The organism is Elusimicrobiota bacterium (genome assembly GCA_026388095.1).
Lineage (GTDB): Bacteria > Elusimicrobiota > Elusimicrobia > UBA1565 > UBA9628 > UBA9628.
On record JAPLKL010000036.1, the window covers coordinates 1 to 56384 of the forward strand.

A 56384-nucleotide genomic window follows, 5' to 3' on the forward strand; every position below is an offset into this window, starting at 1 on the left:
GACTTGCACCTCCCAGTCATGCTCATGCTGGGCACACCGCCGGCCTCGGAACCCCTACGGGGTTCCGAGGGTCTTAACGGCAGCGGCCGACGGAAGCGGACCTTAAGTGACCGGCATTGAGGCTAAGGCTGCCAGTAGCCCCGCTCCCTGGCCTGGCGCAGGAGCTCGTCGGGCATGGTCTTGCTCGTGGGGACGAGCCCCTTGGCGCTCACCCGCTGGCCCCAGTCCCGCAGCTTCTCGCGCAGGCCCGCCGCGACGTCGGGATGGGCCCCGGAGACCTCGCGCGACTCTTCCGGATCTTCGGCTATGTCGTAAAGCTCAGAGGTCTCTTTTGCGGCCTGGGCGCGGTCGCCCTTCCTGGCCTCCTGGAGGCTGACCGAGCTCTCGTAGATCAGCTTCCAGCGCTCGTCGCGTATGCTCTCCGTGCGGCTCCAATAATCGAAGGTGTTGTCCCAGAGGCCCTGGGTGTTGTAGGGAGCCCCTGAGAAGACGTACCGGTTGGCGGACGCGCCGCTCTCGACCAAAGAGGCCAAAGACTTGCCCTGCAGGCCTGCGGGAGCCGGCAGTCCCAAAGCGTCGAGCAAAGACGGCATGAGATCGACGAGCCCGACCAGGCCGGAGACGCGCCGGGCCGGAGCCCCGGGGAACTTGATGATGACCGGCACGTGCAGGATGTCGTCGTAGCTGGTCCCCCGCCGCGTCCCGGCCCGCCCGAACCGGCCGTGCTTGGCGAACATCTCGCCGTGCTCGGAGACGACCACCACGATGGTCTTGGCCAATAGCCCGGCGTCCAGCGAGCGCAGGAAGCCCCCCACCATGGAATCGGTCTCCAGCACCTTCTCGTCGTACGAGTCGCTGAGGAAATCGATGTCGTCCTGGGTGAGGCGGACCTTCTTGCCCATGTCGTCCGGGCATTTCTCCGTCTTCGGGAATTTCGGGCAGCCGCCGGCGTACTCGGCCTCGTACTCCGCTTCGGCCATGCGCAGGCCCCGCACGCAGCGTCGGGGGTCGAAATGGAGAGTCTTGCCGCGCAGGTCGCTGAAGGCGCCTTTGAAAGGCCGGTCCGGCAGGAACGGGCAATGGGCGTCGTAGCCGTGCACGAAGAGCATGAATCTCTTCCCTCCGTTCTCGGCCAGCCATTTCCGCGCCTGCGGGATGGTGGTCTTGAAGCTCGAAAAGGTCGGGTTCTCCGGGGCGTCCTGGAACCCGCGCATATGGCTGAATCCCGGGTTATAATCCAGCCCGCCCGTGAAAGCGGCGGTCCGGTAGCCGCTGTCCCGGAGGATCTCCGGCAGGGTCCGGACCGAGGCCTCCAGGACGTTCTTGAAGTGCCGCACGAAGATCTGGTGCGCGTAGGGGTATAGGGAGGTGAACAGCGTGACCCCCACGGGCAAAGTCCAGGAGGCGTGCGTGAAGGCGTTGTCGAACACCAGAGCATCCTTGGCCCAGTCCTCCAGGAGCGGGGTCGTCCGGCGGCCGTAGCCGTAGAGGCTCATGTGGTTGGCGCCGATGTTGGTGATGGAGACGAGCAGGAGGTTGTAGCCCTGGTATTTCCCCGAGAAGGCGCATGGCCCGGCCAAGGCGTCCATGCCCTTCTCCACGAAGGAGTCGTCGATGGCGCCCTTCAGGTCCTTCTTCTTTTTGATGAAACCATACTTCAGGAGGAGGTCCTGCATGGCCTCCAGGAGCTCCGGCCGGACCCGGGGCGGCAGGTCGTACTGAGGGATCATCATCCCCGCGTACTCCGCCTTCATCATCAAGCCCTTGTCCCATGACTTGTCGACCTTCTCCGGCGGGAGCGTGCGCTCGTAGGCGATCCGCTTGATGTAGGCGTTGACGACCTTCTGCACCAAGTCCGGATGCCGGGCGATGAAATCGTTGCGGAAGACCAGGACGGCCTGGGACATTTCCGGGTTGAGCCAATTCAGGGGCCGGTAGGGGTAAAGGTATCTCTCCAACGCGTGCGCGGTCATCAGGTGATAGTAGCCCCCGTCGACCTCCTTGTTCTCGAGCTGCCGGGCGATTTCGTCGTCAGGGACCTGCGCCAGGACCTTGATGGTGGGGTCGTCGCCCATGCCGATGGACGCGAGGAATTCCTTCAGGAAGATGTAATCCCCCGGCCCGGCGCGCCGCGTGACCAAGGTCTTGCCGTGGAAATCGGCCGGGGAGTTGATGACCACGCCCTTGCGCAGCGCGATCACGTGCCCCGGCCGAGCCCGGGTGTCGTAGCCCAGCAGCGCCACCGCGGTGATGGGCTTGTCCTCGGCCACGCACTGGATGAAGGAGCTCTCCCCGATGGTCCCGGCGTCCACCTTCCCCGCCAGCATAGCGTCCACGATCTCCGTGCCGCGCATCTTGGAGAACTCTTCGAAGCCCAGCCCCTTCTGGTGCTTCATGATCTCGTCATGCGTCCTGGGGAGCTTGTAGACGGTGCGGTCGTGCAGGCCCGCGGTGTATAGCTCGACGGGAACGCCCGCCGCCTCGAAATAGCCCTCGACATAGGTCCGGTAGACGACGTTGGTGCGGCCGCCGTGGAAATAGCCGATGCGCACGGGCGCGCTCGAAACGCCGGGTTGCTCCGCCGCGGCCCGGAGAGCCGACGGCCGGGATAGGGCGCCCAGCAGAACGCAGGACCAGCAGCAGGCACGCTTCAGCATTTGAAATCCACCTCCACGCGAGGCATCCGGGAGGCCGCCGCCGCCAGCCGGCCGCCTTGGCGCAGTTCCAGGAGCCAAGCGCGCCCCCCCGGAGCACCGCCGGGGCCGAAGGTGAAGACCTGCGGGCCGGGATGCTTCAAGAACCAGTCCCGGGTGCGGTTGCCGCGGCCCCAGGGCGGGATGCCCGCGGCCGCCAAGCGCTTCTGCCTGAATCCGGCTTCCCTGATGGCCGCCAAAGACCTGTGCGGGGCGGACCAGGCCACGAGCGGGTTGTAGACGCGGCCGAGCGGGGAAAGGGCCTGGCCGGCTTGGCGGATGAACCGGGCGTTGAGTCCGCCCCCGTCCGGGCCCCCGTCGACCGCAGCGCGCAGGCGCTCCGGAACTCCGGGCGCGACCAGCCGGCCCGGGAACTGCGGTGCATTGTAGATGACCGCGTCCGCCCGCAGCCCGCGCCGGACCAAAGGCGCGACCAGATCCCCCTGGAAGAAGCGGCAGCGGTCCGCCACGCCGTTGCGGCGCGCGTTGCGGCGCGCGCAGCGCAGGGCCGCGGGGTTGATGTCCGTGCCGAAGACCCGGCCCGCGCCGAGCTTGGCGGCGAGGATGGCGTGCAGCCCGCTGCCCGCGCCCACGTCGCAGAAGGTCTCGCCCGGGACCACGCGCATGTGCGCGGCCGTGAACCAGGACATCAGGTTCGGCACGAAGACGTCCTCCTCGTGGATGTCCAGCGTGAGCGCGCAGCCTTGGACGCGGCAGGTTATCTTGTACATAAGATGACGGCGCGGGATAATTTTACCATTTAGCCAAGAGTCGCCGTCCCCGCGGGGCAAATGATAACATCTCGACGGACATGAAGATCGCCGCCCCCCTGCGCGCCCCCGACGAACTCGAGCCGCTGGCCCGGGCCGGGGCGGGCGAGGTCTTCTGCGGCGTCTTGGACCTGGGCGCCCGGCCCGACTATTTCCCTAACGGCCGGTCCCAGCCCTCCGCCAACCTGGCCTCCTTCCGCGAGCTGGAGCAGGTCGCGGCCCTCGGCCGCGCCCGCGGCGTGGCCGTGATGTTCTGCGCCAACGCTCCGCAGGGCCGCGTCCAGACCGGTTGGCTCAAGGACGACATCCTCCGGGCTTGCGCCGCGGGCGTCTCCGGAATCGTCCTGGCAGACCACTGCCTGCTGCCCTGGGCGGCGCGCCAGGCGCCCGGCCTGACCTTGGCCATGGGTACGCTGTCCCCCGCTCTCAACCGGCCGACCCTGGACCTCCTGGCCGGCTGCGGCGCCAAGCGGGTCGTGCTTGAGCGCCTGCTGACTTTGGCCGAGATCGCGGGCCTCACCGCCCATGCCCGGGGCCTGGGCCTGAAGACCGAGGTCCTCATCGCCACGGCCTGCGTCCATATCAACGCTTTCTGCCACTACCATCAGCTGCACGCCCGCTGGGAGGGCGACCTCCAGGCCTTGACCCGGGGGCCTTACGCTCCCTGCCGGCAGCCGCAACAGATCGAGGTCTGGGACGCCGGCCGGCCGCTGGGAGCCCGCGCCGCGGCCGCGGCCCAGCCCTGGGGCTTCTGCGCGCTCTGCTCCTTGCCCCAGCTGCAGGAAGCGGGCGTCGCCTACATCAAGGTCCCCGGCCGCGAGAACCCCATCGAGGAGCGGCTGCGGCGCGTGAGCATGGTCCGCCGCTGCCTCTTGGACCGCGAAGCCGGCCCCCGGCTGCACCGCGAGTTCCTGGGCCGCGACTGCTCTTGGCAGGACTGCCAGCACTACGAGGTCTACGCGCGGCGCCGAGGCGAGTCATGACCCCGCCCGGCGGCGAATGCGCGCTGTTCCTGCGCCGTGTGCCTGCTGCGGGACTATCCCCGGGCCGGCTGTACATCGGCGACGAGACCTGCGAGCGGCGGCTGCCCTCGGAGGAACTGCTGGCCTGGATCGAGGGAGAGTGCCCCGCGCCGCACTGGCCGCTGACTGTGGCCACGCCGCCCCTGACCGACTCCGGCCTCGCGCTCCTGGAAGGCGTACTGCGGCGCTTGAGCCGGATGCGGCCCGGAGGATTCGAGGTCGCGGTCAACGATCTAGGCGCCCTGGAGTTGCTGCGCGGCTTTCCCAAGGCTGAGCCCGTGTGCGGCCGCCTGCTCGCCGGCCGCTACATGCACTTCCCCGAATTTCCGGACGAGTTCCTGGATTTCCTGGCCGTCCGCGGCATCAGCCGCGTGGAGATCAACTCCCGCAGCCAGCTCCAGACCACGCGCGAGCAGCTCCGGAGCCGCGGCCTGCGCGCGCATTTCCATTGGCCCCACATGTTCGTGGCGGTGACCCGCTTCTGCGCCGCTGCTGACGGGTTCGCCGGGCATCCGCGCGACGCCATCGCCGCCTGCAGCCGCGGCTGCGAGCGGTTCACGGGGACCTACGCTGTGGGGGGGACGGAGCTCCTGGTCTGCGGCAACGCCCTATGGACCAAGCACCCCGGCCCAGCTCAGCCGCCGGAAGAGGCCGACCGCATCGTGTCCGACGAGCTCATGCCAGCCCCCCCCCAATTGCACTGATTGAGGACGCAGGGCCGGTGGCAGCGGCGGATCTCCCCGCGTCGGGCCCGCGCCGCGGCGCCGCTCCAGAGCCGGTCCAGCGGGATTTTCCCGGCGTCTCCGATGGGCTCCCTGCCGAAGTCGCACAGATAGCAGGTCCCGTCGGGATGGATGCGCAGGGAGCGGCCGGTGCGGCAAACCGCCTCCGGGAACCGGCTCTCGGGGTCTTGGTAGTAGCGCCGGAACAGGCGCAGTTGCGCCGTGGAATTGGCCATGGGACAGCCGCGGGCCTTGAGCGCGGCCAGGCGCTCCAGAACGAGGGCCGCCCGCTCCGAGGAGCGGGGCCAGAGCTTCCGCCAATCGGGGCCGCAGCGCACCAAAGGATGCAGCAGGAACTCCAGTCCCAGTCCGGCGCACCACTCGGCCAGCTCGAGAAGTTCGTCGAGGTTGTGCTCCATCACGATGGCGGCGATGCCTAGCGTCGGACGGACGGACGGAGCCGCGCCCAGGAGCAGGGCGAGGGCCTGCCGGGCCCGCGCGTAGGAGCCGGGCCGGCCGCGGCTGAGGTCGTGCGTGGCCGGGGCCATGCCGTCGAGAGATATCCAGAGGCGCTTGATCCCGCAGCCCAGGAGCCGGGGCAGCGCAGCGCGGCTGATCCGGCTCGCGTTGGTCGTGGCGAAGGCGTAGACGCCCAGGCCGGCCGCGTGGGCGCAAATCTCATGGAAGGCCGGCGACAGCATGGGCTCGCCGCCGGTCAGGTGAAGGCGCCAGCCCGGGCCGCGCCAGGCGACCAGCTGAGAGATGAGTCCCTTCCAGGCCGCCGCGCCCAGCCGGTCCGGTTCCGGGCCGCCCAGCCATGAGCCGCAGTACAGACAGCGGTAGTTGCACCGCGAGGTCAGGCGGAAAGTCATCTCCTCCGGCGGGGCCAGCATGATGAGATGATAGCATCTCCCCCTCCCCCGACGCATTTGTTATCATGGGCTCGAATATGGGCGATCCCTCGGACCTCGGCCGACGAGCCGCGCGGGTGCTCTTCAACCAATGGGCGCCCCCGCAGGCGTACCGCGACGGCATGCCGGTCATGGTGGCGGCCCGCGGCACGCGCCTGACCGACGAGCGAGGCCGCAGCTACCTCGACGCGCTCTCCGGCCTCTGGTGCGTGCCTTTGGGCTACGGCCGGCCCGAGGTCGTGGCGAGCGTGCGCCGGCAATTGGAGACCCTCTCCTACGCACCGCTGGCCTGGCTGGCGCACCGGCCCGCAGTCGAGCTGGCGGAACGGCTGCTGGCCCTGGCGCCGCCGGGCCTGGAGCGAGTCTTCTTCTGCTCCGGCGGCGGCGAGGGCGTGGACGCCTCTCTCAAGTTCGCCCGCCGCTACTGGCGCGCCCGGAACCAACCCCGGCGCAGCGTCATCCTTTACCGCACACATGCCTTCCACGGCTCCACCTACGGCGCGGCCAGCGTCTCCAGCGGCGCGGCCCTGCGCGAACCCTACGCGCCCCTGCTGCCGGACACCGTGGAGGTCTGCGAGGCCGACTCCGTGGGCCGCATGGAGGAAGCCGTCCTCTCGGTCGGGCCGGAGCGCGTGGCCGCGCTCATAGCCGAGCCGATGAGCGCCGCCGGGCCGGTGCGCGTGCCGCCCCCGGGCTATTGGCCGGCCTTGCAGGAGATGCTGCGCCGGCATGGGATACTGCTCATCCTCGATGAGGTGCTCACCGGCGTCGGCCGCACCGGGACTTGGTTCGCGGCCTCCCGCTGGGACATCCGCCCGGACCTCATGATCCTGGGCAAGGGGCTCTCCGGCGGCTATGCCCCGCTGGGCGCGGTCCTGCTCTCCGGCCGGGTCGCCGAGGCGCTGGCGGACGCGGCCGTGCCGGGCTACACCTTCGGCGGCCACCCAGCCGCCTGCGCCGCGGCCCTGGAGACATTGGCCATCATCGATAAGGAAGGGCTCCTAGCCAACGCCGCCGCCCGAGGCGAGGAGTTGCGCGCCCTCCTGAGCGAGGCCGCCGCGCCTTACGCGTGGGCCGCTCCGGTCAGCGGCTTGGGGCTGCTGGCCTCGCTGAGCCTGCGCCTGGCTCCAGGACAGGGGGCGGAACTGATGGTGCGCCTGCGCGAGCAGGGGCTCTTGTGCGTGGTGGAAGACGAAGCCCTCTGCCTGGCCCCGCCCCTGTGCGTCAGCGCGGAGGAGATCCGCGAGGTCGCCGCAGCCGTGGCGGACGGCTTGCGCTGGCTTGCAGGGCGCGCTGCCTCCAGCGCCAGCCCCGCGGGTTGATGAGACGCTCCTGGGTCGTCCAGGAGCACAAGAGCACGGAGAGCCGCTTGGCCCGCGCCGCGGCGTAGCGCAGCAGCTCCAGGGCCGCCGCCTCGCTTCCCGCCACGGGCTTGGCCGAGATATAGACCGGAGCCGGGCACGGCTTGGCCCTCAGCCCTCGGGCGGAGAATCGCGCGCGGTTGACCCCGGCGTAGCAGAGCTCGTGGAGGATGAGGTTGGGCACCCCGGCGCGGTCCAGCTCCAGGACCAAGGCCTTGAGCCGCCGCAGCCGGCCGGGGATGACCGGGATCTCGACGCTCACGTCCGAGAACAGCTCCAGGGCCCGCCGGACCGGGTCCAGCCGATAGCCGGAAGCCTCGAGGTTGAACCGGAGCCCATTGAGCCCGGCCTCGCGCAGGCGCCGCAGCGTCCTCTCCGTGGCCAGGTCTCCGTTGGTGTAGAGGTGCAGGTAGAAGCCGGGCCCGAAAGCGCGGCGCAGGCGCCGGATCGCCCGCAAGGTCAGCTCCAAGACGAGCAGCGGGTCGCCGCCCGATATCCCGGCTCCGCGCAGGCCGCAGAGACGGATGCGGCGGATGGCCTCGGAGATCCCGCGCACGGGCAGCGCGTCCAAGGACATGCCGTCCCGCCGCGGCTCAGGGTTGAAGCAGAAGAAGCACTCGCGCGTGCAGCGGGTGGTCATGCGCAGGCTGACGCTGCTGCCCCGCAGGCAGTTGCGGCAGCCGGGGGAAGGCCGGCCAGTGTAAAGGGTCCCCAGCCGCGGGCCGGCCGGCGTGGCGCGGCCCGCGGGCAGCTCGAGACGCTTCCATAGGAGCTCGGAGGCGGCGCGCCGGGCCCGGTCTTGGTCGGGGCGGACCAACGGGTGACCCGGCAGGCAAGATGCTCTGGCCATGAGCTCAGGAGCCCGAAAGGCCGGCGCGCCGCCGCAGCGCGCCGAGCATGCCGCGCGCGACCTCGGCTTGCTGCGCGGAGACGTCCAGCAGTTCCCCCGGGTCCTCGCGCAGGTCGAAGAGCCTGACGCTGCCCCGCTCCGCGTCGTAGATCAGCTTCCATCGGCCGGTGCGCAGGGAGAAGAGGCGCAGGCTCTCCCGCACCTGGAGCGTGCTGGCCGCGCTGAAGGCCGGGCGGTCATCCGGACCCCTGTCAGCGTCAGCCGCGCCCAGCAGGGGCGCCAGGCTGCGGCCCTGGAACGAGCTTGGACAGCGCAGCCCAAGGAGGTCCATGAGGGTCGGGGCCAGGTCGATGAGCTCCACTCCGCCGGAGAGCGTCCCGGGCCGGAGGCTGGGATGCCAGAAGACCAGCGGTACGCGCACCAAGGAGTCCCAGAGGGCCTCGTGGAAAGCGGTGGCGATCAGCCCGCGCTCTCCCCACTCCATGCCGTGGTCTGAGGTCAGCACGACCACGGTGTCCTCCAGCAGGCCGAGCGCTTCCAGCCTCTTCCAGAGTCTCTCCAGGAAGCGGTCGGCCGCCAGGATCTGCGCGTCATAATGGGCCACGATGTGCTTCAGCTCCCGGGGGTCGTTGCGTATGGCGTCCACCCGCGCGAGGTAATCCGGGGACGGAGGCGGCCCCCAGAAGGATTCCCAGGGGTAGCGGTTGTAGGCGCGGACGAAGTAGTAATCAGGCATCAGCGCGTCTAGCGGGCCGCCCTGGCCGAAGGCGTGCCCCACGGCCTCGGGCAGGGCGTCGGCGATGTCGAACGGGGGGTGCAGGTCATTGTCGTGGAGCAGCAGGAAGAACTTCTCCCCGCGGCGGCGCTCCAGCCAGTCGCAGGCCAGGGGCAGGATATCCTTGAAGTCCCGGAAGGACATGTTCTTTCCGGCGCGATACGCCTCGAAGCCTCGGTCCAGCCCGAATTGCGCGTCGAGGTAGGGGCCTCCCACGAATGCGGCGGTGCGGTAGCCCGACTGCCGCAGACCCTCGGCCAGGGGGATGACCGGCGGGGCCAGCCGGGCGTTGACGTGGAAGACGCCGTTGCGGGTCGGGTCCTGCGAGGTCAGGAAGGAGAAGAAGCTGGGGAAGGTCCAGTTGGATTGGCTGACGGCCTGCGCGCAGACGACCCCGCGTCGGGCCTGCTCGTCCAGCCACGGGCTGGTGCGGCGCCCATAGCCGTAGAGCCCGAGGTGGTCGGGCCGCAGCCCGTCGACGACCACGACGACGACGTTGCCGGGTTTGCCCACGCTATTTTTTCAATCCAAAGACCGCCTCGGCGTTCTGGTGCGCGATCTTGTGCACCACATCTTCCGGGAGCTGGGAGAGGAACCGGCGATACGCCCGCACGATCTCTTCATAATGGTCCCACATATAATGCTTATGCGAATCGGTTGCGAACAAGAATCGCGTTGGATGAGCCACGAAGAGCTCTTTCCATTCCGCTCGCACAATCTTCTGCTCATCCAGGATGGAGGCTCCCTGCTTCATCGCCGGATCCGCGAAATATTCGAAAGGGGTCAATTTCTTGGAGATCGTGAAGAAGACATTGTCATGCTCCTTCAGGATGTCCTTGACCTCTGCCGGACTCCCGAAGCCCATGTGGTTGATGATGAAGATCTGTTTTGGGAACATCCGGAACAGCCGGGCGAACCTGGGACGGTCCTCGTCCCAGCGATAGAATTCCCAATGGATGAATATGGGGATCGTCTCTCTCAGCCCGCCGACACGCGCGATCAAGCTCACGGAATCGGGAGAGAGCGGGTCGATATGTGTTTCGCCTCCCGGATTGCCGTCTCCGCTTAGTTTATCCGCATGCCGGTACAGGATCTCTCCGACGAAGGAGTACCGCTTGCGCTCCGTCTCCTTGATGAACAGCTCCACGGACTCCGGGGCCATCTTTGCGGCGGTCTGAAAATAATTCGGGCTCCCTTGGAAAAAAAGGCTCTTGGGCCCGCCCGCCGAAAGCTCCTCCAGCGCATCAGTCCTCTGCTCGACCACGGCTTTGTCCACTCCCATGGCCGGAACCGCGACCATGATGCCCGCCTTGTCAACCTGCGCCCGGCGGAGATGCCCGACGATGTCTTCTATCTTTATCCGCCTTTCGATCTGCATCTGGCGGGTCCACTGGACTACAGCGTCAATGAGCGGTCCATCATAGGATCCCGTCGCCGCCGCTGACGGGACCGCGCCGGCGCTCAGGATGGCCCCCACCCAGAGGGTCCAGAGGTTGGGGAGGCTCATCGTGGCGGGCCGTTCAGGGCCAGATCGTGACGAGCAGCGCGCAGAAAGAGCCGAGACTGGTGCGCTTGATGGCGAGGGCCCTGCCCCAGCCCCGCGGGATGCTCACGATGCTCTTGGCGCGGGCGACCTTGGAGCCGCCGTCGGCCGCCGGGATCTCCGCCACCCCATCCAGTACGATCAGGAGGTTCTCGGCCGCGGGCGGCGTCCATTCGACGGCGCCGTTGACGATCATCAGGCTGGCCGAAAACTGCTGCTTCGAGTCGGCCTGCTGGAAGGGCGCGAAGAAGATCGGCTTCCCGGATTGGAAGGCCATCCTCCTCGCCTGCTCCAGCATCTCCCCCAAGAACCAGACGACCGGAGGGGGCCGCAGCGACACACCTTCCCGCGCCTGCTGCGGCAGTTCCCCCAGCATCCACATCTCCGGAGGGTGCGGGAGCCTCCGGAGCTGCTCCATCACCTCCCAGGGGCTCGACCCGAGCTGGGGCGCCCCGCCCTGCCGGGCCGGCTCCGGCTTGCCCCCCGGCACCCGCCGGTTGGGTCCCGGAGGATTCGGAGGAGGGGGGAGCTTCCGAGCCTGCCCCGCACTCGGGAGCTCGACGGGAGACCGGAAAGGATTCGGGAGCGGCCTGGCCTGCCGCGCACGCAGGAGCTCGGCGGACAACGGGACCGGCATCTTGGGCGGCGCCAGGACCCACAAGAAGGTCTTGGGCTGCGGGTCTTCCAACCACTGCTCCCTCGACTCCTCCCCCTTTGGACGATAGGCCAAGTCCAATCTCTTCAGCGTCAGCGTCTCCTTGGCTGGATCCTTCGGCTGGGGAACCGCCGCAAGGGACATGTCCTCAAGGACCAGCCTCAGGTTCTCCGGCGCTTGCGAATACGCCCATTGCTTGACGCCGGGAACGCGGACGCAAAAAAGGACCATGTAGTCTTTCGTCTGCAGGACGACCCGCGTTTTTGTGGCCTGGGCCCACTCGGTGAAAGGGGACGACTCCTGGGAATAGTCCCAGATCTGCGGTGCGGAGGCCGAGACCGCCGCAGGGGCCGCGGGGAAGGCGCTAATCGCCAGCCCAGAAAGCAGGGATAATCCCAGGGACATACAGGCTCAAGGACATTTTACTAAATACTCGGTCCGACGGACGGTCTCACCTGCGAATACTATCGCCGGCGCGGCCTAGGCCCGCCCCAGGCTGGGGGCCGCGACGAGCTGAGCTTCCGGAGCGGCGACCGCTCTTTGGGTCCAGTACCAGTAGACCGCCTGGACGAAGATGTAGGCGATCACGTCCGCCTGCATGGAGTGCAGGACCCCCCGCAATACGAAGTCCACGGCTCCGGTAGCGAGCCCGAACCAGACCTGACCTTTCTTGCCGTCGGGAGAAGTGACCGGGTCGCTGATCACATGGAACGCCCAGATCAAGGTGCTGGGAGCCGTCATGACCGAAGGCCAGAACAACACCGATAAGTCATGGGCATCCGCGAGCCCGCCGAAGCGGCACAGCGCCCAGTAAGGGACCGAGCAGAGAGCGAAACCCAGCAGATAGGAATAGCTCAGGCACCAGCGCCGGTTGACCAGCACGGTCGTGGTGCCCAGGAGCAGGATCAGGGCCTGCAGCCACGGCAGCTCCGCCCAGGTCCCCGTCGAAGCCGCGCTCGGGAACAACATGATGACGGCGAGGATGCCGAGGGCCGAAGGGTTGAAGGCATGCTTCCCCCTCCGATCGGATGGATGCCTCTGGCGGTTGTCGGAGAAGATGGTCATGGCCGTCACTCCGATGAACCCGGCCAACAGATACACCCAGAGATTATGGCCCTCGAGGTTGATGAAGACGCTGTTGGATATCCCGATGCCGACCACGGGCCACAGGGTATAGACTTTCGTCTTCTTGCGGATGAAATGCAGATGCAGGCCATAGTAGAACGCGTTGACGGCGACCAAGGTCAACCACCAGTAGGGAGGGCGCTTCAGGACGAAGAAGGAGAAGGAGATGATGATATAGGTGACTTGGGAGAAGGCATGGACCACCAAGCCCTTCGTGAATCCAGAGACCAGCTTCATAATGTCTCCTTGATGCGGTGGTACTGATTCAAGCGCAGTCCGGACAGCTTCTGGACGGCGCCGCTGGGCCAATGGATCTCCAGCTCCTTGAACTTGTCTCCGGCCGGAATGCCGAAGATCAGCCGCGGCGAGCTCTGCGAAAGGAACCCGTTGGTCGTATAGATCTCCCTCATCTGGCGCAGCTTCTCGGTGGTCAGCCACAGCTTGGCGCCATAGGCCATGCGGTTGCTCTTGACGCCCTCGAGCTTCAGGCCCAGCCATTGATTGGGATTGTCCCGGTGCCCCACATACAGGAGCTCGCTGGCCTCGGCGTTGCCCACCACGAGGTCCTCTTGGCCGTCGTTATCCATATCGAACCAGACCAGGCTTCTGCCGTTGAGCTCATCCGTCAGCCCCACGGTCTTGGCCACGTCGACGAAGCTCCTCCCGCCATTCGAGAGGAAAAGACAATCCCTCTCCCCGGGCGCCACCGATTTCGCCTGGCCGAAAAGCCCGTAGCCGGTCAGGCCGTGCTGCTTAGCCCAAGGCAGGACTTTCTGCGCTTCCGTGTAATAGTACCAGTAGTCGGAATCTTTCTGCCGGCCGTGCCGGCCGTTCACCATCACGATGTCCTGCCAGCCGTCCTTGTCGAAATCCAGGATCTGGGAGCCCCACCCCCAACCGCATTTGGCCACGGCCGAGTCCTGCGCTTCGTCGGCGAAACGGAGAGCCCCCGCCGCACTCCGGTTCTGCCACAGCCGATTGAAGCCGTAAGTGAGCCCCGGCTTGATCACATTCGTCGCGAAGACATCCAGCTTGCCGCTGTTATGGACATCGCCCACGGAAGCGGACATCGAGTTCGAGGAACGGAAATACCCCAGCGCATCCGTCCGGTTCAGGAAGCCCTTGCCCGATTGATTCATGAAAAGCTGATCGAAGCCGAAGTCGTTGGAGGCATAGATGTCCGGGAACCCGTCACCGTCGAAGTCTCCGACGCCGACCGCCTGAGTATGGAAGTGGTTGCTCAGTCCCAAGGCACCCGGCACCACCGCGAATCGCTTTCCATGGTCGTTATGAAGCAGGAAATGCGGTCCCCCGCGGTCGGTATTGCCCACATTATTGAACGCAAAATCATCCCTCTTCCTCTTCTGGCTCGGGGCGCTATAATTGTAGACATAAACATCAAGATAGCCGTCCCGGTCGTAATCCAGCAGAGCGATGCCCCAGCCATCGCCAAGCGGGACATCGGGCACCGCCGAGCTGTCCTCGGTGAACCGCCCGCCATGATTGCGGAAAAAAAGCGGCGGGGCTCCCCTGCGAGTGATGAACAGGTCCGGCCAGCCGTCATTGTCCATATCGACGAAAACGGCCGCCTTGATATCCGGAGAATGCTGCAGAGCCCCCAGGCCGCGCTCCTCCGTCACGTCCGTGAAGCCCCGCCCCTGGTTGTTGCGAAGCAGTTGGAACCAATAGGCATTGGGCGAGGGGGATGGTTGATAAGAACGATAGACCAAGAGGAGGTCCTCGAATCCGTCATGGTCAAAATCCTCCACCGAGACCCATGGCCAGCTATGAGGTTGATTCCTGAACTCCTGGAACTCCTTTCCGAGGAGCTCGCGGCGGTCCGCGAATGAGAATCCCGGGTGCGGCCGCTCCGGAGTCGGCTGGAACCGGGCCGTCTCATACACCGCGTAAGCGTCTCCGCGGAGAGGGATGGCGCCCCTTCGGATGCCGAAAGCGATGAGCACGGCGAAGAGCAAGACCGCCCAGATCCGTTTGTCCCTTAATAGCTTCAATCAAGCACCCCGCATAGTGGCATCAGCAAGTGGATTCTAACAAATCAAACCAAAAGTTAGAGGTCTTCTTTGAACAGGAGCTTCCAGGCCGCCCGGTACGCCACGATCTCCCGCGTCTGCGGAGGCAGTTCGTCCAGGAGCCTCCTCATGCCGGCGACGTGGCCTTTCAGGGTCATCCGGTCCCCTCCCAGATCCAGCCCGGCCAGGAACCGCCAGGGGAAATCAACGATCAGACGGGCCCAATCCTTCTCAAGATGCTTCCGATCCGGAGCCCAAAGACGGCTCGCGAACTCCGGGCTCCCGGGATAGGACACGCGCGGCGCATTTCCCGACAGGTCGAAATAGAGGTTCGGATACTTTTGGATCAGCCGCCGGACATAGGCGGGACCATAGGTCCTGGTCCGCTCTTGTCGCCGCACGCGCCCCACATGGCACCAGATCACCTGCGCGCCCGGATACTTCGCCAGCATCCTCTCCAGGGGCGCCAGCCGCGCGTCCTCCACCTCATAATGGATCTGGAAGGGTATGCCGTGCTCCTGGGAGAAGCCGAAGATGCGCTCCGCCAACGGCCCCTCGATGGGGAACCCGTGGATCTCCGGGGCCGCCGCGGCCACAGAGCTCGATGACACGAAGTCGGCGTATTCATCGTTGCTGGGATAGGAGGCGACCATGAACTCGCCCATCATCGGATACCGGTCCCGCAGGATGTTGGCGAACAGGTCGTCCAGATACTTCTGGGGGTCCTGCGCGGACCAGCGCAGGACCCGCTCCAGATCGGCGTTGGGCACGGGGATGAAATGGTCCGGAACGGCCTCGACCAGCCGGTGCACGCTCGCCGGCCAGACGCGCGCGTACCGCGAGATCTCCTCTCCGAACAATTCCGGGGACATGGCGCTCAAGGTCACCCCGTCGGCATCCATCCGGCGGGCGAAGGCCTGGGGATCGATGGTCAGGTCGTTGTAGGTCGATTCCAAGTCGATGAGGGGCGCTTGCCCGCGCCCACGCGTCGCCTCTATCCGGCCGCGCCACAGGCTCTTGAGGCGCTCCCAAGCGAAGGGCTCTTCGGGGCCGCGCGGCTGGGCGCGCAGGGGAGCCGCTCCGGCCAGCGACCACAGGCAGAGGGCGGCCAACCAGGATACGCCGGGCCGGGCTGCGCGCATTTACAGGTCCTCTCCGAACAAGAATCTCCAGACCGCCTTGTAGGCGACGATCTCCCCGACCTCCGGAGGCAGCTGTCCCAGCAGGCGCCGGCGGGCCGCGGCGGCCTGGTCGAAATACAGCCAGGTGTCCGGGGAGAGACCCAGGCCGGACATGAAGCGCCAGGGATGCCTCAGGATCAGCCGCCTCCAGCCATCATCGAGATTGCCGCTCCTCCGGTCCCAGAGGACGGACGTGAATTCCCGGCTGCCCACATAATAATCGCGCGCGTCGGTCCACGAGAAATCGAAATACAGGTTGGGATATTTTTCGAGCAACCCCTCGACATAGCGGGGCCCATAGTCCCGGCTCCGTTCCTTGTAGCAGACCTGCCCGAGCCTGCGCCAGACCACCTTGGCCCCCGGGTAGCGGGCCAGCATCTTCTCCAGCGGCGGCAGCAAAGGGTCCTCCACCTCATAGAGGATCAGGAAAGGCAGTCCGTGCTCTTGAGAGAACGAGAACAGCATCTGCCCGAGGGGCCCGTCGATGGGGATCTTCTCGTCGCTCTGCGCGCGCGCCGGCCCCGCAAACCACAGCCGATTCGGCGGATAGCTCCGGAAGCGGAATTCGCCCAGGAAGGGGTACCCGTCTCGCAGGGCCGCGTCGAGCAAGCGCTTGAGGGCTCCCGCGCCATCCAAGTCGGCCGCCGGAATGGGCATGAAATAGTCCGGGCCCGAGGCCATCAGCTTGCGCAGCGCCTCGGACCGGTCCGCGTCGGCCGACGCCTCCTCGAACTCCTCTCCCAGCCAGGGAGAGACCGCCATCCACGCGACGCCGGCGCCATCCATCTTCTCCTTCAGCCGTGCCGCGCCCAAGGACATCCCGCTGAAGGTGGACAGGTCGTCCACCAGAGGCAGCTGCCCCTTCCCGACCTGGATGATCCTCTGGCGCCAGCCCGCCTTCAAAGCGGGCCAGTCCCAGGGCTGGGGCTGGGCCGTATCGGTCGATGCCGCCGCGCAGAGCCCGGCCAGCAAGAGGGGCAGCTCCAGCATGATCACGCCTCCTATTCTAGAAAAACGCGGACCCCCATGGGGTCTCGAAGTCGCTATAATACCGGGGCGATGGCCCTAGCCCGAACCCTCTCCAAGCGGCAGGTCGCTGGCTTCTGCACGGCGGCCCTGCTGGCCCTCGCCGCCGGGCCGTCCCCGGCCCGGGCCGCCTCCCTGAGCTGCCCCGACTGCAACGTCATCATGATCTCCCTGAGCAACGTCAGCGCCAACAGGATGAGCCTGTACGGCTACCCGAGGCGCACGACGCCGAGGCTCGACCGCTGGGCTCGGCAGGCCGTCGTTTTCGACAACGGCTTCACTCCCGCCTCCTGGACCATGCCCGTCGCGGCCTCGGTGTTCACGTCCCTGCAGCCCTACGCGCACCAGATGCTCTACCGCACCCTGCACAACACCCTCGGGCAAGACCTGCCGACCTTGCCCGAGATCCTGCGCGACCACGGGTACCGGACAGCGGCGTTCACGGGCGGGCTCGACTACTACGCCGGGTTCTCCTTCATGCGCGGTTTCCAGGACCAGGCCGACAACCCGGAGTTCACGGGCTTCGCCACGACTCTGCCCCAAGCCAAGGCCTGGCTCGCGAAGAACTCCGCGCGGAGATTCTTCCTCTTTATCCACGGCTACGACTCCCATTGCCCCTTCATCCCGTCCCAGCGCTACCGCGGGCGCTTCAGCGACCCCAAGGAGACGAGCGGCCTCACCGACGAGCAGCACTGCGTACGCGGGCTCGAGACCGATGCCAGCACCGCCGCCATCAAGGTCATGCGCTTCGAAGCCTGCAGCAGCTTCGAGCTCCAGTGCGAGTACGGGACACCCGCCGTCCTGACGCCGAAGGACCTGCGCTTCCTCAGCGACATCTACGACGAGAAGCTCGTCGAGATGGACGCTTTGGTGGGCGATTTTCTCGACGAGCTGGACCGCGGACTCCTCAAGAAGACGATCATCGTCATCTACGCCGACCATGGCGAGATGTTCGCCAAGCACGGACGCTTCGGACGCGCGGGGAACATGCGCGGCACGCCCTACGACGACGTCCTGCGCGTGCCGCTGCTCATGCGCCTGCCGGGCGGCCCGGCGCGGAGAGCCGCCGGCCTCGCGCAGCTCATCGACATCATGCCGACTTTGTTGCCGTCCCTCGGTCTGCCGCCGCCGCCCGGGATGCAGGGCGTGGACCTCGCGCCCATGATCGCGACCGGCACGGCGCTCAACCCTTACGTTTATTCGGGGGCCAACTACAACATCTGCGCCCCGAGCTTCCCCGCTCCGCACCCGTTCCCGTTCTGCACCCAGTCCGAATCGATCCGCGACACGCGCTGGAAGCTGATCCGCGAGTTGTTCTTCGACGGCTCGACGCCGCTGATCACCCCCGAGCGCAAGCCCGTCAAGATCGTCCGCGAGCTCTACGACATCCGCGCGGATCCCGAAGAGCTCAACGACCTCGTCAGCGTCTCCACCGCCGTGGCGCAGGACCTCGAGGCCAAGCTCGCGGCCTGGAAGCGGCAGGCCGAGGCTTATCGCCCCGGCGCGCCCGCCACCACGAAGATCCCGGAGAGGATGCAGGAAAGAGCCCGCGCGCGCGGCTACTGGTAGAGGGTCACTGCGGCCCGAAGAACTCCACCAGGCGCGCCTGGAGGGCGTTGGCCACCTTGGGCTCCTGGGCCGAGACGTCGCGGGTCTCCGCAGGATCGCTGGAGAGCCGGAACAATCGCGTCGCGGAGGGCCGGTAGCGATCATAGACGATCTTCCAGCCGTCCGCCGTGCGCAGGCTGCGCAGCGACACCTGCAGCAGGAAATCGGTCTCGCAGAGGGCGTTGAGATGGAGCTCGCTGCCGCTCAGCATGGGCCGGAGGCTGACGCCGCGCATCTGCCGGGCCAGGCGCCGGTCGGGCGCTATGCCGAGGACGTCGAGGAGCGTGGGCAGGACATCCACGGTCCGCACCTGGAGCGGCACGGAGCCCGGCGCCTGGCCCGGCACGCGCAGAAGCAGCGGCACCCGGATGACCTCGTCGTAGAGGGTCATGCCGTGGTCGATGCCGCCGTGCTCGAAGAGCTCCTCGCCGTGGTCGGCCGCGATCAGGACGACGGTGCGGCTGCTGATGTCGGGCTGGTCCAGGCGCTCGAGCAGGGGCCGCAGATGCTCGTCCATCGCGCGCAGCGCCTGCGCGTAGGAGGACCGGATCAGCGCGCGCTCCTCGGCGTTGACGCGCAGCGGCCGGCCCGCCATCTGGTCCTCGCGCAGCCGGCGGAAGCGCGCCGCGAAAGCGGCCGGGAAGTGCGCGTCGCGCAGAGAGTGGGCGTCGTAGCCGTGCACGAACAGGAAGAACTTCTCGCCCGGACGGACGTCGGAGAGCCAGCGCAGCGCCTCAGGGACGCTGCGGTCGAAGCCGCCGAAGGTGGCGGAGTCGTCGTACACCTCGAATCCCGCGGAGAACCCGAAGCTGCCCGTCAGCGCCGCTCCGCCCGTGAAGCCCCCCGCGCGCCAGCCGCGGTCCCGAAGGACCTCCCCGAGCGTGCGCGTGCCGGGGCTCAGCGTGGACAGGCGCGCCGGCACCATGGGCTCCGCGTTGAAGTCCGAGTACTTGTTGGTCAGGTGGTGGTTGAACGGGTAGACGCCCGTGAAGATCGACATGAACGACGGCAGGCTCCACGGCGCGGCGCTGATGGCCTGCGTGAAGGCGACGGACGAGGACGCGAAGCGGTTCAGTGATGGGATGACGTCCTCGGCGGCTCCCATGGCCTGGAAAGAGTCCGCGCGGACGTCGTCGATGCCGATGAGGACGACGTTGCAGCCGGGGCACAGCGGCGGGCGGCCCGTCTCGGCGAAGGCCGTCCCGAGGCCCGCGGCCAGCAGGAGCCCGAGCGCCAGAGCGCTCCGCGGATTCTTCGCGGCGCTCACGGCTTGAAGGGGACGATGGGATGGGCCTTCAAGTTCTCCATCCCCTTGGCGACGAAGCTGTTGTCGATGGCATCGCGCAGGTCCGTCTTGCTCTTGATGAAGCCGTACTTGAGCAGCAGGTCCTGCATCGCCTCCAGCAACTCGGGGCGGACGCTCGGAGGCAGCGCGTACTGCGGGATCATCATGCCCTTGAACTCGGACTTCATCATCACGCCCTTATCCCAGGAGCGGTCGGCCTTCCGCTCCGGGATCGTCTTCTCGTAGGCGATGCGCCGGATGTAGGCGTCGACGACCTTCTGGACCGAGTCGGGATGCTGCACGACGAAATCCTTGCGGAAGACGAGGACGGCCTGGGACATCTCGGGGTTGAGCCAGTTCAAGGCGCGGTAGGAACGGAGGAGTCCGGCGGCCTCGAGTCCCGCCACCGTCATCAGGTGGTAGTAGCCGCCGTCGACCTCCTTGTTCTTGAGCTGCACGGCGATCTTGTCGTCCGGCACCTGGGGGATGACCTTGATGGTCTTGTCGCCTTCGTGGCCGATCGAGCGCAGGAACTCCATGAGGAAGATGTAGTCGCCGGGCCCGGCGCGGCGCGTCACCAGGACCTTGCCGCTGAAATCGGCCGTGGACTTGATGACCAAGTCGCTGCGCATGCCGATGGCATGGCCCGGGCGCTCGATCGTGTCGAAGCCCAGCAGGGCCACCGCGACGATCGGCTTGCCCTCGTTGACGCACTGGATGAACGAGCTCTCGCCGATCGTGCCCGCCTCGACGTCGCCCTTCATCATCGCGTCGACGATCTCGGTGCCGCGCATCTTCGAGAACTCCTCGTCGCTGAGCTTCTTCTTGAGCTTGAGCGTCTCGTCGTGGGTCTTGGGGACCTTGTAGAGGGACTGGTCGTTGAGGCTGGCCGTGTAGAGGTCCACGAGGATGCCCTCTTGGTCGAAGTAGCCGAAGACGGAGGTCCTGTAGATGACGTTGGTGCGCCCGCCGTGGAAATAGCCGATGCGCACCGGCGTCAGCGCCTGGGCCGACTGCCCGACCAGGAGCAGGGCGGCGACGAGAGGGAAGCGAGGCATGGGCTCTGGAACCAGTATACAAATTCATATAATGCGCTTGGCAGGGCGGCGCCGCGTCGGCGCCCGGCCTGCCCTTCATGCTCAGAGCGGCGACGTGCGCGCTGGCGTTGGTCCTGTTCCTGCCGTCGCTCGGAAGGCCGGCGGCGCCCGACTGGACGCGCCTGGAGGCGGGCTGGGGCGCCAGCGTGCGCAAGGTCCTGGCCTCGGGCCGCCTCCCCATGATCGACGTGCTGTCCACGTTCAACGCGGTGTCCCTGAACCCGCAGGAGCTGCAGCGCCGGATGGACCGGCAGGGCGTGGCGCTGATGGCCCTCATGCCCACGCTGACGACCTTCCCCTGGGGGGACGCGCCCTACGATGATTGGTCCGGCAGCCTGCGCGACCTCGCCGCGGCCGGGCCGTCCCGCTTGATCCCCGTCCCCGCCGCGGGCCTCGATCAGGTGGTGCGGCGCAAGGAGGACGCCTCCCGGTTCCTGGATCGGCTCTTCGCCCAGGTCCTGCAAGAGGGCTATCCCATGCTGGGCGAGTTCCGCTTCCGGGCTTATCCCTCCAACAGCGAATGGATCAACCCGCAGACGCGCTCCGAGGCGGAGGCCGACATCCCCATCGACGGCCCGCTCGGCCAGAAGCTCTTCTCCTTCTCTCAAGCGCACGGCCTCCCCTTCGCGATCCGCTACGAGATCGAGGACGGGCTGCTACCGCCGCTGGAGAAGATGCTCGCCGAACACCCCAAGGCGCGCGTGCTCTGGCGCAGCGTCGGGCGAGTGCGCTACAAGTCCAAGGCGCGCTCCTACGGGCCGGATCTCGTCCGGCGCCTGCTCGCCGAGCACCCGAACCTCTATTTCGACCTGTCCTGGACCGACAGCGACGACTATTACCTGCCCAGCGGGGAGCTGACCTCGGTCCTCTGGGACCGCCGCTTCCAGAGCCTCGATAGCGCCTGGGCCCGGCTCATCGTTGAGCATCCCGGGCGGTTCTTGACGGGCTTGGGCCTCGATCAGGACCAGATCATTCAGTTCGACCGCGAGGCGCAGTCGCGCCGCAAGCTCCTGCTGGAGCTGCCGCCGGAAGCGCGCGCGGCCGTCGCCTACCGGGCGGCCTGGGAATTCATGTTCGGCCGGGAGTTCCGATGAAGCGCGCGGGCGGCCTGATCCTGTGCTGCGCGCTGGCGGCCGCGTCCGGCCCGGCGAACGCGCAGCCTTTCGACTGGCCGAACCTCAAGAAGGCCTGGCGCTCCCGCATCGCGGAGGTCGCCAAGAGCCGCCGCCTGCCGCTGCTCGACATCGAGTCGAACTACAGGGACCTCGCGCTCAACCCGGGGCCGTTCGCGCGCGAGATGGACGCCAACGGCGTCGCTCTCATCGCGCTGTCTCCCGAGCTGGAAGAGCGGGACCGGCTCGATCCTCACGCGGCGTGGCCGCGGAGCCTGCGCTCGCTCATCGCCGCCCGACCCCGCTATTTCATCCCCGTGCCCACCGGGCACCTCAAGTCCGCGCGCGCGTGGGGCTTGGACCCCTTCGCCTTCCTCGACGGCCTGTTCGCGCGGGTGCTGCGCGACGGCTATCCCATGATGGGCGAGTTCAGCGCGGCGGAGTATCTCAGCCCCTGGCTGTTGGGAGCCGCCGCGACGCGCGAGAACCCCGAGGTCGCGGGCTTCCCCATCGACGGCGCCCTGGGCGAGCGGATCTTCGCTTTCTCCCAGGCCCACGACGTCCCCTTTCAGCTGCATCTCGAGGTCGAGGACGACCTGTTGGCGGCGCTGGAGGGGATGCTCGACAAGTACCCCCGGGCGCGCGTCGTCTGGTGCCACGTCGGCCGCGTGCGCTACCCCGCGCGCGCGGCGCGCTACGGCGCGGACTACCTCCGCGCGCTCATGGCGAAGCACCCCAACCTCTATTTCACCCTGGCCGGCTCGGATTTCGACCAGTTCTATCCCCCCACCAACGAGTTCTGCTCCGTGCTCTGGGACCGCAAGACCGGGCACCTCAAGCCCGAATGGAGCCGGCTCATCGCGGAGAATCCCTGGCGCTTCCTCGTCGGGTTCAACCTCAACTCCAGCCGCATGACCACCCTGAGGGCCTGCGCCGCGCAGCAAAGGCGCCTCCTCGGCGAGCTGCCTCCCGAAGTCCGAGAGATCGTCGCCTACAAAGCGGCCTGGAAGCTGCTGTTCCGCGAAGAGCTCTAACGCCCGGCGATGCGCAGAGCGCGCCGGAACTGGGCCCCTTCCAGGAGCCGCTGGAACAGGACCGAAGCCGCCAGCTCGTGGACCCAGGCGCTGGGATGGTGGTCGCTGGGATGCTGCCACAGAGTCGAGGGACGGCGGCCCCTCAGCAGCGGCAGCAAGTCCACGGATGGCAGCCCGCGCGTCCGGCAGAGCTCGGCGGCCCGCTCATGGAGGTCGGCCAGAGGATAATCGGCGTCCAGCCAGTCCAGTTTCGGGAAGATCAGGACCAGCACCGGGATGCGCCGCTGGCTCTGGAGGCGCGCCAGCTCGTCGAGCGCGGTTTCCAGCTGCCCCAGGCCGAGCGGGTTAGCCTCGCTCCAGGCGAGCCGGTACCACGAGACGGTGTTCCGGGATATGGTCCACTTGTTCCGGATGGCGTCCAACCAGCGCAGCAGGTGCAGCGGGGCGGAGAAGCGGGTCGTCCGCATGGGGATGTTGCCGAGGTCGGCTGGCAGCTCCAGGGCGTGCAGGCGCCGCCGGAACTCCCGGAAGAGGGCGAGCTTGCGCTGGTCGAAGGCCCAGCTCCGGTCCCAGGCCGGGAGCGGGCCTCTGAGGTAAAGGCCCACGACCAAAACGTCCGGCTGATAGCGCAAGCCCCAACGCCGCAGGAAGCAGACCTGTTCGTAAGTGGTGTAGGATGCCGCCGCCGTGTTGATCGTCTCGAACCGCGGCCGGCCCCGGAACCGGCTGTTGAGCAAAGACTCCAGGCGCTTGGCGTAGGTCTCGCGGTTCTCGACGCCATCCGCCGCGGTGAACGAATCTCCCAGGACCATGACTCGGACGGTGCCCGCGGGCTTGGCCGCCGCATGCTCGACGTCCCTGAGGCCCGCCGAATTGACGTGGATGGGGACCCATTTGTCCGGGCGGCAGTCCGAGCCCCGGCAGGTGAAGAAGACCTGCCGATAATCGCCCGGGACGAGGACGCGGTCCGGGATCCCGTCGATGCGCCGGAACATGGGCCGCGGCTCCATGCTCACCCGGTGCACATCATCGGGGACCAATCGCAGCGCCCGCAGGACCGCTTCCACAAGACCGAGGCTCAACGCTAGGCTGACCAGGAAGACCGCCGCGTTGGTCGCGATATCCCGCTGTTTCATCCGGGACCATGATAGCATCTCCGGAAGAAGCTGGGCTGGCTCCGTCGGGGCGGAGGCCAAAAACCGTTGTTTTTTATTATACTTTCAACAGACATATGCTCACGGACAGCATGCCGGCGCCAACCCCGAAGGCGCAGGTCCGCCGGGACCTCCTTGGCCTCGGCTGCAAGTCCCTGGGCTTCGCCTTCCTGGTCTGCGCGACATTGGCCCTTTACATCCACTTCTTCCGGGAGCGGGTCCTGATCTCCGAAAGCGCGTTCTGGCAATTCCGGGACGACGTGATCGAGAACAAGATCGACGTAGGCGCGCCGAGCATTCTCATCCTGGGGCACTCCATGGCGCTCACCGCGGTGGATGCCCGCCGGCTCCCTGGCGCGCTCATCCTGGCTTGCCCCAGCGGCACGTTCATCCAGAACTACTATGTGTTGAAGCATTACCTGGAGGGGCATCGTCCTCCCGCGGTCTTGCTCTTGTTCCCGAACATCTCCCACAGCCGGGATGCGGTGGCCTTTTGGAAATACGAGGCCGCCCGGGGGCGGCTGCCTTGGGCGGACTATGTCGAGATATTCCGGACCTGCCGAGCATCGGGTGATTTCCCCATGGAGAAGGGTTCCTTCTGGTCTTTCTTCGGAAACCTGCTCGCCTATCGCCTGAATTACTTCCCGAACTACCTCGACCAGCTGCAGCCGCGCCTCGACACCGGTGAGCGCCTCCGGATCCATCGCTCCATCTACGCCGCCCTGCGGGAGAACCGGGGATACCTCCCGCTGTCCCTCCGGGAGGGGCAGCACCTCCTGATGCTGCGCGGGATGCCGAAAGCCGAGCAGCGCCGGTTCGACCCGCCCGAGAGGTTCACCGCCTCGAAGACCCAGGACGAGTACCTGCGGCGCATACTCGCTTTGGCTGACCGAGAAGGGATACGGTCGGTCCTTCTGGACCTGCCCTTCAAGCCCGGCCTGAAGCGGCGTCTGGAAGAGACCGGCGTCCTCAAGGACTACCTGGCCCATTTCTCCGCTATCGTCGGGACCTCCCGGCTCGGCCGGACCTGGGTCCTGCATCCGGACTACCCGGACTCTTATTTCGCCGATCCCACCCACTTGAACCCGGAAGGCGCCGCGGTCTACACCGCGGAGCTCGCCCGCAGACTGGCCCAGCATGCCCCATAAGCTCCAGCCGCCGCCGACTTTGCTCCGGGTCTTCTCCGAGGCGGACATCCGCCGGGCGCGCCGGGCCGGAGCCCTGATGGGCGTGTCTCTGCGCCTGCCCTGCCCCTGCAATTTCAGCTGCGTCTACTGCTATTCGAACCGGGAGGAGCTGAGCCTCTATCATGGGGAGATCATCTCCTTCCTGGAAACCGCGATAGCCCTCGGGATCAGATCGGTCTCCATCGTCGGGGAAGGCGAACCGCTTCTTTATGAACGCCCTGTCTCCAGGGGCGCCCGCACACGGGCGGGGCTCATGGACCTCGTAGACTTCCTCGACCGCCGGGGGATCCAGTCCATCATCTACACCAACGCATCCCTGATGGACCGCCGGACCGCCGAAGCTTTGTACGACAAGAACACCGTGATCGTGGCGAAGCAGAACTCCTTGGACCCGCGGGTCCAGGAAGGCCTGACCGGGCGAGGCACGCACGCGCTGATCCAGCGCGGCCTGGAGCGCCTGAAGGCCGCCGGTTTCTGCAGGAGCGACAGCCCCTCGCGGCTGTCGCTCCATACCGTGGTCGTCAAGTCGAACCTCAAGGAGATCCCCGGACTCTGGAGGCTTTGGCGCCAAGAGAACATCCTCCCCCAGGTCCAGATCCTCGTGCCGACCTGCCGGCGCGCAGAGGAGCTGCAGGTCTCTCCCGGGCAGATCCGGTTGCTCTTCACCGAGCTGAGCCGGATCGACCGGGAGGAGTTCGGCTTCGGCTGGGAGCCGCGGCCGCCGATCGTCCCCTATGGCTGCGGCACGGTCCACGCCTCCTGCGGCCTGCGCCCGAACGGCGACGTGAGCATCTGCGCCTACACGGACATCATCCTGGGCAACATCCGGAAAGAAAGCCTGCCGCAGATCCTCGCCAAGGACGCGACCCGGCGGCTCAGAGCCATCGGTCGGAACATCAAGGGCTTCTGCCGCGGCTGCCGGCTGCACCGGGAGCTGGGCTGCTACGGCTGCCGCAGCCACGAGGTCGCCTCGTCAGGAGACGTCTTCGCGTCCTACGGCTTCTGTTGGCGTCGGCGCAGATAAGCCTGCGCCACGGCCCCTCTGCTCACTTTTCCGCTGGAGGTCTTCTCTATCCGGTCTAGGAAAATGACCTCTTTGGGGAGCTTGAAGTGGGCCAGCTGGCTCCGGCACAGCTCCAGGAGGTCCGATGCCGCGAGGGGCTCTCCCATCGGGACGACAGCCGCCACCACCGCCTCCCCCAACTCCTCGTCCGGAACTCCGAACACCGCGGCCTCCGCCACGCCGGGATGCCGCAGGAGCGCGGCCTCGATCTCGCCGGGGTAGATGTTCTGCCCGCAGCGGATGATGACTTCCTTGCGGCGGCCGACCACGGTCATGTCCCCGTCGGCGTCCACCTCCACCAGGTCGCCGGTGTGGAGCCAGCCCTCCGCGTCGATGGCCCGCGCCGTGGCCTCGCGGTCGTTGAAGTAGCCCTTCATGACCCCGGGCCCCCGGACCAGCAGCTCGCCCTCGAGGAGCCGGCATTCGGTCCCCGGGATGGCCCGCCCGATGGAAGCGGGCTTGGCCAGGGCCAACTCGTGGGGCAGGACCGTCACGATGGAAGTCGCTTCGGTCAAGCCATAGAGGGAGAAGAACTTCACCGCCGGGAAGGCGCCCAGCCAGGCCCTGCGCAGCTCCGCGGACATGGGCGCGGTGCCGCAGGTCGCGACCCGCAGGGACCGCATAGGGTACGCGGCGCCCGCCCCCCGGGCCAGCATCCCGCCCAGCAGGTAGGGCCCGCCGCCGAACACGGTCAATCCGTGGGTGTCGATGGCGTGGTTGATCACGTCCGGGAGAGCGGGGCGGTCGAGGATGTGCAGGCAGGCCCCCCGGGAGAGGTGCGTGAGCGCGAAGCGCAGCGCGGAGGCGTGGGACAGGGGCAGCCCGCTCAGGGCGCGGTCCTCCGGCCGGACATCGAGGATGCCGGCCGTGGCGTAGATGTTGTAGAGGATGTTGTCATGGCTCAGCACCACCCCTTTGGGGACCCCGGTGACCCCCGAGGTGTAGATCGTGACCGCGGCCGCGGGGTCGCGGGGCTCGTCGACGGGCCGGGTCGCGCCGGCGGCCGCGGCCTCCCGGCGCCAGCCCTCCGACCGGGAGACGAACGTCGCCTCCGCTGTCACGCTCTGGCCGCGGAGCACCCGGGACCCGCGCTCGTCGACCAGCAGACCGGCGATCCGCGAATCTCCCGCGTAGCGCGCGATCTCCCGCGGGTGCAGGGCGCCGTTGAGGAGGACCGCGCAGGAGCGGACCTCGAGGACCGCGAACAGCGCGGTGAAGAACTCGATGGAGTTGGGCAGCAGCACTCCCACCCTGCGGCCCTCGCCCAGGCCGGCGCCGCGCAGCTCCGCCGCGAGGGCCGCGATCCGCGCGCCGAGCTCCTGGTATGTGCAGGTCCGCCCCTGGAAGACGAGCGCGGCGCGGCCGGGATAGCCGGCGGCCAGCCGCGCGATCATGCCGGCCAGGCTCACGCGGAGGCCTCCAGCTCGCCCGCGAAATACAGCCGCATCAGCTCGAGGCGTATGGCGGCGCAGGTCCCGGCGAAGGCCGGCTCATCCAGGACGGAGCGCAGCGGGGAGATGTGGTACTTGGTGCCCGACAGGTCGAGGCCCCGGCAGAAGTCCAGGAAGCGCCTGCCCGCAGCCTCCGGCGGGCCCGGGAGCCGCGCGGCCGGATGGTTCTGGTCGAAAAGGTCTCTGAGGATGCGGTGCATCTCCGCTATATCTCCCCCGCTGAAGCCCTTGTCTATGAGGTAGGGGAAAGACCAGGGTCCCAGGTCGTTGGTCGTGTAGAGGGAATTCCTGGCGGCGAGATAGAAATGGTCGCAGGCATCGAGAGCCGTCTTCCAATCCATGGTGCGATGCCGCCAGCGCAGGCCCGCCCCTTGGAGGCCGTGCCTGGCCGGATCCTCGCTGACCGGAGAGGAGGGATCCCACCTCCAGAGGTAGAGCTTGAAGTAGGGAGGCGCGGTCTCGTTGATGAAGGCGATCGACCTTTCGATGCTCTCCGCGGTCTCTCCCGGGAAGCCGACCACCATGGAGGCGACGTTGACGATGCCGTGCCGGTCCAGGAGCTCCATCCCTCTGCGGATGCCGTCCAATTCCGCATCCTTGTTCATGGCGTCGAGCATCCCCTGGTCCCCGGACTCGACGCCGCTGAGCGCGCCCTTGCATCCGCTCTGCGACATGAGGGCGCACAGGCTGTCGCTGCCGATCCTGTCGCAGCGGAGGTAGGAGTACCAATTGAAATCGAACCGGTTCCGCAACATCATCCGGCAGATGTCCTCCAGCCGCCCCTCGGGCGCGTTGAAGGTCTTGTCGATGAAGAAGATGTTCTTCACTCCGAGCCGCGAGAGCTGCCGCAGCTGCCGCTCCACGACGGGCAGGCTGGCCAGCGCCACGCCGCCCTCCCTGGGGTTGCGGTCGCAGAAGGCGCAGGCGAAGGGACAGCCCCGGGACGTGCGCATATGGACCGTGCGCCCGAGCTCCTCGGGGGAGAAGCGCTCCCAGTCGACCGCGTCATCGTCGACCGGGCGGTCCTCCGGCTCCACGCCCGTGCACCGGAAGCCTCCGGCGGCGGGGAGATAGAGGTTCGGTATGGCGCCGACATCCCCGGAGTCCCGGAGCGCACGCAGGACCCGGGCCAGGGTCTTCTCCCCCCCGTCCTCCAGGACATAGATGTCCCCTCCCAGCAGGCCCAGGATCCGGCTCAAGGTCTCGCCCTCGAACCTCAAGCCGAGATTCACCACGGCCGGGCCCCCGATGACGATGCGGGTCTGCCGGTTATGCCGGCGGATGAACTGGACCACCTCGACGATGGGCAAAGGGTCCGTATAGCACGTGGTGGTGACCGCCACGGCGCGCGGGGCGTCCCGGTCGAGGATGCCGGCGATCCGGTCCAATTCCGCCTCGAAATGGCTGGTCCAGCGGACCTGCAGCCCCTGCCGCGCCAGAGCGCTGGCCAGGAAGACGGGCCCGAGGTTGGGGACCTCGTCCAGGCAGTAGTACGGCGCCGCTACGGCGCCCCCCTGGGCGCGCGCGTAGCTCAAGGCTTCGAGCGGATCCAGAAGATGGCCGTCGAGCCGGATCAACTCGCGGCGATTGTAGCGGCTGAGGCTCGGGCGATTGAAGGACCTCGTGTGGTTCCGGCTGTTCCTTCCGATGATGAGGCAGTCCAGAGGCATCTTCAAGCCGCGGGCCCGGTGCGCGCCAGGATGAAGTCCATCAGCTTGGCTGGGGTTCCCAGCCAATCCTCCGCCAGGTCCTGCCCGCCGATCTTCAGGCCGAACTCTTTTTCGACGTCGATGATGATCCCCATCATGTCGATGGAGTCGATGCCCAACTCATCGAACAGGAGAGACGACGGCGTCAAGGCCGCGTCTTTGGGGCACCTCTTCTCGATGATGCCGCGGAGCCTGGCCCAGCAGGAGTCCCGGTCCATGATTTTTTAGTATATTCAATCGTGGCCGCCCCGACAACCCGCCGCCCACCCCGCCCGGACGATGCCGTTTAATTCCGCCCCCTTCTTCGTCTTCTTCGCCGTCGTCGCCGCGGTCTATTACTGCCTGCGCGGGACGCTCCGCCGGGCCTTCCTCCTCCTGGCGAGCTACGTCTTCTATATGAGCTGGTCGCCGTCCTACGGGCTCCTTCTCCTCGCGACGACCGCGTCCGTCTACCTCGCCGCGCGAGTCATCGCCTGGAGCCGGGTCCGGTCCGCGCGCCTGGCGCTGCTGGTCTGCGGCATGGCCGTGCCTTTCGGGCTTCTGACGTACTTCAAGTACGGCGCGGTCCTGCTCTCCGACGCCAGCATCCTGCTCCCTCTGGGCCTCTCGTTCTATGCCTTCCAATCCGTCTCCTACCTCCTCGACGTCTACGACGGCAGGATCCCGGCCGAGCGTCATTTCGGCCTGCTGGCGCTCTATATCTCCTTTTTCCCGCTCCTCACCGCCGGGCCCATAGAACGAGCGGGCAAGCTCATCCCCCAGCTGGCGGCGGACGCCGAGCTGGACTGCGGGCGCATCGCCAGCGGGCTCAAGCTCATCTTGTGCGGGCTGTTCAAGAAGATCGTGATCGCGGACACGGTCGCCGTCTTCGTCTCCGCCGCATACGGGGATCCGGACCGCTATCGCGGCCTGCCCATCCTCCTGGCGACCATGCTCTCCCGCTATCAGATCTTCTGCGACTTCTCCGGCTACACCGATATCGCCATCGGCTGCGCGCGGATCCTCGGCATAGACCTCTCCCAGAACTTCCGGCGCCCGTTCTTCGCCTCCTCCCCGAGCGATTTCTGGAGGCGGATGCATATCACCTTGGTGGGCTGGTTCCGGGACTATGTCCTCTTCCCGATGAGCCGGCGCTTCAGCAGTCCCTGGCAGATCCGCTGCAACATCGTGCTCGTCTTCTTCTTGGTCGGGCTCTGGCACGGCCCGACAACGGGCTACATCCTCTGGGGACTGCTGCACGGGCTCATCCTGGTGGGCGAGAACCTCACGGTGGGCCCGCGGCGGAGGCTCGCCGCAGCCGTGGGCCTGACGCGCTGGCCCGGATTCCATCGGGCCCTGCAGAGCGTGTTCACGTTCTTCCTGTTGTGCCTGCCGACGGTGCTGGCGAGGTCCGGGTCGTGGGCCGGCTTCCGGCGGATTGGCTCCGGCCTCTGCGCCGGGACTTCCGCGGGCTTCCTCAACGCTCCCGCGTTCCGCGGCTTCTTCTCCGCGCAGCAGGACGTGGTGCAATTCATCGCGGCGCTGGTCATGATTGCGGCCATGGAATGCGTCCATGGCCTTCAAGCCCGGACCCCCATCGAGCCGTGGCTGGCCCGCAAGCCCTGGCCGCTGCGCTGGGCCGTCTATTATCTCCTGGTCCTGGCGCTGATCTTGTTCGGGAATTTCAACGCCAAGACCTTCTACTACTTCCAATTCTGAGGACCGCGCGGAAGCCAGGCGGGGCCCTAAGGGGTTTTTGCTAGCATATCCTCCTGAAGGCATCCATGCGCGGCAGCTATTTCTTTCAGCGCCTCCTCCAGGCGGCGGGGGTCGAATACATCTTCGGCATCCTGGGCCGCGAGGCCCAGGTGCTGCGGTTCCGGGGCCTGCCCCGGCCGAAATGGATCCTCGTCCGCAACGAGTTCACCGCCGGGATCGCGGCGGAGGTGTACGCCAGATTGAGCGGACGGCCGCAGGTGGCCTTCTCGACCTTCGGTCCCGGAGCCACCAATCTGGCCACCGGCGCGGCATCGGCGCTCCTGGACCGCTCTCCTCTGCTGGCGATCTCCGCGCAGGTGGAATCCGGGGCCAGACTGTGGGGCCTGACCCACCAGTGCATCGACCAGGTCTCGATGATGCGCCCTCTGGTCAAGCTCGCGGCGGAGCCTACGGACATACGGGGGCTTCCTCTCCTGCTGAAAAAGGCGCTGGCGGCCTCGCTCTCCGAGCCCCGGGGCCCGGTCTATCTCAGCCTGCCCTTGGACCTTTTCGAGCAGCGCATCTCAGCGGCAGCAGCGCGCAGGGGATCGGCTATGGTGGCGGGAGCGCGCGCCCGGCCCCCGCGACGGATAACTGCCGACTCCTTGCGTCGGGCCGGCCTGGCCGTGGCCAGGAGCCGGCATCCGCTGATCATCGCCGGCAACCGCGTCATCCGGGAGGGCGCGTGCCAAGAGCTCGCGATCCTATCTGAACGCCTGCGCATCCCCGTGCTCCAGACCGTGGCCGCCAAGGGCGCGCTCCCGGAGGGCCACCCCCAGGACCTGGGCCCCTGGAACCGATATCTCGACGGCCTGCTGGGCAAGCCTCTCGCCGCGCCGATCCTGCGCTCGGCGGATCTGCTGCTGCTGGCGGGCTACGACCTCGCCGAGGACCTCGGGCCGGAGGTCTGGCAGGGCGGGGGCCGCAAGCGCATCATCCATCTCGGCGAGCTCGATGGCCGGACGGCCGCCCGTGTGCGGCCGGACCTCATCGTGCGCGGGGACATCCGGAGCATACTGGCGCGGCTCGCCGATTCCACGCGCGATCTGCCGCCGAAGCAGCCATTCCCCCACGCGGCGCGGCTGCGCGCGGCCCGGCGCCGGGCCGCGCGCGGGGATTGGCCCGCCGGCTCGCGGCTGTTTCCCTGCACGCTGGTCCGGGACATCCGCGCCGCGCTGGGCGCGAAAGGCATCCTGGTCTGCGACGTCGGGCTGCACAAGCAGTACGCGGGCCTCTTCAGCGAGACCTATGCGCCCAACACCTTCATCTGCTCCAATGGGCTCGCGACTTTCGGCTTCGCTCTGCCGGGAGCCATCGGCGCCAGCCTGGCCCGTCCGGGCTCCCCCGTCGTGGCGCTCGCCGGAGACGGAGGCTTCCACTCGAACAGCCAGGACCTGGAGACCATGGCGCGCTACGGCCTGCCCGTGGTCGTCGTCGTCCTTTCCGACGCGTCCTACGGCCTGATCAAGCATTATCAGGCCAAAGGCGGCCGGATCGACCCCCGGACCGTGGACTTCCTGCGCGTGGATTTCCCGGCGCTGGCGCGCGCCAACGGCTGCCAAGGCTGGAAGGCGGATTCGGCCGCGCAGTTGCGCCGGCTGCTCGCGCGCGCGCTCGCCGCCCGCAAGCCCGCGCTGATCGAGGTCCCCCTGCGGTATACGCACGACTTCTAGGGAGACCCCAGGAACAGAGACTTCCCATCCCAGGGCGGCTGGATATCCGCGCCGGGGACCCCATAGTCGTCCAGGATCGTAGGCGTGATGTCCTTGCGGTCTCCGGCCCGGATCTTCCTCTTGCTGTTGGTGGCGAGGAAGATCTGGGACGCGTGGTGATGGTCGGACGTGTCCGGGTCGAAGCCGTGATCTGAGACCACCCAGATGGTTGTCTGCTCGTAGAGCCCGCGGGCCCTCAGAGCCTTCACGATGGCGCCCAGTTGCCGGTCGGCTTCCTCTATCCCTCGGCCGTATTCCGGAGAGTTCTCCCCGTGGAGATGCCCCTGCTTGTCGGGGTCCTCGAAATGGAAGAACCCGAAGAACCGGCGTCCCCGCTGTTCCTTCAGGAACGCCTCCGCCGCAGCCTCGACCTTCTCCCCAGGCCCCAGCCCTATCGCAAAGACGTCGACGGCCGCCTTGGTCTTGTGATACGGTTCACCGTCGCGATGGACCCACCGGCGCGGCTTGCCATCCGTTGTCTGGGCGGTGCAGCGCTCCCTATCCCACCAGTACGTGAGCTTTCGGGATCGATAGTCATAGCCGAAGCAATTGCTGCAGATCTCGTGCGGACCCCTGTCCCCGATGTTGTTCTGCTTGCCGCCGAGGAAGGCCGTCGCGATGCCCTCTTTGCCGAAATGGCCCTTCAATCTCTCGAATATGGTGTAGCCTTCCGGGATCGGCCTGTAGGTCTTGTTGTTGGGAGTGCCCAGCCGTCCGGCCCGGTAGCCGGAAAGGATCTCCACCCAGCCGGGCTTGGTGGAGGTGGCCCCGGTCGTCACCTCGATGTCCACCAAGGCGCCCTCCGCAGCCAGGGCCTGCAGATTCGGCAGGCGGCCCTTGGCCAGCAGCTCTTCAAGACGGCTTCTGCTCACGCCGTCCCATCCGATCAAAAGCGCATTCCTGGGACCGGCGCCGGCCGGCGGGGTCTGCGGATGCGCGTAGCCCATCAAGAGCGCAGCCAAAAACGGCGTCAGGATCGCTCGCACCTGCGATATAATAGCTCTTCCAGGCCCCTGGGGGCCTGGGGAAGGACGAGAACTCCTGAACACGACCGGTCGTCGCTGTGCGCGCGCATGCCGGATAGGCCTAGTGCTTGCGGCGGCGCTCACCTGCGGCGCGTCCGGCGCCGAGCCGCAGGCGAGTCCCGCAGCCGCCTGGCGGCGGAGCATCGAGGCGTTGCGCGCCAAAGGCGTCCCGCCTCTCATCGACCTCTCATCCACCTTCACCTCCTTTGACCTGAACCCCGGGCCTCTGGCCGAGCGCTTGCAGGAACTCGGCGTGGCCCTCATGGCAGTGACCTGCGGGGGGCCCAGCCTGGAGCCGTCGTCCATGCCCTGCGCGGGCCTGTCCGCCGCAGCCAGCTTCCCCGTCTTCATGCCCTTGCCGACCGGAGACCTGCCGCACCACCGCCTCTTGCCAGGCGCGTCGGATCCCGACCGCCTCTGGGAGCAGGTCAAAACCGCGGCCCGGCAGGGCGCGCCGCTCTTGGGGCCGATGCATTATCACATGAGACCTTGGGGCCGCCCTGACCGCGAGCCCCTCCAGCCTCAAGCGCCGGATGATGAGCTCGTCCGAAAGGAATTCGATTTCTGCGCTGAGAACCAGGTCGCTTTGCAGCTCATCGGGAATGCGGACGACCGGTTCCTTCCGGCTCTGGAGAGGCTGCTCGCGGAGCATCCCCAGGCCAAAGTCATCTGGTCGCGCGACGGCCAAGAGCCGTTCGACGCACAGGCCGCGCGACGGCTGCTGGGACGCCACCCGAATCTCTATCTGGATCTGGCTTACAGAGCCGTCAGCGGCGGCCACCCGGGGGATCTGTCGGACTTCCTGTTGACGGCCGACGGACGCCTTGATCCCGGCTGGAAGCGGCTCATGGATGAGCAGCCCTGGAGATTCCTCTCGGCCTTGGGTCTTTCCCCGCGGACCTTCCTGCGGTTGCCCGCGGCAGTCGCCCGGCAGCGCAGCATCCTCAGCCAACTCAAACCCGCAACACGCCCGATCGTGGCCTACCAAGCGGCCTGGAGGATACTCTTCGGTGAGACTCTTTGACCTCCTGGTCCCCTTCGCTCTGCTCCTGACGCTCTCCGCCGCGGCCCCGGCCGCGGCCCCGCGGGACTGGGCCGCGCTCAAGCAGGCTTGGCGGCAGCGCCTGGAGACGACGCGCGCCGCCGGCCGGCTTCCCATCATCGACCTGGAGTCCCACTATTTCGAGACCTACATGAACCCGGAGGCACTCTATCGCCTGCTCGACGACGACGGCGTCGTCATCGTGTCCTGGCTGATCGCCGATGAGCCGGCCCGGATCAACGCCCGCGGCTACGGCTGGTGGCTGAAGCACTGGCAGAGGACCCTGCAAGACCTGGAGGAGCGTTTCCCCGGCAAAGTGCTGCCGGTGCCTTCCGTCACCGGAGTCATCTCCTACCCCAAGCTCACGGTCGGTTCACGGCGGGCCCTGGATGACCTGCTGGCCATAGCGGAGGCCGGGAAATACCCCATGCTCGGCGAGCTTTACTTCCGGCGCTATCCGGCCAACGACAACCTGACCATGGGAAACGAACTGGAGTACGACCTGGCCGAGCCTATCGACGGCCCGCTGGGCAGGCGGCTCTTCCAATTCTCACAGCGCACCGGCATCCCGTTCCAGCTCCATTATGAGCCCGAGGACGCTCTGATCCCACCCCTGGAAGCGATGCTCCTGCGCTATCCGCGCGCGCGGGTCATCTGGTGCCATGCGGGGCGGGTGCGCCGCCCGGAGAGGGCGCCTCGTTTCACGGCGCATTGGGTCCAAGAGATGCGCCGTCTTATGGAGGAGCATGCGAACCTCTATTTCGACGTTTCGTCCGCCGGCCCCGACCAGGTCTATCCGCTCGGAGGCCCGCCCATCTCCCTCTGGTGGGACAGTTCGACCGGACGGATGACGAGAGAGGGACAACAGCTGGTCCGGGACTATCCCTGGCGCTTCCTCGCGGCCCTGGACATGGGCCCCCTCCACGCCGAATCCGCGGCCGCGCAGATCCGCGGCTGCATCGCCTGGCTGGACAATCTGCCGTCGCAGACGAGGGCTATCGTCGCCTACAAGGCGGCCTGGAAGCTGCTCTTCGCCGAAGAGCTGCCGTGACGGCGCTCCGGAGCAATGGCCTGGAGATTTCTGGGGCGCAACCGCCATTGGGAAGTATTGTACAATCCTCCTTAGCGCGGACGCAGAGTCCGCATGCCGCCACGGCACCGCCGGGGAAGGGCAGGAGAGAGAACCGATGAAACGATCCATCATCCTCGCATGCGCGATGGCCGGCTTCCTGTGTGCGATAGTCGGCGTCCCGGCGTCACAGGCAGCCGATTCCCAGCCGCAGAAACCCGCCCAGGAGCCCGCCTCCTTGCCGGCCATGAAGAGCGTCCTGGACGCCCCGCTGGAGATGAAGGCGGCCGAATGGACGATCTCCGCTCTCCTGGAACGGATCGCCAAAGAGACCAAGGCCAGCTTCGTGGTCCGCGAAGGGCTGGAGCAGGAGAAGGTGAAGACGGTCGCGGCCAAGGCCCCGGCGAAGGATATCCTGCAGAAGACGCTGGGCAGCAAGAATCTCGCGTTCGGGCCGCTGGGGACGGACAACGTCTTCTTCGTCATGCGCTCCAGCAAAACCGTGCCCAAGGACCCCGGCGCGAACATCTCGGACCCGGCTTTTGACAAGCTCGTCACCGTGGGCTTGAAGAACGCCGCGGTGGAGTCCTACCTGAAGGCCGTGACCCAGCAGGCCGGCGTCAAGCTCGGCGCGAGCGACGAACTCGCGAAAACGCCGATCACCGTCTCTTTGCAGAAGGTGACGGCACGCGAGGCCCTCTACGCCCTGGCCATGATCAAGGGGTGGACCTACAGCAGGAACGCCAAGAGCGGAGTCTACGAGTTCTCCCGGGAGAAATGATCAGCGGATGTAGCCCGAGGCCCTAAGGAGCTCCAGTTCGTCCGGGCTAAGCTTGGTGTCCGCAGCCTGCTCTTCGCCGCGGACGGCCCTGACGGGCGCGGGATACTTCCCGGTCCACCGGACCGGATGGCTGGACAGATACGCCGCGGACACCAGTCCCTCCAGCACCGAGCCGTCCATGTCCCGAGCGACCGGGAGGTCCAGAAGGTAGAGCAAGGTGGGCAGGACATCGAGGACCGAGGCGGAGCGCAGCGTCCGGCCGGGAGCGACGCGGGGTCCGGCCGCGATGAGTATCCCCTCAGCCCCCCCGGCGTCGTTGTGATGACTGTAGACGAACGGGTGCTCCTGGAGCAGACGCTCCCTCTGCTCCGGAGGGTATTTCATGAGGGACTGCTCCCCATGATCGGAGACGATGAAGACGGTGGTCTGGGGCCCCGCCGAGCGCAATAGGCGGCCGACCACTTCGTCGGCATAGCGATAGTACGCCTCGACCGGATCCCCATAGCGCCGCAGGGCGTCGGGGGAGAGTTGGAATCCCTCAGGCTCGTGGTAGCGCCAGAACATGTGCGCGGCCGAGTCCGTGCCGGTGATGGTCAGCGCGGCGAAATCGAAGCAGCCGGTGCTCAGGAAATGCTCCATGCCCCGAGCGTACCGCTCGTCTCCGACATAGACCTGGGTCAAAAGCCGCCAGACATGGTCGTTGGACTGGAACGCCTCCGAATCCGCCGCGGCCTCGCGCAGACGCGGATCGAACGGCAGCCGGCCGATAGGCCCGACCTCCGAGCGGCTCGACGGATCGGAGCCGAGCGTGGCATAGAAGTAGCCGGCGGTGGAGTAGGCCACCTTGAAATCCCGATAGTCGTAGCCGGCATCGGCCGGATAAAGGCACCTGGCCGAGAGCTTGCCGAAGCAGGGGCGGGAGAGCATGACTCCATTGACGGTCTCCGGAGGCCAGGTCGCCAGATAGCCCGAGACGAGCACCCGATAACCCCGGCCGCCGAGGATGTCCCAGAAGGCGGGCGCCGAGCGCTGGTCGCTGGTGAAGCGATGCAGGTCTTGAGGCAGTCCGTTGATGCCCGTCTTCTCGGGACGCTGGCCTGTGGCAAGGCTGGTCCAGACGACTGGAGACCAGGCGTTGCCCGGCAAGGACTGCAGCGGAGAGCGCGCCCCTCGGGCCAGCAGCCCTTTGAGGTTCGGCAGTTCGCCCCGGCGCAGCATGGGATCCGCCACGCTCCAAGTCGCGCCGTCGAGCCCGATGAGCAGGGCCTTGAGCGCGCCGGGGCGGCAAGCGGCCGGCCTTGCGGCTTCGGCGCTCCAAGCCGCGCCTGGAAGCCAGACCGCCGCCCAGAAGGCAAGGAAGGCCCGCGCGTTCATCGCTGGGCCTGTTGGCGGCGGTGGGCTTCGGTCAGAGCGGACGCCTGCCGGAGGAAGAGCCCCTCGAGCCGCGCGGCCTCGACGCGCCGTCCCATCCCTCTGCAGGCCCGCGCGAGCCGATAGAGCACCCAAGGGTCGTCCGGGAAGATCTCCCGCGCCTGCCGCAACTGGGCCAGGGCCTGCGGCCCGCGGCCTTGCTCTCCGAGGAAGTCCGCGTAGAGCAGCCTGGCCTTGCGATAGCGCGGCCATAGCGCGAGGCTCGCCTCGAACTCCCTTTCCGCGCGCGCCCAGTCGCCCTGAGCCTCGTAGGTCAGGGCCAAGGACAGGCGCACGCGCGGCACGGATGGATCCACGGCCTCGGTGGCCCGAAAAAAAGCCAGGTCGCTGGCGAAATCCCGGTTGCGCTGCCAGACGCGGCCCGCCCAGAGCACGAGCAGCGCAGCGAAGGCCGCCCGGCCGGCCGACCGCCAACGCCCCGCGCCGAGCCGGCGGTCCAGCCCGGCGGCGAGCGCCCCTGCGGCCAGGCAGAAGCCCGCCGATGGGACGTACAGATAACGCTCGGCCTGGAGATTCCTCAAGAGCACCAGCCCGCTGACCGGGAGGAGTCCCACCGCGGTCCAGGACAGCCCAAAGGCGGCCAGGGGCAGCCGGCGGCGCAGGGCCCAGGCCGCGGCGAGGAGCAGGAGCCAGGCGGCCCAGGAGGCCAGCAGGGCCGGCTGCCCCCAGGTGTCGAGGACCTGCGGCGCATAGTCTCCCTGCAGCGGCCAGGGCCAGGACAGAAGCCGCAGATACGAGCCGAAGACCCGGGACATGGTCAGGAAGCGCACCCGGCCGTCGTCATAGACCCTCTGCCAGGGCGGGTCCTCGAACTTGGCCTGCGGCCCCGGGGCGGCCGGCGCGGCCTCGGCCAGCGGCTTGGAGAAAGGCAGGTTGACGCGCTGGCGCCAAGCGCTGAAGACGTCCTGATGCCCGGCGGAGACATAGCCGGAGCGCGGCGCTCGGAAGACGAGGTAGAGCGGGACCAAAGCCAGATAACAGGCCAGCAGAGCGGCGCGGCCGGCCAGGGGCCGCCGCGCCGCGGCCGGGGCCGACCGCAGGGGGAAGAGCGCGTCGCTCAGGACCGCCAGGATGGGCAGCGTGACCGCCATCTCCTTGGAAAGCAGCGCCAAGGCGAAGGCGGCCAAGGATGCGGCGAAGACGGCGCGGCGCGGCCAGCCGCCGCGCAGGCGGGCATCGCGGTAGAGGAGCAATGACATCAGCATGAAGGCCAGGGCCAGGAGGTCGCCCCGGAAGCCGATGATGTTCACCGCCTCCGTATGCACGGGGTGGACCGCGAAGAGCAGTCCCGCCATTAGGGCGGCCGCGAGGTCGCCGGCCAGCCACCAGCCCAGGGCCATGACCAGGACGGCCCCGACCGCGTGCCAGAATATGCTCGTCAGCCGATAGACGACCACGCGTCCGCCGCCCAGGCAGGTGTCCGCGAGCACCGAGACCAGCCAGGCGGGCCGGGCGGAGTTGCGGACCGGCAGCACGCCGAAAAAGTTCGCGGGGCTGGCCGCTTTGGAGAGGTTGCGGCAGTCCATCAGAAAGCTCTGCCCGAAAACGAAGTCGTTGTCGTCCCAGACCGGGGGATGACGCAAAGTGCCGCAGTAGAGCAGCATGGCTCCGGCCCAGACAACGAGCAGGAGCCCGACTTTCCCAGGCCGCGGCTTGCTCATCACGTGCAAGGATAGCAGATTGGCGGGACGATTTGCGGACCTGCTCCCAATCGTGTTATCATATCCCTACCGGGCCCGGGAAGATCCGGTGGCCGGATTAGAATTCGCTTGGTATTTGCAGTACTATCGGCGATCTAAAAGTTCTTTGGTGCGATAGCCAAGTGGTCCAAGGCGATGGTCTGCAAAACCATTATTCGCGGGTTCAAATCCCGCTCGCACCTCCAATTTGAGCTCTCCCCGGCGATCCATCAGCGCGCCGCCCCCCGGATGAGATAGGCCCCGAAAGCGAGGAAGACCAGAGCCATCAGCCAGGCCGTCCCACGCCCGATCCTCGCCGCGAAACCCTCCGGTCCCGCGTCCGGCCCCAGCTCGGCATCCCACGTTCTCGGCCGCCGGTCGGAGCGTAGCGACTCGGCCGTCCGCAGAGCCAGCCAGAGCGAGCCGCAGCCGAGGAAGAAGAGCCCGCCCAAAGCCCGCCCTAAGGGCGTCAGCCGTTGGCGCGGCAGGAGGATAGCCAGGGCCGCGGGGGCGCGCCAAAGGCTCCAGAGGAGCCACAGTCCGAATCCCGCGAAGACCGCGCCGCCCAGGCGGTAGAAGATGCTCAGCCGCCGACGCCGGCCCGGCTCCACCGTTCCTTCCCCGGCCATCCAGGCCAAGGCCGCGCCGGCATGCTCCGGCGCGCCCAGGAAGAGGTTGCCGCCCATCCCCAGGAAGACCGCGGCGCAGAAGAGGCACCAAGCCTTGGTCTCGGGGTCCATGCGCTGCGGATATCATACCATGCCCGGATTTGCGATAATGTCGCCATGAGCGCGCACCAGGGATCCAAGCCTTTCATCGTGGGCATCGCCGGGGGCTCGGGCTCGGGCAAGACCACGTTCTCGCGCAAAGTGGTGGACGAATGCCGCAAGGCGGGGATCAGCGGCACTATCTTCTCCCTCGACAACTACTACCGGCCGCTGGAGCGCCTGAGCCTGGCCGAGCGCAAGGCCTACAACTTCGACCATCCCGACGCCATAGACTTCGACCTGGCTTTCCAGCACCTCCAGCGCCTGGCCGCGGGCGAGCGCATCGAGCAGCCGGTCTACGACTTCAAGGCCTACACCCGCAAGAAGCAGACGCTGGCCTGCGACCCGGCCCAGCTCATCGTGGTCGAGGGGCTCTACGCCCTGTATCTCGAGAAGTTCCTCAAGCTCTACCACTACCGCATCTTCGTGGCCACGGGCATCGCCACCGCGGCCCTGCGCCGCATCGCGCGCGACATCTCGGAGCGCGGCCGCGACGTGGAAGGGGCCAAGCACCAGATCCTGACCACGGTGCTGCCCATGTACGAGTCCTACGTCAAGCCCACCAAGCGCAACGCGCACTTCTCCATCGATTGGGTCGGCGAGGAGATCCCGGAGAAGGCCACCGAGGGCCTGGTGCGCATGGTCCGCGACTTCTTCCGCTAAGAGTTCGGGGACACAATACTTAATTCCGGAGATAAGTATTGTGTCCCCGAATTCCGCGAATTCCGATAGGCGCTAGGCCTTGGGCTTCTGGGCCTGGGTGGACCGCAGCTTGGAGTAGCCCCGGTAGAAGAGCGCGGCCAGGAATGTCGCCGCGACGCTGACCCCGATGATGCCGGCCGAGATGGGCAGGAAGTCGAAGAGGAAGCCCAGCAGGTAGGAGAGGACCATGATGGTCCCCAGTTCCACCGCCATCAGGAAGCCCACGGCCTTGCCCGCGGACTCGTTGGGCAGGCGCGACTGGAAATAAGAGGTCATGCTGATGTCGTTGGCCGCCCAGGTCGTGCTCATCACCGCGGTGAGGACCATGATCACGGGCAGGCTCAGGCCGCCGGCCAGGGCCCAGACCGCCAAGGTGCCCAAGGCCATGGCCCGGATCCAGCGGAAGGGGGATGTCTTCTTGCCGCCATCCGAGTTCATCAGCACGCGAAGCAGCAGCAGGGCGCCCAGGAGCTCCCCGAAGTTGGAGGCGCTCACGACCCAGGCGGACTTGGCCGCCACGCCCAGGATCCCCTTGGTGAAGACCGGGACAAGGATCTGCTCGAAGACGCGGTGGACCACCATGGGCCCCAGGAGCATGAAGCCCAGCCAGCGGAACTCGGTGCTGCCCAGGATGATGTGCGCGCCTTCCCGGATCTCCGAGGCCACGCGCTTGACGGCGTTCTTGACCCCGCGGTCCTCCGCGCGCAATTCGCGGCTGACGTCCATGCTGGCGTGGAGCTTGAGCCGCGAGAAAGCCCAGGCCGCCAGGAGGTAGGCCGGCGGCAGCAGGAAGAGCCCGGCGACCACCCCGAGCTTGGCGATGAGCAGGCCGACCAAGAGCGGGGCGATGGTGCCCGACACTTCATAGACCATGTGCGTCTTGGCGTTGAACTTGCTCAGCACGGCCGCGTCGCGGCCGAGGATGCGGGCGGGCAAGGTGTCCCGGGCCGTGAGCACCACGCCCTGGGTGACTCCGGCCAAGGCGTAGAGCGGAAGCACCAGCCAGGGATTGGTCAGGCCCAAGGTCAGCAGGGCGATGATGCCTCCGACCGCGGCGGCCTGCGTGACCAGGGCTCCGGCCAGGACTTTCTGCACCGGCTTGCGGTCGATGAGCCCGCCCGCGAACATGCTGGACAAGGTCATAGACGCGCCCCAGGCCACGGCCATGGTCGCCATCCACACTGCGCTGCCGAACACGGTCAGAGCGATGAGCGGCATGGCGACGTTGAGGGCCTCCATGCCGAACTTGTAGATGCCCGTGCCCAGGAGGGCCTGGCGCGCGGCCTTCTGCTTGGCCGCCTCGGCCGCGGCCGGAACCTGCGGCTTGGCCGCGGCCTGCGCCTGGGCCTTCTGCAGGGTCGCCATGGGGGCGGGGCCGCCCGGGACGATGGCGGCCACCGGTTCCACCGGCAGGCTCGTCTTGACGCCCCCGTCATAAAACCGGTCGAGGACCGGGCTCTGGTTCGGAGTCGTAGCAGATGTCGCGCCGCCGGAGGGCGCGGCGGTCCGGCTGAACTCGGCCGAAACCTGGGAGACCGCCCCCAGGGCCGACTGGACCGCACCCGGGGTCTGCGCAGGGATACCGGCGGGGGCGGCAGGCTCAACGGCGAGGGTCCGCGGCGCGGCCGAAAGGCTCTGCAGCGCGGCCGGAGCTGCCGGAGCGGTGATGACGGAGGGCACCGGCGACAGCGTCGAGCTCAAGCCTCCGGTCAACGAGGCGTGGAGGCCCGACAGGGAGCCGTTGGTCAGGCCGCTGATGGGAGCGCCGGCCGAGATCAGGGGGACGACGGGTGAGGCGGCGCCGCGCGAGACCACGACCTGGGACACGGCGCCGGCCACAGCAGGCTCCCAGCAGGAGATGCAGAGGAGCAACGCCAGCGCCGCGCGCAGCATGTCCAGATTATATGCGCGAGCGCAGAGTCAACACAGGGACAAAGGCCCCAAGGCCGGCCCGGCATCCGGCCCAGGCCTTCCTGGGCCGAAGTCCTCAGTACTTGGGAGGCAGGGGCAAGTCCAAAGACCGCGGCACCCGGCCCGACGGCAGGCCGCTCTGGTGCGGCCGCGAGACCTCCATGTTCCTGACCAGCTCGAAAGCCAGCGGGCCGACCAGCTCCGGCCGCTCGGCGCTGAGGTCCTTGGTCTCCAGGGGATCGGAGCAGAGGTCGTAGAGCTCGAACTTGTCCTTGTAGAGATAATGATGCAGCTTCCAGCACTTGGCGCGGACCACCCGCTCCTCGATGTTGAGGTCCGTGAAGCTGGCCAAGTTCCTCTTGGAGCGCACGAAGGCGTACTCCCGCCAAGGGGTCTCGGGGTCGCGCAGCAGGGGCAGGAGGCTGCGGCCCTGCAGCTCCAGGCGCTCGGTGGGGGCGTCGGCCATCTCCATGATGGTGGGCATGAGGTCTATGCGCTGGACCTGCTGGGGCACCCGGCGCCCGGCCGCCTGCGGGAAGCCCGGATGCTTGATGATGAGGGGGACGTGGATGACCGGCTCGTAGAGGCTCTCCGTGTGGTTGAGCAGCCCCTTCTCGCCCAGCATCTCGCCGTGGTCGGCGGTGATGATGAGCACCGTATTCTTATCCAGCCCGAGCTTCTTGAGCTGCGCCACGAACTCGCCCACCCGCTGGTCGGTCTCGCTCAAGGCGGCGTCGTAATGCGCGATGAGATGCTGGAGGTTGCGCGGGTCGCTCTTGAAGCTCGCGACCTTGCCTTTCATCGCTTCGGGATAGCCGGAGGGCTCGCCGTTGTAGGCGCGGGCGAAAGGCACGCTGATGACATCCGTGTCGTGCACGATGCCCTCGTAGCCCGGGTCGAACTTCTCGGTGTCATGGGCATGGTAGGGCACGTGCATGTCGTCGATCGTCGCGAAGATGAAGAAGGGGGCGGCCTTGCGCGACTTGGAGAGCCAGTTCACCAGCTGGTCGAAGTTGCTCTCGAAAGGCGCCGGGACGCGGCCGGGGGTGGTGGTGGAGAAGTTGTTGACGTAGGTGTCGAAGCCCTTGGTCATGCCCCATTCCGGGCGCAAATACACGCCGCCGCTGAACAGGGCCGTCCGATAACCCTCTTTGTGCAGCTGCACGGCCAAAGTGGTCTCGAACTTGGGCAGGCCGCCCTTGGGCGGCAGGCTGGTGTAGAGCCCGTGGACCTCGGGCACGTGGCCGGTCAGCAGGCTGGCGTAGCTGGGCAGGCACCAGGAGCCTTCGGAAAGCGCGTTCTCGAAGACCACTCCGCCCTTGCCCAAGGCGTCCATGTTGGGCGTGGTCTTGCGGGCATAGCCGTAGGTCCCGAAGTGGTCGGCGCGGGTGGAGCAGAGGTCCAGCATGATGATGTTGGGCCGCTCCTGCGCCATGACCGGGCGCGACGGCAGGACGATGGCCCCCAGGAGAAAGGCCGTTCGTATCATCATGGCGTGATTATAACATTGTCTCTTCCGCTTCGGGCGCGCGGCGCGGCTCAGGCCACGCTCATCCGCGCCACGCGGAAGGTGGGAGCTCCGAGACTGCCGTAGAAGGTCAGGTCGTCGGCCACCCCGTCGATGCCGGCCAGGAGGTCCCGCAGGTTCCCCGCGAGCATGGCCTTCTTGACCGGGGCGCCCAGCCGCCCGTCCGTCACGGACAAGCCCGAGACGCCCACGGAGAACTCTCCCGAGATGGGATCGGCCATGTGCATGCCCATGATCTCGAGCACCAGCAGGCCGTCGCGGGTGTCGTCGATGAGGCGCTCCCGGGAGACCTGTCCAGGATCGAGATAGAAGTTCGAGTGCGTAGGGCCAGGCAGGCCCTTGTAGGAGCCCCGTCCGGCCGAGGCGTTGCCGGGGCGGCGGTCCTTGCCGGCGGTATAGGTGTCGTAGAAGTAGTCCTTGACCACCCCCGCGTCGATCAGCGTCTTGGCCGAGGTGGGGCAGCCCTCGTCGTCGTGCAGGCAGCTGCCCAGCCCGCCGAGGCGGCGCGGGTCGTCGCGGAAGGTGGCCAGCTCCGAGCCGACCTTGCGCCCCAAGGCGCCGGCCAGAAGCGACTTGCCTCTCTGCACCTGGTCCGCGCAAAGAAGGTTGGCGATGAGATCGAGGACGTCGCCGGCCGCCCAGGGGTCGAAGAGCACGGCCCGTTTGGCCCCGGCCAGCTTGCGCCCGCCCAACAGCTGCGCGGCGCGCCTTGCGGCCTGGTCCGCGACGCGGCCGAAGTCGAGGGGGGCGGCCCGGCAGGCGGACTGGTAGGCCGAGCCGACCTGGACCTCCCCAGCCTCGCGCGCCAGGGCCGAGAAGCCGACGCTGGCGGAGCTGCCGCGCTCGTGCGTGAGCACGCCGCGGGTGCTGGCGATGACCACCTCGCCGCGCGACTCGCCGTAGCCGGCGCGCAGCATCACGTCGAGCCGGGGGTCTACAGCCAGGGCCGCGGCGCCGGTCTCGGCCAGGCGCGCGACCGCGCCCTCCAAGGGGGCGGCGAAGAGTCCCTCATCCCAAAGGGAGTCGGCCAGGGCCTGGTCCAGGGCCTGCGGCGCGGGCCGCGGGATATCCTTGCACGGGTCGGGCTCGAGGTGCGCGAGCTGTTCGCGGGCCTTGCGAAAAAGGTCCCTGACGCCCTCGGCGCTGATGCCGCCGGCCGAAGCGAACCCCATGCGCCCGTCTCGGAGCACGCGCAGGCCCGCCCCTTCGCAGGAGCCGTGCTGGACGTTGTCGAGGCGGCCCTCCCGCATCTCGACGCCCCGCTCCTCGCTGCGCGCGAGATAGAGCTCCGCCTCGACGCCGGGGTCCTGCGCCCGGACCCAGTCGAGGAGCTCGCCGGCGAAGGACCGGAAGTCGGTCATGGCTGGGCGCTGAACGACATGTAGAGAAACAGGAAGCCAATGAGCAAGAAGAACACACCCCACTTGCGGCGCTCTAAAGCGATGTGGGAGTCGTTGAGCACGGTCTCGCGCAGGAAGGCGAGCAGGCGCTCTATGATGTCGGGCCGGTAGAGGTAGCCGAGGCCGACCAAAGTGCACAGGAGCCCGATGACGAGCTTGATGAGGGGGTCGGATTCCATGGATCTAGCCGGGAGCCTCTTCGGTCTTGGGCGGGGCGTTGAAGCGGTTCATGGCGGCGTCGAGGCCGGACTCGGAGGCGACGCGCACGGCCGCGACCGCATCGTCGAGCACGGTGGCGAGGAGCTTTTCCTCCTCCGAGCTGAAGCGGGAGAGGACGTAGTCGGCGGAATCCATGCCGGGGGGCTGGGGGCCGACGCCGATGCGCAGTCGGGGGACGTCCTTGGTGCCCAGGTGCTGGAGGGTGGATTCCATGCCTTTCTGCCCGCCGCCCGAGCCTTTGATGCGCAGGCGCAGGCGGCCGAGGGGCAGGGCGACGTCGTCGAAGCAGACGAGGATCTGGCCGGGGGGGATCTTGCGCCAGCGGGAGAGGGCGCCTATGAAGGAGCCGGAGTCGTTCATGTAGGTCATGGGCTTGGCGAGCCAAAGGTCGCCTTGTCGGCAGACGTGGCCGAGGCCTTCGAAGTCCCGCCAGGGGGCGTCACCAGCGAGCTGGTCGACGAGGCGGAAGCCGACGTTGTGGCGGGTGCGGGTGAAGCGGGCGCCGGGGTTGCCGAGACCGACGACGAGACGGAGGAATCCGATTGCCGCCTCGGGCTCAATCATGGTCAGTGGATTCTACAATATCTAATCGGGGGTTACCCCGCTCGCCACCCCCATGAAAAGGGACCGGGCAAGCCGCGTCGCGCAGACCGCGTCTTGCCCGGTACAGCCCGGACCAGGACTACTTCTTGGCCGGCGCAGCAGCCTTGGCCGGGGCCGCAGCGGGAGCCGCGGCGGCCGGGGCCTTGCCCTTCTCGCCCTTGGCCGGAGCCTTGCCCTTCTCTCCCGCCGCAGCGGCAGGAGCCGTCTCCTTGATAAGCTTGCCGTCTTCGTCCTTCTTGCCCTTGGTAGAAGCCAATTCCGGCTCGGCCCCGGCAACCTCGCCCTCGACCGGAGCGGCGACCGCCGCCACCTCTTCCACCACCACCTTGATCGTGGTCACGGACACCACGCGGTGCTCCGGCAGCTCGGTGATCTCGACGCCGGCCGGGATGACCAGCTCCTTGACCTCCACGTGCATGCCGATCTCCAGGTGGGAGATGTCCACGTTGATGAACAGCGGGATGTCCTTGGGCAGGGCCTTGATGGACAGCTCGCGCAGCTCGGGCTGCACGACGCCGCCCGAGGTCTTCACGCCGGGCGCCTCGCCGACCACGCGCAGCGGCACCTTGGCCTCGATCTTCTGCGTCATCGAGATCCTCTGGAAGTCGGCGTGCACCAGCCGGTCGGAGACCGGATTGCGCTGGAGGGCTTTCACGATCACCGTCTCCACCCCCTTGCCCAGCTCCAGGTGCAGGATGGCGTTGGCCCCGCCGCGTTTGCGCGCGGCCTGGAGCTCCTTCTCCGAGAGCGACACATGCACCGGGGGCTTCTCGCCGCCGTAGATGACGCCCGGCAGGCGCAGCTCGTTGCGCAGAGCCGAGAGCTCCTTCTTGCTGCCCTTGCCGTCCCTGACCACCACCGACAGTTTTATCTCTTCCATGATCTCCTCGCTATGTTGTCAAACAAAAAGTTCGCTGATCGACAGTCCGCGGTTGTTACGCAGGATGGCCTCGCCCAAGAGCGGCGCGACCGACAGGATCCGGATCTTCTCCCCCTCCAGGTGATGGATGGGTATGGAATCGGTCAGGACCATCTCCTCGAACGCGGAACGATCGATGAGGTCCGAGGCCGCCCCGGAAAGGACTCCGTGCACCACCGCCGCGTAGATCTTCTGGGCCCCGCACTCGCGCAGCTTCTCGGCCACCTTGACCAAGGTCCCGCCGGTATCCACCATGTCGTCGAGCACCAGGCAGTTGTGGTCCTTGACCTCGCCGATGACGTGGTAGACCGAGGCCTCGTTGGGGTGAGGCCGGCGCTTGTCCACGATGGCCAGCCTGGCCTCCAGGCGCTTGGCCATGGCCCGCGCCCGCTCGACTCCGCCCACGTCGGGCGAGACCACGACCAGGTTCTTGAGCCCCTTCTTGCGGAAATAGTCCAGGATCACGGGCGCGGCGATGAGGTGGTCCACCGGGATGTCGAAGAAGCCCTGGATCTGCGCCGCGTGCAGGTCCATGGTGATGACCCGGTTGGCCCCAGCCGTGGTGATGAGGTTGGCCACCAGCTTGGCCGAGATGGGCACACGGGGGGCGCTCTTGCGGTCGGCCCGGGCATAGCCGAAATAGGGGATGACCGCGGTGATGCGGCCGGCCGACGCCCGGCGCATCGCGTCGATCATGATCAGGAGCTCCATCAGGTGCTCGCTGACCGGCCGGCAGGTGGGCTGCACCACATAACAGTCCGCGCCGCGCACGTTCTCGTCGATCTGGACGTTGATCTCCGCGTCGGCGAAGCGTCCCACGCGGGCCTTGCCGAGCTCAAGGCCGAGGTAAGCGCAGATGTCCTTGGCCAGGCGCGGGTTGGCGTTGCCCGAGAAGACCTTCAGGCGGCGGGTGCCTCCGGCGCCCTCCGCGTGAGAGTCGGGCTCGGCGAGTTTCGGGGTCATCGGCATCTCCGGCGTCATGATCCTCATGTCTTGTTGACCTGGCGGGCCCGGGCGATGGCCAGGATCCCGTCAGGGACGTCCTCCGTTATGGTGGAGCCGGCCCCGATCTTGGCGCCCCGCCCCACCTTGACCGGGGCCACCAGGTTGACGTTGGAGCCGATGAAAGCCTTGGCCCCGATCACGGTCCTGTGCTTGGTCTTGCCGTCGTAGTTGCAGGTGATGGTCCCGGCCCCCACGTTGACGTCCTCCATGATGTCGGCGTCGCCGATGTAGCTCAGGTGCGGGACCTTGGAGCCGAAGCCCACGTGCGAGTTCTTGATCTCGGAGAAATTCCCGACCTTGGCCCGCGGCCCGAGGACCGAGTCCGGCCGGATGTTGGAGAACGGGCCGATCGTGCATTTTTCGAGGACCCGGCACCCCACCAGGTGCGAGAGGCGGACCTCGCACTCGTTGCCGATCTGGGCGTCCTGCAGGTAGCAGAAGGGCCCGATGCGGCACTGCTTGCCGATCTTGGTCTTGCCGCGCAGGATGGTGAAAGGCTCTACCACCGTGTCCTGGCCGACCTCCACGTCCGCGTCGATGTGGGTGGAGGCCGGATCGCAGACCGTCACCCCGGAAAGCATGAGGCGGTCGAGCATGCGCCGGTTGATGACCCGCTCGGAGGCCGCGAGCTGGACCCGGGAGTTGACGCCCAGGATCTCCTCGGGATTGCCGCTGAGATAGGCGTTGATCTTGCCGCCCTTGGAGCGCACCAGCTCCATGATATCGGTGAGGAACTGCTCCCGTTTGGGGCCCTTGGGCCCCAGCTCCTTGAGGCCCTGGGTCAGAGGCTCCACCTCGAAGCAGTAGGCCCCGGAGTTGACCTCGTTGATGCCCAATTCCTTGGGCGTGGCCACCGCGTCCTCCACGATGCGCAGGACCTCGCCCATGGGACTGCGCACGATGCGGCCGTAGCCCTTGGGATTGGACAGCTTGGCCGTCAGGAGCGTAGCCTGCCCCTTCTGCTCCTCGTGGCTCGTGGTCAGGCCGTAGATGCTCTCGTAGGTCAACAGCGGCGTGTCGCCGCAAAGCACGACCGCGGTCTTGAACTTTCTGAGGAACGGGACCGATTCCAGCACCGCGTTGCCCGAGCCCAGCATCTCCTTCTGGGTGATGAAGACGATGGGGCGGGAGATGGCGCTGTCCTTGACCAGCTCGGCTACGGCCGCCTTCACCTTGTCGGCCTCATGGCCGACCACGATGCCGATGGCCGCGGGCTTGAGCGCGTTGGCCAGACGCAGGATGTAGAAGATCATGGGCTTGCCGCCCACGCCGTGCAGGACCTTGGGCAGCGACGACTCCATGCGCGTCCCTTGGCCCGCGGCCAGGATCAGCACGCCCAGAGACTTGCCGCCCTTCCGTTGTCCATTCACTATGGGACTCTTCATGGTCATAATCATTCGCGGTCTCTTGAACCCAGATTGTCGCAGACGCCGTAAATCTCCCAGGCCTGGACTCGAACCAGGAATAGCGGATTCAAAGTCCGCTGTGTTACCATTACACCACCTGGGATACGGAAAATCGGGGTCACGGCTCTTCGTGGGACGCGGCTTTGACGGGCTGCGCGCTGGGAGCTCTCTTGAGCTCCTCCCGGTAGGAGGCCATGACCCGATCCTCGAGCCGCTTGCGGAAATCCATGTTGATGGGATGGGCGACGTCCTTGTAGGTGCCGTCGGGCATCTTGCGCGAAGGCATGCAGAGGATGAGGCCCTTGGTGCCCTCGATGATCTTCATGCTGCGCACCACGAAGCAGTTGTCGAAGGTGACCGTGGCGAAGGCCTTCAACTTGTCTTCGTTGCGTAGATGGACGCGGATTTCCGTTATTTCCAATGTTGTCAACCGGCGCAGCTGGTCAGGAAACCCTTCCAGGGATAGCCCCGCAACCGCTCCAGGGCAGCCTCCCCTTCCGAATGCGAAGCGACGAACCCGAAGACCGACGAACCCGAACCCGACATGCGCGCCCCTCTGACTCCCAGTTGCAGAAGCACCCGCCGGGCCGCCTCGACCTGCGCCAAGACGGGAAGCTCCGCGCTCTCCAATCTATTGAACATCAGGCCCTCCCATTCCTCGACGGGACGGCCGCGCTGCAGACTGCGTATCAGTCTATCAAGCTGGGAAAGCCGTGTCAACACGACGGACCGGGGCGGTGGCGGCATCGGAAGAGCCTTATAGGCCGCCACCGTGGAGACGTGAAGACCCGGGTAGACGAGGACCATATAGGGGAGGGACTTGGCGATGCGCACAGGCTTGAGCCGGTCCCCGATGCCCTGGCCCAGGCAGAAGGGCGCCGGGTGCAGGAAGAAGGGCACGTCCGCGCCCAGGCCCGCGGCCAAACGGCGGAGGACGGCCTTGCGCCTGGCGTCGAGCCGCAGGTCGAAGATCTTGGCCAAGCCCAGGAGGGTCCCGGCCGCGTCCGAGGAGCCCCCTCCGAGGCCGGCGCCCATGGGGATGCGCTTGGTCAGCCGCAGGCGCGCCCCGCCGTCCACGCGGAAGGCCTTGATGAAGGCCTCGGCCGCCCGGAAGACCAGGTTGTCGGGGCCTGCCGACAAGGAGTCCTCGGAGACGATCTCGAGGGTGACGCCCTTGGGAACGGTCTCCAACTCCAGCACGTCGTAGAGGTTGATCTTGGCGAAGAGCGTGGCGAGGCGGTGATAGCCGTCGGGTCTGCGGCCCGTCACCTCCAGGAAGAGGTTGACCTTGGCCGGGCACTGGACCTTGATCATCTCTTCTGAGTCCCGGGCTCTGGCAGGAATTCGATCTTGGGCTGGTCCAATTTGATGGTCAGGGCATAGCCGAGCCCGGCCACGGATATCGTCCTGGGGACCAGATGGCCGGCGACCTTGGCGAAATCGCCGAAGCCCACCGCCGCCTGCCCGGCGGGCGGCGTCAGCGCCGCCAGGCGCATGCCCTTCGCGTCGAGGTCCAGGCGGCGGTCCGCGGCCTTCAGCCAGCCCCGGCGCCACCAGCGCTTCTCGTAGCGCGCCGGCCTCACAATGAAGAGGTCGCCCGAGAGGTATTCGCGCAAGGCGGCGAAGACCTGATCGACGGCCTGCCGGATGAGGTCGGGGTCCACGCCTTCGACGCGGATGGCGTCCATGGAGAAGCCCTCGGGCCCCAGGCGGACCCGGAACAGCGGGGTGAACAGCGGCCCCAGCAGGTCCAAAGAGAGCTCTTTGGGCCCCCGGAAGGTGAGCATGCCGTCGTAGGCGAAGCGGCGGCCCAGGGCCTCGGCCTCCACCCGGCAGACGGCGCTGAGCTTGACGGCGCGGCCGTGCACGGCCGCGAGGTCCTCGAGGTAGAGCTCTCCGAGGTCCTCGGGCGAGAAGCGCCTCTGCAAAGAAGCCGCTTTGCGGCCGGCGGCGCTGGGGCCTTCGGCCAAAGCCTCGGCGCGCTTCCACGCCAGCCAAGCCGAATCCGGCTCGCCGGCGGCGGATGAGGCGTCTCCCAGATGGTCCCACACCGTGGAGTCCTCAGGGCCGCGCGCCGCGGCCGAGCGGAGCTCGGAGACGGCTTCGGTGGAACGGCCCTGCTTGTGCAGGACCCAGCCCAGCGAATCGAGGTAGGCGGCGTTGGTCGGGGCCAGGCGCACGGCCTCGCGGATGAGCCGCTCGGCTTCAGCCAGCTTGAGGCCGCGGTCGGCCAAGGAATAGCCCAGGTAGTTGAGGGCCGAGGCGTCATCGGGCTGGTCCGCCAGCAGCCGCCGGAACTCCTTCTCCGCCTCAGCCATGCGGTTGAGCTTCTCCAGAATGGTGCCGAGCTGGAAGCGGGCCTCGCGCCAGCCGGGCTTGAGCTCCAGGACTTGGCGCAGGAGCGCGACCGACTTCCCGCTCTCTTTGACGTCGTCGTAGCCCAAGGCCAGGAAGTAGGCGATCTGGTCGTTGCCGGGCCAGCGCCCGTGGGCGGCCTCCAATGTGCGCACCGCGTCGGTCAGCCGGCCTGCCTGCGTGGCGTAGTAGCTCAGGCGCAGGTTGAGGGCCGGGTCCTCGCCGAGCGCCGCGCTGGTCTTCAGGTCGTCCAGCGCGCGAGCCCAGTCCCCCTCCTTCTCCGCGTCGACGGCCAGCCACTGGCACGAGAAGGCATCCGAGGGCTGCAGGCGATGCGCGGCCTCGAAGCGGGAGCGCGCGCCTGCGCTGTCGCCCTTGGCGGCCAAGAGCTCGCCGACATGGTCGATGAGCGGGACATTGGCCGGGTCGAGCTCGAGGATCAGCTGATACTCGGCCAAAGCGGCGTCGGTGGAGGCGGAAGTCTCGTAGGCCTGGGCCAAGGCGTAGTGCAGGGGCAAGGAGTCGGGCTCCAGGGCCAGGCCGGCCTGCAGCTGTCTGATGGAGGCGGGCAGGCGGCCCGCGTCGAACTCCAGCTTGGCGAGCTGGTAATGGGCCTCGCTGGCTTCGTCTGGGTTCTCCGCGATGGTGCGCTCCAGGAGCTTGCGCGCCTGGTCCGGGGACTTCTGCGCCAGGAGGCTGCCCAGCGCGAGGATGGATTCGGAGGAATGCGGGTCGAGCTTCAGGGCGTCCTCGAAAGCGGCCTGGGCCTCGGCCGGGGCGTCCCGAGCCCAGAGCACGCGCCCCATGATGAAATGGGAGGGGGCGGTGCCGGAGCTGATATCGAGCAAGCGCTGGGCCAGGGCCAGGGCTTTGTCCGTGTCTCCCATCTCGAGGGCGAGTTCGGCGGCCTCGCGGCAGATGTAGGCGGAGCGGGGGTCGATGGTGAGGGCGGCCTCGAAGGCCTTGAGCGCGCCGGGGTAGTCGCCCCGATGCTCGAGCAGCGACCCTTGCAGGAATTGCTTCTGGGCCGCCTTATGAACGTCAGCCGTAGGAGCGGCCAGGCCCGGCCGGCCGCAGATCAGGCCGAACAAGACGGCGGCGCAGAATCGTTTCAAGCGAGGATGAGGTCCATTAGGATGGCGTCGGAGCGGTCATTATAGAACTTCGGGCGGCGGCCAACAACTTGGAAGCCGGCCCGGCGGTAGAGGCGCAGAGCGGTCTCGTTGGCGGCGCTGACTTCGAGGGTGATCCTGGCGCAGCCCCAGGCGCGCGCGGTCTGGGCGGCGCAGGCGAGCAAGGCCCGGCCGAGGCCGCGGCCCTGGTCTTGCGGCCGCACCGCGATGTCGACGAGCTGTGCCTCGGGCGGGACTTTGCGCAGCACGAGATAGCCCCGGGCCTCGGCATCAGCGACGACGGCGAAGAGGCCGCGGCCGGAGCCGAGCTCCTCCTCATACTGCGCCCGGCTCCAGCGGGCGGAGAATGGGGTGCTCTGCGCGATGGCGCAGACGGCGTCGAGGTCAGCCGGCTGCGCCGGCCTTGTGCTTGAGTTCATAAGAGGCCGGCTTGAGGTAGAGGGGCTCGAAGCGGGGCCGGCGTTTGCGGCGCAAGAGGCGCTCGGCGCAGGGCAGGAGGTCCTGGGCGCGCACAGCGGTTTGCGCAAGCACCGCGCCGCGGGAAGCCATCTCGGCTTTGGCCTGGGACCATTCCTGGGCGCTGGCCCAGACCGGCGCAGCGGCGGGCCGAGCCCTCCGGAAGAGTTGGTAGAACATCTCGTCGCGCCAGCCGGGCAGGACGGCGCAGACGAGCCGGCCGGGGGTCTTGGCCGCGAGGGCCTCGAACCGCGAGACGGCGAGGGCCGGTATGCCCAGGCGCCGGGCCAGGACCGCGGCGAAGGACATGCCGATGCGGATGCCGGTGAAGCGTCCGGGGCCGCTGGCCGCGACGACGGCGTCGAGGTCCTTCCAGGCCAGACCAGCCTTCTTCAAGAGCCGCTGCGCCTGGGGCAGGAGGGTCTCGTCGTTGGGAGCGGCGAGCTCGCGGGAGAAAGAGAAGAGCCTGCCTTCGGTCTGCAGGGCCAGGCTGAGCTCGGCCCCGGTGGTGTCGATGGCGAAGAGGTTCAATTGAGCCCCAGCCGGCGGATGATCCGGCGCGAACGCGGCCCCTTGCCCACGAAGCGCAGCCGGCGGCCGCGCCTGAGATGCGAGAGGCGGACTTCCAGGCGGTCCTTGGGATAATAGGCTTCGCCGGCCCGGGGCCATTCCACGACGCAGATGCCGCGGGGGTCGGAGGTGAACTCCTCGAGGCCGATGTCGCGGGTCTCCTCCGGGCCGACCCGGTAGAGGTCCACGTGGTAGATGAGCCAGCGGGGGCTGCGGTAGATGCGGGCCAAAGCGAAGGTGGGGCTGGCCACGCGGCTGCGCGAGCCCGCGCCCTGGGCCAGGCCCCTGGTGAAGGTGGTCTTGCCGCTGCCCAGGTCGCCGTCCAGGCAGACCACGTCGAAGCCTTTGAGGAGCCGGCCCAAGCGGCGGCCGAGGCTCAAGGTCTGCTCTTCGCTCCGGCTCGTCACGACCATGCACTCATTATGCCAAATAACGCTATAATGCAGCTCCCGGGAGCTTTGAGCTCCAACGGAATAGGAGGACTCGAATGAAGAAGATGCATCTCGTCGGACTCGCGGCGCTCGCCGCGCTGCTAGCCTCCGCGGTCGCGTTCGCGGAAGACCAGGCCAAGCCCGCCGCCGCCCCGCAGCAGGAGCAGGCCGCCGGCGCGCCCAAGCACGCCAAGGGCAAGAAGATGTGCGCTGAGTGCCAAGCCTTCCACAAGCAGATGAAGGCGGACAGCGAGGCCTTCCAAGCGACCCTCAAGGACATGAAGCCGGCGGAGCGTAAGGCCGCCAAGGCGGAGTTCAAGAAGCAGCAGGCGGCCAAGAAAGAGGAGTACAAGAAGAATCACAAGTGCACCTGCAAAGCCTCTGCCAAAGCCCCCGCCGCGGAACAGAAGGCCGAAGAGCCGAAGAAGTAGCTCGGCCCCATAGCCCCATCACCGCCTGGGCCGGTCGGCCCAGGCGGTGCCCCTCGGCTCGCGCCACACTATGGGGATATGTGGCGCATCGTCTCAGTTGCCGGCCTGCTCTGTCTCCCTGCGCTGGCCTGCGCGGGGCAAGCTCCCAGCTTCGAAGATTCGGTAGCCGAGGCCTCGGCTCAGCTGCACGCGGGATTCCAGGCTGCGCGGCAAGACCAGCCGAGGCCGGCGCCGCCCCCTGCCGAGCGCTGCCGCCCGGAGAACGAGGGCGAGCCCAAGCTCTATGCCTCGGATTTCCACTGGTCCTATAGCCTCCCGGAGATGATCCAGCGCTCCGCCGAGGTCTACGCCTCCGACAAGCGGCTGCCCAGGCGGGCCTATTGGAACGAGCGGGCCCAGCGCTTCGAGTTGCCCCAGGATGCCGGCCGCGGCGGCCCCGTGGTCCTGCCCGAGTCCTACATCCGGAGCGTCGCCCGCCACATCGAGGCGGCCTTCGCGCAGGATTATATAGACGCCGTGTTCTTCCCGGACATGGGGCACTCGCACCTGCTCATACCCGAGGCGCTCTGGGAATCGAAGTACGACCTGTATCCGGCCGAGCGCTTCTCGCAGATGTACACGGACATGTTCTTGGACCCCGGCGTGGAGACCTTCTACCACACGGCCGAGCAGCTCAAGACCCGGGAACCGGACGGCAGCCTCGTCGCG

At 67.5% G+C, this 56384-nt stretch carries 51 protein-coding genes and 2 tRNA genes (1 of these 53 running past the window's edge); 17 read left to right on the forward strand and 36 right to left on the reverse strand.

Annotated elements, in window-relative coordinates; all coding sequences use genetic code 11:
- Nucleotides 1-122: 122 nt before the first annotated feature.
- Nucleotides 123-2657 carry a sulfatase-like hydrolase/transferase gene (locus tag NTY77_08015; protein MCX5795422.1) on the reverse strand — a complete coding sequence of 845 codons (2535 nt, stop codon included), beginning with the start codon at nt 2655-2657 and terminating at the stop codon, nt 123-125.
- Complete coding sequence (locus tag NTY77_08020) at nt 2651-3424, reverse strand: 50S ribosomal protein L11 methyltransferase (protein MCX5795423.1); 774 nt, start codon at nt 3422-3424, stop codon at nt 2651-2653. Before NTY77_08020 ends, NTY77_08015 begins: the two co-directional genes overlap by 7 nt.
- Before the next feature lie 80 nt (nt 3425-3504).
- On the opposite strand from NTY77_08020, the gene NTY77_08025 reads away from it, so the two are divergent.
- Nucleotides 3505-4446: a U32 family peptidase gene (locus tag NTY77_08025; GenBank protein MCX5795424.1), complete on the forward strand. Its 942-nt coding sequence runs from the start codon at nt 3505-3507 to the stop codon at nt 4444-4446.
- Nucleotides 4443-5189 carry a hypothetical protein gene (locus NTY77_08030; GenBank protein MCX5795425.1) on the forward strand — a complete coding sequence of 249 codons (747 nt, stop codon included), beginning with the start codon at nt 4443-4445 and terminating at the stop codon, nt 5187-5189. The genes NTY77_08025 and NTY77_08030 overlap by 4 nt, the downstream gene beginning before the upstream one ends.
- On the opposite strand, the gene NTY77_08035 is transcribed toward NTY77_08030, so the two are convergent.
- Nucleotides 5120-6100: a radical SAM protein gene (locus NTY77_08035; GenBank protein ID MCX5795426.1), complete on the reverse strand. Its 981-nt coding sequence runs from the start codon at nt 6098-6100 to the stop codon at nt 5120-5122. The genes NTY77_08030 and NTY77_08035 overlap by 70 nt on opposite strands.
- A gap of 56 nt (nt 6101-6156) precedes the next feature.
- Here NTY77_08035 and NTY77_08040 point away from each other — a divergent pair, with 56 nt between their 5' ends.
- Nucleotides 6157-7440 (forward strand): aminotransferase class III-fold pyridoxal phosphate-dependent enzyme, encoded by a 1284-nt coding sequence (locus NTY77_08040; protein MCX5795427.1) that lies wholly within the window; start codon nt 6157-6159, stop codon nt 7438-7440.
- On the opposite strand, the gene NTY77_08045 is transcribed toward NTY77_08040, so the two are convergent.
- The 8 genes from NTY77_08045 to NTY77_08080 form a co-directional block, all read right to left on the reverse strand.
- Nucleotides 7343-8329 (reverse strand): radical SAM protein, encoded by a 987-nt coding sequence (locus tag NTY77_08045; protein MCX5795428.1) that lies wholly within the window; start codon nt 8327-8329, stop codon nt 7343-7345. The two genes, NTY77_08040 and NTY77_08045, sit on opposite strands and share 98 nt — an antisense overlap.
- Before the next feature lie 4 nt (nt 8330-8333).
- A complete protein-coding gene (locus NTY77_08050) occupies nt 8334-9617 on the reverse strand; it encodes a sulfatase-like hydrolase/transferase (GenBank protein ID MCX5795429.1) in 1284 nt (427 codons plus the stop codon).
- A 1-nt stretch (nt 9618) separates the two neighbouring features.
- Complete coding sequence (locus NTY77_08055) at nt 9619-10581, reverse strand: amidohydrolase family protein (protein ID MCX5795430.1); 963 nt, start codon at nt 10579-10581, stop codon at nt 9619-9621.
- Nucleotides 10582-10624: 43 nt separating this feature from the next.
- Nucleotides 10625-11707, reverse strand: coding sequence for a hypothetical protein (locus tag NTY77_08060; GenBank protein ID MCX5795431.1), 1083 nt, complete (start codon nt 11705-11707; stop codon nt 10625-10627).
- Between the two features lie 75 nt (nt 11708-11782).
- Nucleotides 11783-12664 carry an RnfABCDGE type electron transport complex subunit D gene (locus tag NTY77_08065; GenBank protein ID MCX5795432.1) on the reverse strand — a complete coding sequence of 294 codons (882 nt, stop codon included), beginning with the start codon at nt 12662-12664 and terminating at the stop codon, nt 11783-11785.
- Nucleotides 12661-14439: a CRTAC1 family protein gene (locus NTY77_08070; GenBank protein ID MCX5795433.1), complete on the reverse strand. Its 1779-nt coding sequence runs from the start codon at nt 14437-14439 to the stop codon at nt 12661-12663. The genes NTY77_08065 and NTY77_08070 overlap by 4 nt, the downstream gene beginning before the upstream one ends.
- Before the next feature lie 56 nt (nt 14440-14495).
- Nucleotides 14496-15599 (reverse strand): amidohydrolase family protein, encoded by a 1104-nt coding sequence (locus tag NTY77_08075; GenBank protein MCX5795434.1) that lies wholly within the window; start codon nt 15597-15599, stop codon nt 14496-14498.
- On the reverse strand, nt 15600-16634 hold the full coding sequence (locus NTY77_08080; GenBank protein MCX5795435.1) for a hypothetical protein: 1035 nt from the start codon (nt 16632-16634) through the stop codon (nt 15600-15602).
- Nucleotides 16635-16697: 63 nt separating this feature from the next.
- Here NTY77_08080 and NTY77_08085 point away from each other — a divergent pair, with 63 nt between their 5' ends.
- Nucleotides 16698-18233, forward strand: a complete 1536-nt coding sequence (locus NTY77_08085; GenBank protein MCX5795436.1) for a sulfatase — start codon at nt 16698-16700, stop codon at nt 18231-18233.
- 4 nt (nt 18234-18237) lie between these two features.
- On the opposite strand, the gene NTY77_08090 is transcribed toward NTY77_08085, so the two are convergent.
- Both NTY77_08090 and NTY77_08095 read right to left on the reverse strand, forming a co-directional pair.
- The gene (locus tag NTY77_08090; protein MCX5795437.1) at nt 18238-19539 is read right to left on the reverse strand and encodes a sulfatase; all 1302 of its coding nucleotides are present in this window, start codon (nt 19537-19539) and stop codon (nt 18238-18240) included.
- The gene (locus tag NTY77_08095; GenBank protein ID MCX5795438.1) at nt 19536-20615 is read right to left on the reverse strand and encodes an ABC transporter substrate-binding protein; all 1080 of its coding nucleotides are present in this window, start codon (nt 20613-20615) and stop codon (nt 19536-19538) included. The genes NTY77_08090 and NTY77_08095 overlap by 4 nt, the downstream gene beginning before the upstream one ends.
- Before the next feature lie 77 nt (nt 20616-20692).
- Between NTY77_08095 and NTY77_08100 the strand changes: the two genes are divergently transcribed.
- Together NTY77_08100 and NTY77_08105 are read left to right on the forward strand one after the other, a co-directional pair.
- Nucleotides 20693-21748, forward strand: a complete 1056-nt coding sequence (locus NTY77_08100) for a hypothetical protein (GenBank protein MCX5795439.1) — start codon at nt 20693-20695, stop codon at nt 21746-21748.
- Nucleotides 21745-22800, forward strand: coding sequence for an amidohydrolase family protein (locus tag NTY77_08105; GenBank protein ID MCX5795440.1), 1056 nt, complete (start codon nt 21745-21747; stop codon nt 22798-22800). Before NTY77_08100 ends, NTY77_08105 begins: the two co-directional genes overlap by 4 nt.
- Here the strand turns inward: NTY77_08105 and NTY77_08110 are convergent.
- Entirely contained in the window at nt 22797-23936 is a 1140-nt protein-coding gene (locus NTY77_08110; protein MCX5795441.1) for an SGNH/GDSL hydrolase family protein, read from the reverse strand. The genes NTY77_08105 and NTY77_08110 overlap by 4 nt on opposite strands.
- Nucleotides 23937-24046: 110 nt before the next feature.
- Here NTY77_08110 and NTY77_08115 point away from each other — a divergent pair, with 110 nt between their 5' ends.
- Nucleotides 24047-25102: a hypothetical protein gene (locus tag NTY77_08115; protein MCX5795442.1), complete on the forward strand. Its 1056-nt coding sequence runs from the start codon at nt 24047-24049 to the stop codon at nt 25100-25102.
- Nucleotides 25092-26165, forward strand: a complete 1074-nt coding sequence (locus NTY77_08120; protein ID MCX5795443.1) for an SPASM domain-containing protein — start codon at nt 25092-25094, stop codon at nt 26163-26165. The genes NTY77_08115 and NTY77_08120 overlap by 11 nt, the downstream gene beginning before the upstream one ends.
- Here the strand turns inward: NTY77_08120 and NTY77_08125 are convergent.
- Genes NTY77_08125 through NTY77_08135 form a run of 3 tightly spaced genes read right to left on the reverse strand, consistent with a single transcriptional unit; the run spans nt 26135 to nt 29582 of the window.
- A complete protein-coding gene (locus NTY77_08125; protein MCX5795444.1) occupies nt 26135-27613 on the reverse strand; it encodes a class I adenylate-forming enzyme family protein in 1479 nt (492 codons plus the stop codon). The genes NTY77_08120 and NTY77_08125 overlap by 31 nt on opposite strands.
- Nucleotides 27610-29325 (reverse strand): radical SAM protein, encoded by a 1716-nt coding sequence (locus NTY77_08130; GenBank protein MCX5795445.1) that lies wholly within the window; start codon nt 29323-29325, stop codon nt 27610-27612. The genes NTY77_08125 and NTY77_08130 overlap by 4 nt, the downstream gene beginning before the upstream one ends.
- Before the next feature lie 2 nt (nt 29326-29327).
- Entirely contained in the window at nt 29328-29582 is a 255-nt protein-coding gene (locus tag NTY77_08135; GenBank protein ID MCX5795446.1) for a phosphopantetheine-binding protein, read from the reverse strand.
- Between the two features lie 61 nt (nt 29583-29643).
- On the opposite strand from NTY77_08135, the gene NTY77_08140 reads away from it, so the two are divergent.
- Together NTY77_08140 and NTY77_08145 are read left to right on the forward strand one after the other, a co-directional pair.
- Nucleotides 29644-31062: a hypothetical protein gene (locus NTY77_08140; protein MCX5795447.1), complete on the forward strand. Its 1419-nt coding sequence runs from the start codon at nt 29644-29646 to the stop codon at nt 31060-31062.
- A 65-nt stretch (nt 31063-31127) separates the two neighbouring features.
- On the forward strand, nt 31128-32774 hold the full coding sequence (locus NTY77_08145; protein ID MCX5795448.1) for a thiamine pyrophosphate-binding protein: 1647 nt from the start codon (nt 31128-31130) through the stop codon (nt 32772-32774).
- Here NTY77_08145 and NTY77_08150 read toward each other — a convergent pair.
- Nucleotides 32771-33760 (reverse strand): alkaline phosphatase family protein, encoded by a 990-nt coding sequence (locus NTY77_08150; GenBank protein ID MCX5795449.1) that lies wholly within the window; start codon nt 33758-33760, stop codon nt 32771-32773. The genes NTY77_08145 and NTY77_08150 overlap by 4 nt on opposite strands.
- Before the next feature lie 142 nt (nt 33761-33902).
- Between NTY77_08150 and NTY77_08155 the strand changes: the two genes are divergently transcribed.
- From NTY77_08155 to NTY77_08165, 3 genes are all read left to right on the forward strand, one after another.
- Nucleotides 33903-34862: a hypothetical protein gene (locus NTY77_08155; GenBank protein MCX5795450.1), complete on the forward strand. Its 960-nt coding sequence runs from the start codon at nt 33903-33905 to the stop codon at nt 34860-34862.
- On the forward strand, nt 34849-35931 hold the full coding sequence (locus tag NTY77_08160) for an amidohydrolase family protein (GenBank protein MCX5795451.1): 1083 nt from the start codon (nt 34849-34851) through the stop codon (nt 35929-35931). The genes NTY77_08155 and NTY77_08160 overlap by 14 nt, the downstream gene beginning before the upstream one ends.
- Before the next feature lie 136 nt (nt 35932-36067).
- Nucleotides 36068-36730 carry a hypothetical protein gene (locus NTY77_08165; protein MCX5795452.1) on the forward strand — a complete coding sequence of 221 codons (663 nt, stop codon included), beginning with the start codon at nt 36068-36070 and terminating at the stop codon, nt 36728-36730.
- Here the strand turns inward: NTY77_08165 and NTY77_08170 are convergent, their stop codons facing one another.
- A complete protein-coding gene (locus NTY77_08170) occupies nt 36731-38104 on the reverse strand; it encodes an alkaline phosphatase family protein (protein ID MCX5795453.1) in 1374 nt (457 codons plus the stop codon).
- Nucleotides 38101-39822: a tetratricopeptide repeat protein gene (locus tag NTY77_08175; GenBank protein MCX5795454.1), complete on the reverse strand. Its 1722-nt coding sequence runs from the start codon at nt 39820-39822 to the stop codon at nt 38101-38103. The genes NTY77_08170 and NTY77_08175 overlap by 4 nt, the downstream gene beginning before the upstream one ends.
- A gap of 147 nt (nt 39823-39969) precedes the next feature.
- Between NTY77_08175 and NTY77_08180 the strand changes: the two genes are divergently transcribed.
- A tRNA-Cys gene (locus tag NTY77_08180) sits at nt 39970-40046 on the forward strand.
- Nucleotides 40047-40070: 24 nt separating this feature from the next.
- Here the strand turns inward: NTY77_08180 and NTY77_08185 are convergent.
- Nucleotides 40071-40580 carry a hypothetical protein gene (locus tag NTY77_08185; GenBank protein ID MCX5795455.1) on the reverse strand — a complete coding sequence of 170 codons (510 nt, stop codon included), beginning with the start codon at nt 40578-40580 and terminating at the stop codon, nt 40071-40073.
- Nucleotides 40581-40625: 45 nt separating this feature from the next.
- Between NTY77_08185 and udk the strand changes: the two genes are divergently transcribed.
- A complete protein-coding gene (gene udk, locus NTY77_08190; GenBank protein MCX5795456.1) occupies nt 40626-41270 on the forward strand; it encodes a uridine kinase in 645 nt (214 codons plus the stop codon).
- Between the two features lie 72 nt (nt 41271-41342).
- On the opposite strand, the gene NTY77_08195 is transcribed toward udk, so the two are convergent.
- The 15 genes from NTY77_08195 to tsaE all read right to left on the reverse strand — a co-directional run bounded on the left by NTY77_08195 (nt 41343) and on the right by tsaE (nt 55227).
- Nucleotides 41343-43202, reverse strand: coding sequence for an MFS transporter (locus NTY77_08195; protein MCX5795457.1), 1860 nt, complete (start codon nt 43200-43202; stop codon nt 41343-41345).
- 94 nt (nt 43203-43296) lie between these two features.
- Nucleotides 43297-44712 carry a sulfatase gene (locus tag NTY77_08200; protein ID MCX5795458.1) on the reverse strand — a complete coding sequence of 472 codons (1416 nt, stop codon included), beginning with the start codon at nt 44710-44712 and terminating at the stop codon, nt 43297-43299.
- Between the two features lie 47 nt (nt 44713-44759).
- Complete coding sequence (locus NTY77_08205; GenBank protein ID MCX5795459.1) at nt 44760-46109, reverse strand: TldD/PmbA family protein; 1350 nt, start codon at nt 46107-46109, stop codon at nt 44760-44762.
- Nucleotides 46106-46327 carry a hypothetical protein gene (locus NTY77_08210; GenBank protein MCX5795460.1) on the reverse strand — a complete coding sequence of 74 codons (222 nt, stop codon included), beginning with the start codon at nt 46325-46327 and terminating at the stop codon, nt 46106-46108. Before NTY77_08210 ends, NTY77_08205 begins: the two co-directional genes overlap by 4 nt.
- A 4-nt stretch (nt 46328-46331) precedes the next feature.
- A complete protein-coding gene (gene pth / locus NTY77_08215; protein MCX5795461.1) occupies nt 46332-46931 on the reverse strand; it encodes an aminoacyl-tRNA hydrolase in 600 nt (199 codons plus the stop codon).
- A 118-nt stretch (nt 46932-47049) separates the two neighbouring features.
- Nucleotides 47050-47850: a 50S ribosomal protein L25 gene (locus tag NTY77_08220; protein MCX5795462.1), complete on the reverse strand. Its 801-nt coding sequence runs from the start codon at nt 47848-47850 to the stop codon at nt 47050-47052.
- An 18-nt stretch (nt 47851-47868) separates the two neighbouring features.
- Entirely contained in the window at nt 47869-48852 is a 984-nt protein-coding gene (locus NTY77_08225) for a ribose-phosphate pyrophosphokinase (protein MCX5795463.1), read from the reverse strand.
- A 23-nt stretch (nt 48853-48875) separates the two neighbouring features.
- Nucleotides 48876-50264 (reverse strand): bifunctional UDP-N-acetylglucosamine diphosphorylase/glucosamine-1-phosphate N-acetyltransferase GlmU, encoded by a 1389-nt coding sequence (gene glmU / locus NTY77_08230; GenBank protein ID MCX5795464.1) that lies wholly within the window; start codon nt 50262-50264, stop codon nt 48876-48878.
- A 68-nt stretch (nt 50265-50332) separates the two neighbouring features.
- A tRNA-Gln gene (locus NTY77_08235) sits at nt 50333-50403 on the reverse strand.
- Between the two features lie 15 nt (nt 50404-50418).
- Nucleotides 50419-50721: a septation regulator SpoVG gene (spoVG, locus tag NTY77_08240; protein MCX5795465.1), complete on the reverse strand. Its 303-nt coding sequence runs from the start codon at nt 50719-50721 to the stop codon at nt 50419-50421.
- Nucleotides 50722-50726: 5 nt separating this feature from the next.
- A complete protein-coding gene (gene ispE, locus NTY77_08245) occupies nt 50727-51614 on the reverse strand; it encodes a 4-(cytidine 5'-diphospho)-2-C-methyl-D-erythritol kinase (protein ID MCX5795466.1) in 888 nt (295 codons plus the stop codon).
- Nucleotides 51611-53770 carry a tetratricopeptide repeat protein gene (locus NTY77_08250; GenBank protein MCX5795467.1) on the reverse strand — a complete coding sequence of 720 codons (2160 nt, stop codon included), beginning with the start codon at nt 53768-53770 and terminating at the stop codon, nt 51611-51613. The genes ispE and NTY77_08250 overlap by 4 nt, the downstream gene beginning before the upstream one ends.
- Nucleotides 53767-54207, reverse strand: coding sequence for a ribosomal protein S18-alanine N-acetyltransferase (gene rimI / locus NTY77_08255; protein MCX5795468.1), 441 nt, complete (start codon nt 54205-54207; stop codon nt 53767-53769). Before rimI ends, NTY77_08250 begins: the two co-directional genes overlap by 4 nt.
- Nucleotides 54173-54775 carry a tRNA (adenosine(37)-N6)-threonylcarbamoyltransferase complex dimerization subunit type 1 TsaB gene (tsaB, locus tag NTY77_08260; protein MCX5795469.1) on the reverse strand — a complete coding sequence of 201 codons (603 nt, stop codon included), beginning with the start codon at nt 54773-54775 and terminating at the stop codon, nt 54173-54175. Before tsaB ends, rimI begins: the two co-directional genes overlap by 35 nt.
- Nucleotides 54772-55227, reverse strand: coding sequence for a tRNA (adenosine(37)-N6)-threonylcarbamoyltransferase complex ATPase subunit type 1 TsaE (gene tsaE / locus NTY77_08265; protein ID MCX5795470.1), 456 nt, complete (start codon nt 55225-55227; stop codon nt 54772-54774). The genes tsaB and tsaE overlap by 4 nt, the downstream gene beginning before the upstream one ends.
- 74 nt (nt 55228-55301) lie before the next feature.
- Here tsaE and NTY77_08270 point away from each other — a divergent pair, with 74 nt between their 5' ends.
- Together NTY77_08270 and NTY77_08275 are read left to right on the forward strand one after the other, a co-directional pair.
- Nucleotides 55302-55676, forward strand: coding sequence for a hypothetical protein (locus NTY77_08270; GenBank protein ID MCX5795471.1), 375 nt, complete (start codon nt 55302-55304; stop codon nt 55674-55676).
- A 78-nt stretch (nt 55677-55754) separates the two neighbouring features.
- On the forward strand, nt 55755-56384 hold the 5' portion of the coding sequence (locus NTY77_08275; protein ID MCX5795472.1) for a hypothetical protein. Its footprint extends 267 nt past the window's final position; 630 of the gene's 897 nt are visible here — the first part of the coding sequence; its start codon is at nt 55755-55757; the stop codon falls past the right edge of the window.

What these genes read in the sequence shown, in the direction of transcription:
- NTY77_08015 (MCX5795422.1), bottom strand. Translation starts at nt 2,657, where the DNA reads ATGCTGAAGCGTGCCTGCTGCTGGTCCTGCGTTCTGCTGGGCGCCCTA.
- NTY77_08020 (MCX5795423.1), bottom strand. Translation starts at nt 3,424, where the DNA reads ATGTACAAGATAACCTGCCGCGTCCAAGGCTGCGCGCTCACGCTGGAC.
- NTY77_08025 (MCX5795424.1), top strand. Translation starts at nt 3,505, where the DNA reads ATGAAGATCGCCGCCCCCCTGCGCGCCCCCGACGAACTCGAGCCGCTG.
- NTY77_08030 (MCX5795425.1), top strand. Translation starts at nt 4,443, where the DNA reads ATGACCCCGCCCGGCGGCGAATGCGCGCTGTTCCTGCGCCGTGTGCCT.
- NTY77_08035 (MCX5795426.1), bottom strand. Translation starts at nt 6,100, where the DNA reads ATGCTGGCCCCGCCGGAGGAGATGACTTTCCGCCTGACCTCGCGGTGC.
- NTY77_08040 (MCX5795427.1), top strand. Translation starts at nt 6,157, where the DNA reads ATGGGCGATCCCTCGGACCTCGGCCGACGAGCCGCGCGGGTGCTCTTC.
- NTY77_08045 (MCX5795428.1), bottom strand. Translation starts at nt 8,329, where the DNA reads ATGGCCAGAGCATCTTGCCTGCCGGGTCACCCGTTGGTCCGCCCCGAC.
- NTY77_08060 (MCX5795431.1), bottom strand. Translation starts at nt 11,707, where the DNA reads ATGTCCCTGGGATTATCCCTGCTTTCTGGGCTGGCGATTAGCGCCTTC.
- NTY77_08065 (MCX5795432.1), bottom strand. Translation starts at nt 12,664, where the DNA reads ATGAAGCTGGTCTCTGGATTCACGAAGGGCTTGGTGGTCCATGCCTTC.
- NTY77_08075 (MCX5795434.1), bottom strand. Translation starts at nt 15,599, where the DNA reads ATGCGCGCAGCCCGGCCCGGCGTATCCTGGTTGGCCGCCCTCTGCCTG.
- NTY77_08085 (MCX5795436.1), top strand. Translation starts at nt 16,698, where the DNA reads ATGGCCCTAGCCCGAACCCTCTCCAAGCGGCAGGTCGCTGGCTTCTGC.
- NTY77_08095 (MCX5795438.1), bottom strand. Translation starts at nt 20,615, where the DNA reads ATGCCTCGCTTCCCTCTCGTCGCCGCCCTGCTCCTGGTCGGGCAGTCG.
- NTY77_08100 (MCX5795439.1), top strand. Translation starts at nt 20,693, where the DNA reads ATGCTCAGAGCGGCGACGTGCGCGCTGGCGTTGGTCCTGTTCCTGCCG.
- NTY77_08105 (MCX5795440.1), top strand. Translation starts at nt 21,745, where the DNA reads ATGAAGCGCGCGGGCGGCCTGATCCTGTGCTGCGCGCTGGCGGCCGCG.
- NTY77_08110 (MCX5795441.1), bottom strand. Translation starts at nt 23,936, where the DNA reads ATGAAACAGCGGGATATCGCGACCAACGCGGCGGTCTTCCTGGTCAGC.
- NTY77_08115 (MCX5795442.1), top strand. Translation starts at nt 24,047, where the DNA reads ATGCCGGCGCCAACCCCGAAGGCGCAGGTCCGCCGGGACCTCCTTGGC.
- NTY77_08120 (MCX5795443.1), top strand. Translation starts at nt 25,092, where the DNA reads ATGCCCCATAAGCTCCAGCCGCCGCCGACTTTGCTCCGGGTCTTCTCC.
- NTY77_08130 (MCX5795445.1), bottom strand. Translation starts at nt 29,325, where the DNA reads ATGCCTCTGGACTGCCTCATCATCGGAAGGAACAGCCGGAACCACACG.
- NTY77_08135 (MCX5795446.1), bottom strand. Translation starts at nt 29,582, where the DNA reads ATGGACCGGGACTCCTGCTGGGCCAGGCTCCGCGGCATCATCGAGAAG.
- NTY77_08140 (MCX5795447.1), top strand. Translation starts at nt 29,644, where the DNA reads ATGCCGTTTAATTCCGCCCCCTTCTTCGTCTTCTTCGCCGTCGTCGCC.
- NTY77_08145 (MCX5795448.1), top strand. Translation starts at nt 31,128, where the DNA reads ATGCGCGGCAGCTATTTCTTTCAGCGCCTCCTCCAGGCGGCGGGGGTC.
- NTY77_08150 (MCX5795449.1), bottom strand. Translation starts at nt 33,760, where the DNA reads ATGGGCTACGCGCATCCGCAGACCCCGCCGGCCGGCGCCGGTCCCAGG.
- NTY77_08165 (MCX5795452.1), top strand. Translation starts at nt 36,068, where the DNA reads ATGAAACGATCCATCATCCTCGCATGCGCGATGGCCGGCTTCCTGTGT.
- NTY77_08170 (MCX5795453.1), bottom strand. Translation starts at nt 38,104, where the DNA reads ATGAACGCGCGGGCCTTCCTTGCCTTCTGGGCGGCGGTCTGGCTTCCA.
- NTY77_08175 (MCX5795454.1), bottom strand. Translation starts at nt 39,822, where the DNA reads ATGAGCAAGCCGCGGCCTGGGAAAGTCGGGCTCCTGCTCGTTGTCTGG.
- NTY77_08185 (MCX5795455.1), bottom strand. Translation starts at nt 40,580, where the DNA reads ATGGACCCCGAGACCAAGGCTTGGTGCCTCTTCTGCGCCGCGGTCTTC.
- udk (MCX5795456.1), top strand. Translation starts at nt 40,626, where the DNA reads ATGAGCGCGCACCAGGGATCCAAGCCTTTCATCGTGGGCATCGCCGGG.
- NTY77_08195 (MCX5795457.1), bottom strand. Translation starts at nt 43,202, where the DNA reads ATGCTGCGCGCGGCGCTGGCGTTGCTCCTCTGCATCTCCTGCTGGGAG.
- NTY77_08200 (MCX5795458.1), bottom strand. Translation starts at nt 44,712, where the DNA reads ATGATGATACGAACGGCCTTTCTCCTGGGGGCCATCGTCCTGCCGTCG.
- NTY77_08205 (MCX5795459.1), bottom strand. Translation starts at nt 46,109, where the DNA reads ATGACCGACTTCCGGTCCTTCGCCGGCGAGCTCCTCGACTGGGTCCGG.
- NTY77_08210 (MCX5795460.1), bottom strand. Translation starts at nt 46,327, where the DNA reads ATGGAATCCGACCCCCTCATCAAGCTCGTCATCGGGCTCCTGTGCACT.
- pth (MCX5795461.1), bottom strand. Translation starts at nt 46,931, where the DNA reads ATGATTGAGCCCGAGGCGGCAATCGGATTCCTCCGTCTCGTCGTCGGT.
- NTY77_08220 (MCX5795462.1), bottom strand. Translation starts at nt 47,850, where the DNA reads ATGGAAGAGATAAAACTGTCGGTGGTGGTCAGGGACGGCAAGGGCAGC.
- NTY77_08225 (MCX5795463.1), bottom strand. Translation starts at nt 48,852, where the DNA reads ATGACCCCGAAACTCGCCGAGCCCGACTCTCACGCGGAGGGCGCCGGA.
- ispE (MCX5795466.1), bottom strand. Translation starts at nt 51,614, where the DNA reads ATGATCAAGGTCCAGTGCCCGGCCAAGGTCAACCTCTTCCTGGAGGTG.
- rimI (MCX5795468.1), bottom strand. Translation starts at nt 54,207, where the DNA reads ATGAACTCAAGCACAAGGCCGGCGCAGCCGGCTGACCTCGACGCCGTC.
- tsaE (MCX5795470.1), bottom strand. Translation starts at nt 55,227, where the DNA reads ATGGTCGTGACGAGCCGGAGCGAAGAGCAGACCTTGAGCCTCGGCCGC.
- NTY77_08270 (MCX5795471.1), top strand. Translation starts at nt 55,302, where the DNA reads ATGAAGAAGATGCATCTCGTCGGACTCGCGGCGCTCGCCGCGCTGCTA.